The 57,671-nt window shown below is 64.2% G+C and carries 46 protein-coding genes, 4 pseudogenes and 1 riboswitch (1 of these 51 only partly in view); of the genes and pseudogenes, 45 read left to right on the plus strand and 5 right to left on the minus strand.

What is annotated here, in order from left to right:
* Positions 1-28 precede the first annotated feature (28 nt).
* The 36 genes and pseudogenes from aguA to dctM all read left to right on the plus strand — a co-directional run bounded on the left by aguA (position 29) and on the right by dctM (position 42,999).
* Positions 29-1,129, plus strand: a complete 1,101-nt coding sequence (gene aguA / locus AC0KXH_RS19090) for an agmatine deiminase (RefSeq protein ID WP_313307519.1) — start codon at positions 29-31, stop codon at positions 1,127-1,129.
* A 281-nt stretch (positions 1,130-1,410) separates the two neighbouring features.
* Complete coding sequence (locus tag AC0KXH_RS19095; protein WP_041108952.1) at positions 1,411-1,545, plus strand: hypothetical protein; 135 nt, start codon at positions 1,411-1,413, stop codon at positions 1,543-1,545.
* A 14-nt stretch (positions 1,546-1,559) separates the two neighbouring features.
* Entirely contained in the window at positions 1,560-2,753 is a 1,194-nt protein-coding gene (gene tagH, locus AC0KXH_RS19100) for a type VI secretion system-associated FHA domain protein TagH (RefSeq protein ID WP_200290401.1), read from the plus strand.
* 5 nt (positions 2,754-2,758) lie between these two features.
* A complete protein-coding gene (tssJ, locus tag AC0KXH_RS19105) occupies positions 2,759-3,235 on the plus strand; it encodes a type VI secretion system lipoprotein TssJ (protein WP_488223885.1) in 477 nt (158 codons plus the stop codon).
* A 4-nt stretch (positions 3,236-3,239) separates the two neighbouring features.
* Entirely contained in the window at positions 3,240-4,571 is a 1,332-nt protein-coding gene (gene tssK, locus AC0KXH_RS19110) for a type VI secretion system baseplate subunit TssK (protein WP_488223886.1), read from the plus strand.
* Positions 4,572-4,573: 2 nt separating this feature from the next.
* A complete protein-coding gene (icmH, locus tag AC0KXH_RS19115) occupies positions 4,574-5,440 on the plus strand; it encodes a type IVB secretion system protein IcmH/DotU (RefSeq protein WP_043222662.1) in 867 nt (288 codons plus the stop codon).
* Between the two features lie 25 nt (positions 5,441-5,465).
* The gene (tssM, locus tag AC0KXH_RS19120; RefSeq protein WP_488223887.1) at positions 5,466-9,005 is read left to right on the plus strand and encodes a type VI secretion system membrane subunit TssM; all 3,540 of its coding nucleotides are present in this window, start codon (positions 5,466-5,468) and stop codon (positions 9,003-9,005) included.
* Positions 9,005-9,736, plus strand: coding sequence for a PP2C family protein-serine/threonine phosphatase (locus tag AC0KXH_RS19125; protein WP_041108940.1), 732 nt, complete (start codon positions 9,005-9,007; stop codon positions 9,734-9,736). The genes tssM and AC0KXH_RS19125 overlap by 1 nt, the downstream gene beginning before the upstream one ends.
* Positions 9,733-10,710, plus strand: coding sequence for a serine/threonine-protein kinase (locus tag AC0KXH_RS19130; protein ID WP_043222656.1), 978 nt, complete (start codon positions 9,733-9,735; stop codon positions 10,708-10,710). Before AC0KXH_RS19125 ends, AC0KXH_RS19130 begins: the two co-directional genes overlap by 4 nt.
* A gap of 21 nt (positions 10,711-10,731) precedes the next feature.
* Positions 10,732-12,813, plus strand: a complete 2,082-nt coding sequence (locus AC0KXH_RS19135) for a type VI secretion system Vgr family protein (RefSeq protein WP_488223888.1) — start codon at positions 10,732-10,734, stop codon at positions 12,811-12,813.
* 35 nt (positions 12,814-12,848) lie between these two features.
* Positions 12,849-15,491 carry an N-acetylmuramidase family protein gene (locus tag AC0KXH_RS19140; protein ID WP_488223889.1) on the plus strand — a complete coding sequence of 881 codons (2,643 nt, stop codon included), beginning with the start codon at positions 12,849-12,851 and terminating at the stop codon, positions 15,489-15,491.
* Complete coding sequence (locus AC0KXH_RS19145; protein ID WP_439931930.1) at positions 15,466-15,987, plus strand: hypothetical protein; 522 nt, start codon at positions 15,466-15,468, stop codon at positions 15,985-15,987. The genes AC0KXH_RS19140 and AC0KXH_RS19145 overlap by 26 nt, the downstream gene beginning before the upstream one ends.
* 393 nt (positions 15,988-16,380) lie before the next feature.
* Positions 16,381-17,291, plus strand: a pseudogene (locus AC0KXH_RS19150) (di-heme-cytochrome C peroxidase); the annotation flags it as partial.
* A 44-nt stretch (positions 17,292-17,335) separates the two neighbouring features.
* Positions 17,336-19,645, plus strand: a complete 2,310-nt coding sequence (locus AC0KXH_RS19155) for a hypothetical protein (protein WP_488223890.1) — start codon at positions 17,336-17,338, stop codon at positions 19,643-19,645.
* On the plus strand, positions 19,632-20,525 hold the full coding sequence (locus AC0KXH_RS19160; protein ID WP_312359272.1) for a tetratricopeptide repeat protein: 894 nt from the start codon (positions 19,632-19,634) through the stop codon (positions 20,523-20,525). Before AC0KXH_RS19155 ends, AC0KXH_RS19160 begins: the two co-directional genes overlap by 14 nt.
* Before the next feature lie 154 nt (positions 20,526-20,679).
* Positions 20,680-21,164: pseudogene (locus AC0KXH_RS19165) on the plus strand (hypothetical protein); the annotation flags it as partial.
* Positions 21,165-21,202: 38 nt separating this feature from the next.
* The gene (locus AC0KXH_RS19170) at positions 21,203-21,871 is read left to right on the plus strand and encodes an SH3 domain-containing protein (RefSeq protein WP_439931926.1); all 669 of its coding nucleotides are present in this window, start codon (positions 21,203-21,205) and stop codon (positions 21,869-21,871) included.
* Positions 21,868-22,629 (plus strand): hypothetical protein, encoded by a 762-nt coding sequence (locus AC0KXH_RS19175; protein ID WP_313282234.1) that lies wholly within the window; start codon positions 21,868-21,870, stop codon positions 22,627-22,629. Before AC0KXH_RS19170 ends, AC0KXH_RS19175 begins: the two co-directional genes overlap by 4 nt.
* Positions 22,630-23,215: 586 nt before the next feature.
* A pseudogene (locus tag AC0KXH_RS19180) lies at positions 23,216-23,667 on the plus strand (hypothetical protein); the annotation flags it as partial.
* A pseudogene (locus tag AC0KXH_RS19185) lies at positions 23,665-23,990 on the plus strand (catalase family protein); the annotation flags it as partial. The pseudogenes AC0KXH_RS19180 and AC0KXH_RS19185, both read left to right, overlap by 3 nt.
* 144 nt (positions 23,991-24,134) lie before the next feature.
* Positions 24,135-25,283, plus strand: coding sequence for an MlaE family ABC transporter permease (locus AC0KXH_RS19190; protein WP_041109263.1), 1,149 nt, complete (start codon positions 24,135-24,137; stop codon positions 25,281-25,283).
* Positions 25,280-26,065 (plus strand): ABC transporter ATP-binding protein, encoded by a 786-nt coding sequence (locus AC0KXH_RS19195; RefSeq protein WP_043222696.1) that lies wholly within the window; start codon positions 25,280-25,282, stop codon positions 26,063-26,065. Before AC0KXH_RS19190 ends, AC0KXH_RS19195 begins: the two co-directional genes overlap by 4 nt.
* A complete protein-coding gene (locus tag AC0KXH_RS19200; RefSeq protein WP_269262954.1) occupies positions 26,066-27,004 on the plus strand; it encodes an MlaD family protein in 939 nt (312 codons plus the stop codon).
* Entirely contained in the window at positions 27,001-27,603 is a 603-nt protein-coding gene (locus tag AC0KXH_RS19205) for an ABC-type transport auxiliary lipoprotein family protein (RefSeq protein ID WP_061338213.1), read from the plus strand. Before AC0KXH_RS19200 ends, AC0KXH_RS19205 begins: the two co-directional genes overlap by 4 nt.
* Positions 27,604-27,732: 129 nt before the next feature.
* Positions 27,733-28,809 (plus strand): HlyD family secretion protein, encoded by a 1,077-nt coding sequence (locus AC0KXH_RS19210; RefSeq protein ID WP_269262952.1) that lies wholly within the window; start codon positions 27,733-27,735, stop codon positions 28,807-28,809.
* Entirely contained in the window at positions 28,806-31,547 is a 2,742-nt protein-coding gene (gene rbbA, locus AC0KXH_RS19215) for a ribosome-associated ATPase/putative transporter RbbA (RefSeq protein ID WP_488223891.1), read from the plus strand. Before AC0KXH_RS19210 ends, rbbA begins: the two co-directional genes overlap by 4 nt.
* A 1-nt stretch (position 31,548) precedes the next feature.
* Positions 31,549-32,676 (plus strand): ABC transporter permease, encoded by a 1,128-nt coding sequence (locus AC0KXH_RS19220; protein ID WP_041109004.1) that lies wholly within the window; start codon positions 31,549-31,551, stop codon positions 32,674-32,676.
* Between the two features lie 215 nt (positions 32,677-32,891).
* Complete coding sequence (rfbB, locus tag AC0KXH_RS19225; protein ID WP_041109006.1) at positions 32,892-33,965, plus strand: dTDP-glucose 4,6-dehydratase; 1,074 nt, start codon at positions 32,892-32,894, stop codon at positions 33,963-33,965.
* On the plus strand, positions 33,962-34,834 hold the full coding sequence (rfbA, locus tag AC0KXH_RS19230) for a glucose-1-phosphate thymidylyltransferase RfbA (RefSeq protein ID WP_439931922.1): 873 nt from the start codon (positions 33,962-33,964) through the stop codon (positions 34,832-34,834). The genes rfbB and rfbA overlap by 4 nt, the downstream gene beginning before the upstream one ends.
* Complete coding sequence (gene rfbC, locus AC0KXH_RS19235; RefSeq protein ID WP_041109010.1) at positions 34,831-35,376, plus strand: dTDP-4-dehydrorhamnose 3,5-epimerase; 546 nt, start codon at positions 34,831-34,833, stop codon at positions 35,374-35,376. Before rfbA ends, rfbC begins: the two co-directional genes overlap by 4 nt.
* Positions 35,373-36,284 carry a dTDP-4-dehydrorhamnose reductase gene (gene rfbD / locus AC0KXH_RS19240; protein ID WP_312200537.1) on the plus strand — a complete coding sequence of 304 codons (912 nt, stop codon included), beginning with the start codon at positions 35,373-35,375 and terminating at the stop codon, positions 36,282-36,284. Before rfbC ends, rfbD begins: the two co-directional genes overlap by 4 nt.
* 80 nt (positions 36,285-36,364) lie before the next feature.
* A complete protein-coding gene (locus AC0KXH_RS19245; RefSeq protein WP_041109014.1) occupies positions 36,365-38,173 on the plus strand; it encodes a sensor histidine kinase in 1,809 nt (602 codons plus the stop codon).
* Entirely contained in the window at positions 38,170-39,555 is a 1,386-nt protein-coding gene (locus tag AC0KXH_RS19250; RefSeq protein ID WP_041109016.1) for a sigma-54-dependent transcriptional regulator, read from the plus strand. Before AC0KXH_RS19245 ends, AC0KXH_RS19250 begins: the two co-directional genes overlap by 4 nt.
* A gap of 275 nt (positions 39,556-39,830) precedes the next feature.
* On the plus strand, positions 39,831-40,826 hold the full coding sequence (gene dctP / locus AC0KXH_RS19255; protein WP_041109018.1) for a C4-dicarboxylate TRAP substrate-binding protein DctP: 996 nt from the start codon (positions 39,831-39,833) through the stop codon (positions 40,824-40,826).
* Between the two features lie 263 nt (positions 40,827-41,089).
* Entirely contained in the window at positions 41,090-41,722 is a 633-nt protein-coding gene (locus tag AC0KXH_RS19260) for a TRAP transporter small permease (protein ID WP_061338207.1), read from the plus strand.
* Positions 41,719-42,999, plus strand: a complete 1,281-nt coding sequence (gene dctM / locus AC0KXH_RS19265; protein WP_041109022.1) for a C4-dicarboxylate TRAP transporter large permease protein DctM — start codon at positions 41,719-41,721, stop codon at positions 42,997-42,999. Before AC0KXH_RS19260 ends, dctM begins: the two co-directional genes overlap by 4 nt.
* Before the next feature lie 134 nt (positions 43,000-43,133).
* On the opposite strand, the gene AC0KXH_RS19270 is transcribed toward dctM, so the two are convergent.
* A complete protein-coding gene (locus tag AC0KXH_RS19270; RefSeq protein WP_041109024.1) occupies positions 43,134-43,742 on the minus strand; it encodes a 2OG-Fe(II) oxygenase in 609 nt (202 codons plus the stop codon).
* A gap of 260 nt (positions 43,743-44,002) precedes the next feature.
* Between AC0KXH_RS19270 and AC0KXH_RS19275 the strand changes: the two genes are divergently transcribed.
* Positions 44,003-44,770: a DUF2059 domain-containing protein gene (locus AC0KXH_RS19275; protein WP_041109026.1), complete on the plus strand. Its 768-nt coding sequence runs from the start codon at positions 44,003-44,005 to the stop codon at positions 44,768-44,770.
* Between the two features lie 244 nt (positions 44,771-45,014).
* On the opposite strand, the gene znuA is transcribed toward AC0KXH_RS19275, so the two are convergent.
* The gene (gene znuA, locus AC0KXH_RS19280) at positions 45,015-46,010 is read right to left on the minus strand and encodes a zinc ABC transporter substrate-binding protein ZnuA (protein ID WP_488223892.1); all 996 of its coding nucleotides are present in this window, start codon (positions 46,008-46,010) and stop codon (positions 45,015-45,017) included.
* A 62-nt stretch (positions 46,011-46,072) separates the two neighbouring features.
* Here znuA and zur point away from each other — a divergent pair, with 62 nt between their 5' ends.
* From zur to AC0KXH_RS19300, 4 genes are read left to right on the plus strand one after another with little or no spacing between them, the layout of a single operon-like run.
* Entirely contained in the window at positions 46,073-46,558 is a 486-nt protein-coding gene (gene zur / locus AC0KXH_RS19285; RefSeq protein WP_041109030.1) for a zinc uptake transcriptional repressor Zur, read from the plus strand.
* On the plus strand, positions 46,555-47,325 hold the full coding sequence (znuC, locus tag AC0KXH_RS19290) for a zinc ABC transporter ATP-binding protein ZnuC (RefSeq protein WP_041109032.1): 771 nt from the start codon (positions 46,555-46,557) through the stop codon (positions 47,323-47,325). Before zur ends, znuC begins: the two co-directional genes overlap by 4 nt.
* Positions 47,326-47,337: 12 nt before the next feature.
* Entirely contained in the window at positions 47,338-48,123 is a 786-nt protein-coding gene (gene znuB, locus AC0KXH_RS19295; RefSeq protein ID WP_041109034.1) for a zinc ABC transporter permease subunit ZnuB, read from the plus strand.
* The gene (locus AC0KXH_RS19300; RefSeq protein WP_165562465.1) at positions 48,120-48,617 is read left to right on the plus strand and encodes a YgjP-like metallopeptidase domain-containing protein; all 498 of its coding nucleotides are present in this window, start codon (positions 48,120-48,122) and stop codon (positions 48,615-48,617) included. Before znuB ends, AC0KXH_RS19300 begins: the two co-directional genes overlap by 4 nt.
* A gap of 179 nt (positions 48,618-48,796) precedes the next feature.
* Here the strand turns inward: AC0KXH_RS19300 and katE are convergent, their stop codons facing one another.
* Complete coding sequence (katE, locus tag AC0KXH_RS19305) at positions 48,797-50,932, minus strand: catalase HPII (RefSeq protein WP_488223893.1); 2,136 nt, start codon at positions 50,930-50,932, stop codon at positions 48,797-48,799.
* A gap of 257 nt (positions 50,933-51,189) precedes the next feature.
* On the opposite strand from katE, the gene AC0KXH_RS19310 reads away from it, so the two are divergent.
* From AC0KXH_RS19310 to AC0KXH_RS19325, 4 genes are all read left to right on the plus strand, one after another.
* Positions 51,190-52,197 carry a methionine ABC transporter ATP-binding protein gene (locus tag AC0KXH_RS19310; RefSeq protein ID WP_041109040.1) on the plus strand — a complete coding sequence of 336 codons (1,008 nt, stop codon included), beginning with the start codon at positions 51,190-51,192 and terminating at the stop codon, positions 52,195-52,197.
* Entirely contained in the window at positions 52,197-52,874 is a 678-nt protein-coding gene (locus AC0KXH_RS19315) for a methionine ABC transporter permease (protein WP_043222723.1), read from the plus strand. The genes AC0KXH_RS19310 and AC0KXH_RS19315 overlap by 1 nt, the downstream gene beginning before the upstream one ends.
* 48 nt (positions 52,875-52,922) lie before the next feature.
* Entirely contained in the window at positions 52,923-53,696 is a 774-nt protein-coding gene (locus AC0KXH_RS19320) for a MetQ/NlpA family ABC transporter substrate-binding protein (RefSeq protein ID WP_061339884.1), read from the plus strand.
* Positions 53,697-53,930: 234 nt separating this feature from the next.
* Positions 53,931-54,869 (plus strand): LysR family transcriptional regulator, encoded by a 939-nt coding sequence (locus tag AC0KXH_RS19325; RefSeq protein WP_041108877.1) that lies wholly within the window; start codon positions 53,931-53,933, stop codon positions 54,867-54,869.
* A 405-nt stretch (positions 54,870-55,274) separates the two neighbouring features.
* Here the strand turns inward: AC0KXH_RS19325 and AC0KXH_RS19330 are convergent, their stop codons facing one another.
* Both AC0KXH_RS19330 and madM read right to left on the minus strand, forming a co-directional pair.
* The gene (locus AC0KXH_RS19330) at positions 55,275-56,534 is read right to left on the minus strand and encodes a D-amino acid dehydrogenase (protein WP_458992052.1); all 1,260 of its coding nucleotides are present in this window, start codon (positions 56,532-56,534) and stop codon (positions 55,275-55,277) included.
* A gap of 160 nt (positions 56,535-56,694) precedes the next feature.
* Positions 56,695-56,782, minus strand: a riboswitch (glycine riboswitch).
* Positions 56,783-56,991: 209 nt separating this feature from the next.
* A protein-coding gene (gene madM / locus AC0KXH_RS19335; RefSeq protein ID WP_061339912.1) for a malonate transporter subunit MadM crosses the window boundary here: on the minus strand, positions 56,992-57,671 show its 3' portion. 85 nt of this gene lie beyond the right edge of the window; 680 of the gene's 765 nt are visible here — the last part of the coding sequence; its start codon lies off the right edge, out of view; it ends in the stop codon at positions 56,992-56,994.

The raw sequence follows: 57,671 nt of genomic DNA on the forward strand, positions 1-57,671 counted from the left end.
CGTTTTCCACCCTACCAGGACCTCAGCCATGACCACCCTCAGCTCCACGCCTCGCCAAGACGGCTACCACATGCCTGCCGAATGGGCGCCGCACAGCCAGACCTGGATGGTCTGGCCGCAGCGCCCGGACAACTGGCGCGACAACGGCGCGCCGGCACAGGCTGCGTTCGCAGCGGTCGCCAGGGCTATCGCGCAGTTCGAGCCGGTGACCGTCTGCGCCAGCGCCGAACAGTACCTCGCCGCCCGTGCGGCGCTGGACGACCCGCGCATTCGCGTGGTGGAGCTGACCACCGACGACGCCTGGGTGCGAGACACGGGGCCTACCTTCGTCATCGACGGCCAGCGCGGCCTGCGTGGCGTCGACTGGACCTTCAACGCCTGGGGCGGTGAAGACGGCGGGCTCTATGCCGACTGGCAGCGCGACGACGAAGTGGCACGCAAGATTCTCGAGATCGAACACTGCGACCGCTATCGCACCGAGGGTTTCGTGCTCGAGGGCGGATCGATTCACGTCGACGGCGAAGGCACGCTGATCACCACCGAGGAATGCCTGCTCAACCGCAACCGCAATCCGCATCTGTCGCGCGAAGAGATCGAGACGGTGCTCACCGAGCATCTGGGTATCGAAAAGGTGATCTGGCTGCCGTGGGGGCTGTACAACGACGAAACCGACGGCCATGTCGACAACTTCTGCTGCTTTGTGCGCCCCGGCGAAGTGTTGCTGGCCTGGACCGACGACCCGGACGACCCGAACTACGAACGCTGTCACGAGGCGCTGCGGCGGCTGGATGCGGCCCGTGACGCACGCGGCCGCGCGTTGAAGGTACATCGCATGCCGATTCCCGGCCCGCTGCACGCCACGGCCGAGGAATGCGCCGGCGTCGTGGCGCTCGATGGCAGCCAACTGCGCGATCCCGCCATCCGCCTGGCCGGCAGCTACGTCAACTTCCTCATCGTCAATGGCGGCATCATCGCGCCGGCCTTCGGCGACCCTCGCGATGGCGAAGCCGAAGCCATCCTGCGCCGGGTCTTTCCCGAGCGTGCGGTGGTGATGGTGCCAGGGCGGGAGATCCTGCTCGGCGGCGGCAATATCCACTGCATCACCCAGCAGCAGCCACGCCCCGCCTGAACGCCGGACGGGCCGCCACGTCGCATCGGTGACAGGGAGCGGCCCTTGGCAAGCCGGCGAGCACGGCGAACGGATTGCCCAGCGTCCGCGCTGCATCGCAACGGCCGTCGGCGCCCATTGCCGGCCGCCAACCTGACCTTACTCTCGTTTTTGCACCGCTCAGCGGTTTTTCCGTGAACCTCGTCACCCGGTGCAGTGGCGAACTGAACTCCAATGCGGCGATCGGGTCGCGCCTGGCTGGCGCGCACCTTCTGCACACACGACTTCAAGGAGGAAATCGCGTGCTAGCCCGCTATTGCGCTCTCGTTTCACTCATCGCCACGCTTCTGCTGACCGGCTGCGCCGGCAACTACCGCTTCAACGACGCCGACTACCGGCCACTGGGCGAACCCCAAAGCGCCAAGCGCGCCAGCTGAGCGGGGGAAGTCGCATGGAATTGGTTTTCGAAATGCTCGGTGCCCAGCAGTTCGCGCCGGGCGTGAGCGCGCGCAAGTCGTTCAAACAGGCCGGCGGTTTGATCGGCCGGGCGGAAAATTGCGACTGGGTGATTCCCGACCGCAAGCGCGTGGTGTCCAGCCGGCACGCCGAAGTCAGCTATCGGGATGGCGCCTTTTATCTCACCGACACCAGCAGCAACGGCATACGCCTGAAGGATAGCGGGGCGGCACTGCGCAAGGGCGAGCCACAGCGCATCGAGCACGGTGACATCTATTGCCTGGGTGATTTCGAGATTCAGGCGCGTCTGATCCGCGATCCGGCGCTGTTCGAAAGCGAGGTGGGTCGTCCGCAGCCGGCTGGCAGCATCATTCCCGACGACGCCTTTCTCGACCTTGACCCGATGCTCGCGCTCGAGCAGCAGGAACGCATTTATGCCGAGACCGATGAGCTGACCGCGGTGCTCGCGCCGGTGAGCGCGGCGGCGCTGCAGCCCGACTATGCACAGATCGACGAGGAGAACCTGCAGGTCCCGCGACTGGTCACCGAGCCGGTCGCCGACGCACCGCCCCCGGCAGCCGAGCCGGAGCGGCTGGGGGACGATTTCTGGGCGAGCTTTGCCGAGGCGCTCGGCCTTTGCCTCGATGGGCTCGACGAGCAGGCGCGGCAAGCCCTGGCGCTGCGCACGGCGCGCCTGTTCAGGCAGAGTGTCGGCAGCCTGCAGCAGGCACTGCGCACGCGCAGCGAGCTGAAGAACGAGCTGCGTCTGCCGTTGACCACCGTACAGAGTGCTGGCAACAACCCTCTCAAGCACAGCCCCGACACCGACGCGGCGGTCCAGGCCTTGCTGCTGGCCCCCAAGCCGGGGCAGCTGCCGGCCGAGCAGGCGATCGGCCGCGGCTATCGCGATCTGCAGGCCCATCAGGTCGCCCTGCTGGCCGCCAGCCGGGCCGCGGTCAAGGGCGTATTCGAGCAACTGTCGCCGCAACAGCTGACCCTGCGGTTCGAGCAGGAGCGCAAGCCATTGCTGGCCACCGCCGGCAGTCGCTGGCGCGCCTATCGCCGGTGGCACGAGCGGCTTCAGCGTGACGACGACTGGAGCGAACGCCTGTTCGCCAGGGATTTCGCCCGTACCTACGAGGAACAGGTGCGCCTGATCGCCACCCTCGACACCGACCTTCAAGGATGAACCTCATGACCCGACTCTCCGCTCTGCTGCTCGCTGCCGGGCTGTCGCTGCTTGCCGGCTGCGCAGCGCTTTCGCCGTACTCGGAGCTGACCAAGCTCGATCTCGCATTGGTCGGCAGCGACGAGCTGAACCCCGACCTCAATGGCCGGCCATCGCCTATCGTGGTGCGCCTGATCGAACTCAGGCACCCGGTGACGTTCCAGAACGCGGACTTCTTTTCGCTGTATCAGCGCCCCAGGGAAGTGCTGTCGCCGGACATGGTGGTGCAGGAAGAGCTGGAGCTGCGGCCGGGCGAGCGGCGCGAGCTGAAGCTGCACGTCGGCACGGACAGCCGCTACGTGGGTGTGCTCGCCGCCTATCGCGACCTGCCGGAAACGAACTGGCGGCAGGTCATCGCGCTGAGCCCGAAAGCACGCAACCACAGCCGCCTGGAGCTGGGCGAGCACGGTATTCGTGAACTCGACGAGCCCGGCCAGGAGTGATGCGATGACCATGAACAAGGTGGTCTGGCAGGAAGGCATGCTGCTGTGTCCGCAGCACTTTCAGCAGAACGATCGATACCACGACTTCCAGCTGAAGGCACGCACGCGACAGCTCGGCCTCTACAGCTGGGGCTTCTTCGAGCTGGAGATCGATCGCCAGTTTCTCAACATGGGCAAGCTGGTGCTCAGCCAGGCCCGCGGCATACTGCCGGATGGCAGCCTGTTCGAAATCGGTGCCGAGCGCGAGCCACTGGCACTGGACGTGCCCGCCAACACGAGCAATACGCCGGTCTATCTGGCGCTGCCGCTGGTGACCGCCAATCACATCGAAAGCCGACGGCTCGAACAGAAGGACGTATTGGCCCGCTATGTCGCCCATGATGAAGATGTCGCCGACTCCAATGCCGGCGACACCACGGTCAGCCAGGTCAGCACCGCGCGCCCCGACTTCCGGCTGCTGCTCGGCGAGCAGGACAGCGACCAGGCCTACGTGCGGCTGAAACTCTGCGACGTGCTGGACACCACGCCCGACGGCGTGATCAGCCTCGACGCCGACTACATCCCGACCTATATCGACTTCCAGGCATCCGGCTACCTGCTCTCCTGCCTGAAGGAAGTGATCAGCATGCTGGCGCATCGCGGCGACATCCTCGCCGAGCGCATCCGCGCCACCGGCAAGGTCGGCGGTGCCGAGGTCGGTGATTTCATGATGCTGCAGCTGATCAACCGCTACGAGCCGGTGCTGCGGCACTACCTGGGCCTGGAGCGCGTGCATCCCGAACAGATCTACCGCGAGCTGCTCGGCCTGCTCGGCGAGCTGGCGACCTTTTCCAGCGAGACCAAGCGGCCCAGGCTCGATGGCCGTTATCTGCACGGCGACCAGGGCCAGAGCTTTCGCAGGCTGATGGATGCGATTCGCCAGGTGCTATCGATGGTGCTCGAGCAGCATGCCATCGAGATGCTGCTGCAGCAGCGCCAGTACGGCATCCAGGTCTCGCCGCTGCACGACCACAAGCTGCTCGGCAGCGCGTCCTTCGTACTCGCCGCCAGCGCGCAGTGCGACTCCGAAGAGCTGCGCCAACGTCTGCCGGCGCACCTGAAGGTCGGCCCGGTCGAGCGCATCCGCCAGTTGGTCAATCTGCACCTGCCGGGCATTCGTGTCCGCCCGCTACCGGTGGCCCCGCGGCAGATTCCCTTCCATTCGGGCAAGACCTACTTCGCGCTGGAGCTGAGCTCCGAGGAGCTGGCGCAGCTCGAGCGCTCGGGCGGCTTCGCCTTCCACGTGTCCGGAGAATTCTCCGGGCTCGAGCTGAAATTCTGGGCTATCAGGAACTAGCTATGACCACCAGGGACATGGACTACGGTCAGGACGACCGCACCGTCATCCTCGACCGCAACGGGGCAGCACCGGCGCAGAGCCCGCTGACCGACTTCAGCGAACCGCCGCGTTACGAGCAGCTGGAAGAGCGGATGATCTATGCCGCGCGCCTGCGCCCGGCGGAGTCCTTCAATGCCAGCCTCAACCCGCTGGTCGCCGCCGCTTCGGCGTTGCTCTCCGAAGTCGTGCGCCTTAAGCACAGTTTCGAGGCCGAGGACCTGCAGGCGCTGCACCGGCGCCTGTCGGCGGACCTCAAGCTGTTCGAGCATCGATCGCTGCATGAGGGCGCCGAGAGCAGCCAGGTCATGGCCGCGCGCTACGTGCTCTGCACCGTGCTCGACGAGGCGGTGGTGACCACGCCCTGGGGTAACGAAAGCCAGTGGTCGCAGATGAGCCTGCTGTCGTCGTTCCACAACGAGACCTTTGGCGGTGAGAAGTTCTTCCAGCTGCTCGAGCGGCTCTCGCGTAACCCGGTCAAGCACCTGCCGATGCTCGAGTTGATGTACCTGTGCCTGTCGCTTGGTTTCGAGGGCAAGTACCGCGTGCTGCCGCGCGGCATGCTCGAGCTGGAGGCCGTGCGCGACAGCCTGTACCGGCAGATTCGCCAGTTGCGTGGTGACGTACCGCGCGAGGTATCGCCGCACTGGCAGGGGCTGAAGGACACCCGCCGCCGACTGGTGCGCATCGTGCCCTGGTGGCTGGTTGCGCTGTTCACGCTGGTCTGCCTGGGCGTCATGTACGGCGGCTTTGCCTGGGTGCTCGAACAGCAGCGCACCGCCGTGCTGCAGCCTTACCAGTCGATCGAGTCGGCGCTGCCGCTCGAATGAACGCCGTATACAAGGACGTAACGCCATGAAGGACTTCTTCGGCAAGCTTGCCGTGCTTTTCCGCAAGACCTGGGTCTGGAGCCTCTGCCTGCTGTTGGTGCTGGCCTTGCTGGTGTGGTTTGCCGGCCCGCTGCTGGCGGTGGCCGAGCACCGCATCTGGGCGTCGGCTCCCAGCCGTCTGCTGACCATCGCCACGCTGTGCCTGGGCTGGGGGCTGTTTCTCGTGTTCAGTAGCTGGCGCGCCAGCCGGCAGGCCGCAGCCGACGCGAGCGACGAACAGCTGCAGGAGCGCTTGCGGCGCCAGGGCCTGATCGGCGAAGAGCAGGCCGAGCTGCGCCAGCGCTTCAAGGCCGCGCTGCGCACCCTCAGTACGTCGTCGCTGTATCGCGGACGCAGCGAGAAATGGCGCAACGAACTGCCCTGGTATCTGCTGATCGGTCCGCAGGGCAGCGGCAAGACCAGCCTGCTGGACTTTTCGGGCCTGGAGTTCCCGCTCAACCGCGGCGAGGCCAGCCGCCTGACACGCGATGTGTCCGGAACTCGTTTCGCCGACTGGTACTTCGCCGAGCATGCCGTACTGATCGATACCGCCGGCCGCTACCTGACCCAGCCGGACGCGGCGGTCGATGCCAGTGGCTGGAACGCGCTGCTCGGCCTCTTGCGCCGACGCCGGACGCGCCCGCTCAACGGCGTGCTGGTCAACCTGCCGGTCGATCAGCTGCAGCAGCTGAGCGAGCTGGAGCTCGAGGCGCTGGCGCGGCAGACCCGGCAGCGCCTGCACGAAGCCCGCGAACGTCTGGGCGCCGAGCTGCCGGTCTACCTGGTGCTGAGCAAGGCGGACAAGGTGATCGGTTTCGACGAGTTCTTCGACCAGCTGTCGCGCGAGGAAAGCGACCAGGTGCTCGGTGCGACCTTCCGTCGGGAGCAGAACGGCACTGACGCACAGGTAGTCCGCGCAGCATTCGAGGCGTTGCTGCAACGCCTGAGCAGCCAGGTCATCCTGCGCATGCATCAGGAGCGCGACACCCAGCGCCGTGGTCGTATCCTCGACTTTCCGCACCAGCTGGGGCAGCTCGGGGAGCGCCTGAGCCTGTTCATCGAGCTGGCCTTCGCCGGCAATCGCTACCAGCGTGCCAGCCACCTGCGCGGGTTTTACCTGACCAGCGCACCGCAGCTGCAGGACTCGCTCGATCCGCTCACCTCGGGAATCGGGCGCCAACTGGGCCTGGCCAGTGGCGCCTTGCCGGCATTCCGCCAGGGCCGTGCCCGCTTCATCCACCACCTGCTCAGCCGGGTGATCTTCGCCGAGGCGGATCTGGCCTCGCTCGACCAGAAGGAAATTCGCCGCATCGACTGGGGCCAGCGTGCCGTTTATGCCTTCGCGCTGGCTTGCCTTGGGCTGTTCGGCATCCTCTGGGCGCAGGGCTTTTCGGCCAACCATGAGCGCCTCGAGCAGTTGCGCGAACTTGCCGAGCGTATCGGGCAGGAAAACCGGGTGCTCGGTCCGACCGACGATGCGCGTCGCACCCTGGCGGCGCTTGACGCCAGCTACGCCGCCACCGAGGTGTTCCCCGCACCGCGCGATGCCGCCTGGTCCGAGCGCAGCGGTCTATATCAGGGCGAGGCGGTCGAGCCGGCGGTCGTCCAGGCTTATCGCGCGCAACTGGAGCGACTGTTGCTGCCGCGGGTGACGCGCCAGCTCGAAGGGCAGATCCGCGCCAACCTCGACGATCGTGAGGAGCTGCTCAACAGCCTACGCGCCTACCTGATGCTGCGCATCGAGGCACGCCGCGATCCGGCATTCCTCAAGCAGTGGCTGGCGGCCGACTGGTCGCTGCGCTACGCCGGCGATGCGCTGGCGCAAAACGGCCTGAATAGCCACTTCGCCCGCCTGCTGGAGCAACCGTTCGCCGCGCCGACGCTGGATGACGACCTGATCGCGAAGGCGCGCCAGACGCTGCGCAGCGAGTCGCTCGCTCAGGTGGTCTACCGCATGCTGCGCGAGCAGGCACGTGCGTTGCCCGACTATCGCCTCGACCAGCACCTCGGCCCGCAGGGCGCCCTGCTGACCGGGGCCGACTACCGGATTCCCGGCTTCTACACACAGCAGGGCTACCGGCAGTACTACCTCACGCAGGGTGGCGACTTGGTCCGCGAGATCCTGCGCGACAACTGGGTACTCGGCGAGGGCGAGAGCCTGAGCAGCCAGGATCTGGCGCGCCTCATGGTGGAAATGGAGCAGCTGTACTTCCGTGACTACGGCAACCTCTGGGGCGAAGCGCTGGCCCAGCTCGCAGTGATGCCGCTGCCTCAGGGCAGCCAGGGCGCCGCTCAGCTGGCAGGGCTGGCCGGTGCCAATTCGCCGCTGCTGCAATTGCTGGTGCAGATCCGCGACAACACCCGCTTCGCCGGCATAGCCAACGCCGCCGAGCAGGCCGAGGGTGCAGCCGCTGCCGTCGCGTCGGCCGACGGCGAGCTCGGCAAGGCCGCGCGCCTCGCCACGGCGGCTGCCGAGCGGGCCCAGGCAGTGCTGGCCAAGGAGCTGCCGGATACCGCACGCAAGGCGCTGGAGCGTCGCTTCGCCACCCTGCACCAGTTGCTCGACGATGTCGGCGGCCCTGGCGCCGAGCTGGCTCCGGCATTGCAGGCGATCGATGCGCTGCAGCTGCAGCTGGCCGGCCTGGCGCATGCCGGCGCGTCCGATCAGGCGGCGTTCGAATGGGCGCGGGCGCGCATGGGCGGACAGCGCGACGCCATAAACGAACTGCGCAGCGCGGCCGCCCGCCTGCCACAGCCGCTCGGCAACTGGTTGACCCTGCTCGCCGAGGACAGTTGGATGCTGGTCCTCGATGAGGCGCACCGCTACCTCAACAGCCGCTATCGCAGCGAGCTCTACGCCTTCTACAAGAACTCGCTGTACAAGCGCTATCCGTTCGATGCGCATAGCCAGAGCGAGGTGGCGATCGCCGATTTCCGCGAGTTCTTCAAGGCTCAGGGCGTGGCGGACAGCTTTTTCGAGCGCTACCTCAGGCCCTTCGTCACCGGTCCGGACGGCAACTATCGGCCTCGTCGCCTGGATGGCCGCGGCCTGCCGCTATCCAGCGCGTTTCTGGGCCAGATGAGCCGCGCGCGCACCATTCAACGCAGCTTCTTCGCCGAGAACCCCGGCGAGCCGCTGATCCGCTTCAAGCTCGAACCCTACTCGCTGGATCCGAGCCTGGGCCGTGCCGACTTCCGTTTCGGCGATCAGCAGCTCGAGTACCGTCATGGCCCGATCGTGCAGACCGCCTTCACCTGGCCGGCACCAGCCGATGATGGCCGTACCAGCCTGGTCGTAGAGGAGCTCGGTGGCCGGCGCGTTGGCATCGAGAAGAACACGGGGCCCTGGTCGCTGTTCCGTCTGGTCGATCTGATGGAGGTGGACTATCACAGCGGCCGCGATGTGCTGATGCTCAAGGCCAACCTGGCCGGCCTGCGGGCGAACTATCTGCTGCACAGCCAGCGCTCGCCGAATCCGTTCGACATCGCCCTGCTGCGCGACTTCAAGCTCCCGGCGATGCTGTGATGACCGCGCTGACCGTAACCTGGCGCAGCGCCGGGCGTTCGGAGGCCGGCAAGGTCCGCCCGCGCAACGAGGATGCCTTTCTCGACTGCCCGGAGCGGGGCCTCTGGGTCGTCGCCGATGGCATGGGCGGGCACCATAACGGCGCCCTGGCCAGCCGGCTGGTGGTCGAGCGGCTCGCCGAGCTGCCGGAGAGCGGCGATCTGGACGCGCGCCTGCTGGCGGCGCGGCAATGCCTGCATCGCCTCAATCGACAGCTCAGCCAGGCGCTCACGGTTACGGCCGATCGCCCCGAACCGCTGATGGGCAGCACCGTGGTCGCCCTGCTGAGGGAGGACGATCGCGCCGTCTGTCTCTGGGCCGGCGACAGCCGCTGCTATCTCTGGCGGCGTGGCAGGCTCTACCAGCTGTCGCGCGACCATTCGCTGCTGCAACAGTTGCTCGACGGTGGGCAATTGAGCCCGGCTCAGGCGGCCGCCCACCCCGGCGCCCATGCGCTGACCCGTGCGATTGGCGCCAGCGAGCAGTTGCAGCTCGACGTGTTGGAATTCAGGGTCCACCCAGGCGATGCCCTGTTGCTCTGCAGCGATGGCCTCTATGGCAGTCTCTCGCCAGATGCCCTGGGCGCCGCGCTCAGCCTGCCCTCGGCTGCCCTGGCCTTGCGCTGCCTGTTCGATGCGGCGCTGGACGGCCCGGCACGCGACAACCTCAGCGCCGTGGTGGTGCGCCCATGAGCAGCCAGGCCCAGGCCATTCCGGCGAGCGACCAGACCTATTTCGCCTTTGCCCCCTCGGCCGCGGTGATCGCCCCCGTGACAACCTCGGTCGGTCCGCTGCCCGACGTGCTGCATGGCCGTTATCGCATCGAGCGCCTGCTCGGCGTTGGCGGTATGGGCGCGGTGTATCTAGCGCGAGATCTGCTGCGAGAGCAATTCGGCGATCCGGAACCGTGGATTGCGCTGAAGACGTTGTCGGAAGAGTTTTCCGAATATCCCGACGCCCACGCGCTGCTCTACAGCGAGTTTGCGCTCACCGCGCGCCTGCGGCATCGACACATCGTGCGGCTCTTCGGCTTCGAGGTAGACCAGGACAGTCGGCGTGCCTTCATCACGCTCGAAAGGCTGAATGGCCCGACGCTGGATCAGGTGCTCGTCGAGCATCCCACTGGCGTGCCGTGGCCGCTGTTGCGCGAGATCGCCGTACCGCTGCTCGAGGCGCTGCAGTATTCACACACCGCCGGAGCCCTGCATGGAGACATCAAGCCGAGCAACATCATCCTTACCGAGGATGGCCTGCGGCTATTCGACTACGGGCTGGGTCAACCGCTGCATGATCTGCTGCCCGGCCTACCGCGTCTGGCGCGCCACCGCTTCGCCGCCTGGACGCCACGCTATGCCGCGCCGGAGCTCCTCGATGGTCACGAGCTCACCGCGACGGCGGACGTCTTCGCCGTCGGCTGCGTGCTGCACGAGCTTGCCGCCGGCGAGCATCCGTTCCGCCGGCTGAGTGCCAAGCAGGCCAAGGCCCTCGCGCTGGACGCCGCGCTAAAGTGCCCGCCCGGCCTGCCGGCCGCCTGCTGGAAAGCGCTGCGCCAGGCGCTCAGGTTCGAACCCACGGCGCGCCCGGATAGCGTTACCCCTTTGCTCGAGGCCTTTCGCCAACCGCAGCCCAGTCGCTGGAAGCGCTGGCTGGGCCTTCACCATGGATGATCACCGGACAGGATGTCGCCTATGTTCAACCCGGCCAACCAACCCCATTTCAGCCTGCAGCTGCCGGTCGAGCATGACCTGCAGGTGCTCGAATTCCGCGGCCGCGAGGCCCTCTCTACGCCCTTCGCCTTCGGGGTCGAACTGGTCAGCGAACGCCCCGACCTGGAGCTGGAAACGCTACTGCATCAGCCGGCCTTTCTCGCCTTCGCCCCGGACGGGGTCGGCATTCACGGCCTGGTCCATCGCATCGCGCAGGGTGAGTCCGGCAAACGCCTGACCCGCTACCGCCTAACGCTGGTGCCGCAGCTCGCCTATCTCGCCCACCGCAGCAACCAGCGCATCTTCCAGCACCTGACCGTGCCGCAGATCGTCGCCCGGGTGCTCGAGGAGCACGGCATCCTCGCCGGCGTCGGCCACCGCTTCGACCTCGGCTCGGTGGTCTATCCCGAACGCGAGTACTGCGTGCAGTACGACGAGAGCGACCTGCATTTCATCCAACGCCTCTGCGAGGAGGAAGGCATCCACTATCACTTCCAGCACAGCGCCGACGGCCATGTGCTGGTGTTCGGCGACGACCAGACGGTGTTTCCCACGCTGCCACCGGTGGCCTATCAGCAGGACTCCGGACTGGTCGCCGATCGCCCGGTGATCAAGCGCTTCGGCCTGCGGCTGGAGACTCGCATCAGCCGCGTGACCCGTCGTGATTACGACTTCGAGAAGCCGCGCCTGACCATGGAAGCGGCGTTTCAGAGTGACTTCCAGCCGGACCTGGAGGATTACGACTACCCCGGCCGCTTCGTCGACCGCAGCCGCGGCAAGCACCTGGCCCAACGGGCGCTGGAAAGGCACCGCCACGACTACGAACGGGCCGAAGGAGAAAGTGACCAGCCCTCGCTGGTCAGCGGTCACTTCCTCGAGCTGACCGAGCATCCCCGCAGCGACTGGAACCAGCTCTGGCTGCTGGACGAGGTGCTCCACGAAGGCAAGCAGCCGCAGGTGCTGGAAGAGTCGATTACCAGCGCGCCCAACTTGCACAGTGCAACCCCCTCTCCCCGCCGGGGAGAGGGCTGGGGTGAGGGGAAACTGGCCGCCACCGAGTTCCACCAGGGTTACCGCAACCACTTCACCGCCACGCCCTGGGATGTTGCCTTCCGCCCGACCCTGCGCCATCCGAAACCCAAGGTGCTCGGCAGCCAGACCGCCGTGGTCACGGGACCTGCCGGCGAAGAGATCCACTGCGACGAATATGGACGGGTGAAGGTCCAGTTCCATTGGGATCGTCATGGCCAGGCCGACGACAAGACCAGCTGCTGGCTGCGCGTCTCCTCCAGCTGGGCCGGAGACCGCTACGGCGGCATCGCGATTCCGCGGGTCGGCATGGAAGTGCTGGTGACCTTTCTCGAAGGCGATCCCGATCAGCCCTTGGTGACCGGCTGCCTGTACCACGCCGAGCACGTCGTGCCCTACGACCTGCCGGCCAACAAGACCCGCACCGTGTTCAAAACGCTGAGCTCACCCGGCGGCGGTGGCTACAACGAGCTACGCATCGAAGACCGTAAGGGCCAAGAGCAGATCTACCTCCACGCCCAGCGCGACTGGGACGAGAACATCGAACACGACCAGAAGATCCGCGTCGGCCACGAACGCCACGACACCGTCGAGGCCAACAGCTACAGCGAATACAAGGCCGAAGAACACCTGATCGTTACCGGCGATCGCAAGGTGGAAGTCAAACCCGACGACCACCTCACCGTCGGCCAGACCCAGCACATCAAGCTCGGCACCGCCCAGCTGACCAAGGCCGGTCGCGAGATCCACCTCAAGGCCGGGCAGAAGATGGTCATCGAAGCCGGCGTCGAACTGACCCTCAAGGCCGGCGGCAGCTTCATCAAGCTCGACCCGGGCGGCATCACCGTTTCCGGCCCGCTGGCGCGGATCAACGCCGGCGGCGCACCGGGCAAGGGTTCGGGGATCAAGATCAAAGCACCGGTGCTGCCGAGCATGGCCGATAGCGACAAGGCCGGGAGCTTGTTGGAGCAGGCGTTGGCGAATGAGTCCTCAGAACCCAAGCAGCCCAAACGAATGTTCAACTTCTCGGGCTGATGGCTTAGGAAGTAATCAATCAAGGATCGGTAGACATGAGCGACACGACCAAAGTCAACAACTGGAGCTTTCCTTTCAAGCCCAAGGAGGAAAATCTCAATCCCATTCAACATCTGACCGCGATGGCCAAGGCGGGCGGTGGCTACTACCCCATCGGCAAGAATGGCCAGTGGCATGGCGGCATTCATTTCGATGACAAGACAGCGGTGGTATTCGATCAATCCCAAGTGTGCTGCATTGCCGATGGCGAGGTGATCGCCTATCGAATCGACAAAAGCTATCCCAAAAGCCTCTACCTCAACTCAGCGAAAACCACCTTCTTGGCCCCATTCTCGCGCTGTTTTGTCTTGGTCAAACATCGCCTGGAGGCGCCAGCTTTGCCGCCGAAGGAAGGCGTGACGCCTGTACCGTCCCCCTCCTTGACCTTTTTCAGCCTCTACATGCACCTGCTGGACTGGGACAGCTACAGCAAGGCAGGAGCACCTACAGCCCCCGCCTTTATGGGTGAGACGCTGTACAGCGTGAAGCCCGATAAGGCTGTCGATAGCGTGCGCGGCTTGCGAGTACGTGCAGCCCCCAAGAATGGCGCAGTCACTGCCTTGCTACCCAAAGGCACCAAGGTGAAGGTCGCTCCAGGCACCGACTCTTCCAACTGGCGCAAGTTACTGAGCATCGTGGAAGGCTGCGCCATACCCGCGCTCACAGGCGCAGAGTCGTGGGTCTTCATCAAGGAAATGCAAGCCGTAGCGGGTGAACCAGATACCTTTCTGGTCGCAGACGATGCCGATGATGAGGAGCCGAGCCTTGCCCCACAAAAAGGCCTGAATGTAAGAAAAACGGGTAACGGCAAAAGTAGCGATCCGAAAACCGGCTTGCTCCCTGTTGGAGCAAAGTTCTCGCTCAAGGCTGGAACAACGGCCTATCGGGAATTACAGCAGATCATCGAAGGGCATGACGTATTGCCGCTGTCGGCCAATAGTACTCACAACATAAATGGCTTCGTGCATTTCGGCTCGCTAGAAGCCACTCGCTCGGAACCCGTGTTGGATCAAGTGCATGTATTGCCTAAGCCCTATCCGATCAAGGCTGGCGAGCTGATTGGGCACCTTGGCCAGTACCAGAATCACGATGAAGGGGGTGCCAAACCACTCCTGCATCTGGAGGTTTTCAGTTGTGAGGACGTACCCGCTTTCATCGCCCAAAGCCGGGCATGGGCTAACGGTTTGCCCGATCAACAGAAAACCCTCCTGAAGGTCTACAAGGGTGCCAGCAAACTCATCCCACATCGTGAAGATATCAACGCTAGCAATCCGCCGAAGACCAGCGATGCTGGAACAACCGTCGGCGTAGACCTGATCATTCCGCAAAGCGTGCTGGATGCACTCCCAGCCGACCACAAATTGCAAGCCAGCACGATCATGCCTGGCAGCAGCACACCTGTGGTGAACCGCTGGTGGCGGCTGGACAACCTCCTTGCCGATAGCAGCGGTAACCCCATCAGTGGCTGGCTGGCAGAACAGGAGCCTATTACCACTCGTCATAGCCCCTGGGAGTGGATGGGCTATGACTTCATCAAGGAAACCGGCCGTCCCATCGGCAAAGCTGCTTACTTCTATGATGCCTTGCGTCTACTCACCGACGAGGAGCGCGCCAATTACCGTGCCCTGGTCAGCCAGGAAGACCAGGGGCCAGTAAAGGCAAGGCTGTATAACATCATCGACACCAACCGTGACAACAAGCTCACTGCTACCGAGATACGTAGCGCCTTAGCAAAACCTTGGCATGCACAATCCATCGCACAACTCATTACGCATCATGAAAGCGAGTGGTTCTGGAAGGCCGATAAATGGGAAGAACTGGATCCGTTGATGGGGCATATCCCGTATGTTGATCCGAACCAGAATTGGGAAAGCGAAAAGGCGCGTATCAAGCAATTGAGTTGGTGGGAGAGCTTGAAGGGTAAGGATGGTATCAGTGCAGATGGAAGCGCTTGGCATTTTCAATCCCTCGGGTTTATTGGCTCAATAAACATGCCTAAGAGGCACCCTAGAATATGGGTTGACGGCGAAGAAATAGAGCTGCCGTTTTTGGAGCTTTATGATCAATCCAAGATTGATGAGAGCGATTACGTCCTTGCGGCTAGTGCGTTGGAATGTGAAATTAATGCAATTAAGGCTGTAGCTGTTACTGAAACCGGGGGCACAGGCAGCTATTACAAGGAAGAAAAGGATGATGCAGTGCCGTCAATTTTATATGAAAGACATTACTTCCACCAGTTAACGAGAGGCATACATAGCGGAACGAACCCAGATATATCCAACGCTAACAGAGGAGGGTATGGTAAGTTTAGCGCTCAATACAAAAAACTCCTCAAGGCATATAAGCTTGACTCCAGCGCAGCGCTAAAATCTGCTTCTTGGGGAAGATTTCAAATAATGGGAAGAAATCATATTAGCGCAGGCTATTCAACGGTAGAGAATTTTGTTAGGGATATTAGTATTTCGGAGAAAAATCACCTTAAGGGGTTCGTAAATTTCATTAAGGCTGACAGACGCCTTTTAACCGCTATTCGCGAAAGAGACTGGTTACAATTTGCACTAGCTTACAACGGGCCGGCGCAAGAAGGCTACGATATGAAAATGAGAGAAAACTATGAAGCACTTAGTCGTCGCCGGTAGTTTTGCCGCAAGCATTCTGAGCAACTCTGCTTATGGTGAAAGTCATTTACCTATTGAGGCGGCTTGTCCCGACGGAGAGAAGATTTATTTTTCATGCGAAACAACACGATCTAAATTAATTAGACTCTGCGCTGCGGAAGTAAATGGCAGCACGTCATCTCTCAGCTATTTTTTTGGAACTATAGATAATCCAGAGCTGACTCAGGCTGCTTCGCCAGAAAATAACTTTGAGCCTTTTAGATTTAATCATTACTTTCGATACGGAGCTGACTACTTTAGGGTGAGCTTTGTCAGGGGCGGCTATAGGTATGAGATCTACAAGGACTACGACATGGAAGAAACACCAGCAGAACGCTCTGGAATTATTGTTTCATCTATAAAAGACGCTAGCAAGGAAGTAGATATTGAATGTCGCGGAAAAGCATCTGGAAGTTTATCACCTCTATCCTCAATTCTTAAATGCGACAAGGACAATGCTTTAGGTTGCGCAAACTAGATATTCAATCTAGAAGGGGTTGTGATGTGAGTGGCCACAGGAGCTGAAAGGGAGCAGATTACTTTCTTGGCTGGCGAGCTTCTAAATAGATGACCTATCCCGTTTACCAGGGTGATATGGACTAGCCGCTATCACAGGCAATTCGAGCCGTTATTAGCTGGTCCGGTGATCGCTACGTGGCTGCATATCTTTTTGCAAGCCAAATGGCTTGCCGCCTAATTGCCGACAGTAATTCTATATTAATCCACTCAGCTGCCAAAAAATGATGACAGAACATACGCTCCTGCGCTCTAAAAGCCGAATAACGTATTGTAAACCGGCGACATCTTATTGCCATCACCCCACAACCCTGCCATAAACGCGCTTTCGCCATGACGCTACAAGGAAGTAACGATGCGATTGCTGCGACGCGCCCTGCTTGGGCTGGTGTTGCTGGCCCTGCTTGCGGCCGGGGTTGGTCTGTATTTCGTGGCCTATCGAACCTGCCGGACTATCAGCCTCCGGCTCGACTTAATTACCTCGATCAATGGAGCGAGGCGGACCGGCAGACCTATTACTACACGCCGCAAGGCACGCAGGTTAAAGGGCTGGAGTACGACTGGTTCGTCGCGCTGGAGCTGCCCTTCAGCCAGGAAAGGTTCGCCACGCCCGACTATCTCGCCCGCTTCGGATTTCTGGTCGATCCCGCGCAAAAGGCCACCGCGCGGAACCCCGGCAACCTGCCAGTCGGCTTTGCCTGCCATGAAGATGACGAGACCGGTCGCGCCTATCTTGATGTGACCTGCGCGGCCTGCCACACCGGCGAGTTGCGCTACGGGGGTCAGGCCATTCGTATCGACGGTGGCGCCGCGATGCATTCGCTGGCCTCCACCGTACCGACCCTGCGCGGTGGCGCCTTTGGCCAGGCGCTCGGCATGAGCATGGCCTTCACCTATTACAACCCGCTCAAGTTCCGTCGCTTCGCCGAGCAGGTGCTGGGCGAACGTTACGAGCAGGACCGCGCCCAGCTGCGCCACGATTTCAAGCAGGTGCTCGATCGCCTGCTCGGCACCGCTTACAACGACTGGCACCGCGGCCTCTACCCGACCGAGGAAGGCTTCGGCCGGACCGATACGTTCGGCCGCATCGCCAACACCGCCTTTGGCGACGCGCTGGATCCGGCCAACTATCGCGTCGCCAATGCGCCGGTCAGCTATCCACAGGTGTGGGATATCTGGAAGTTCGACTGGGTGCTGTGGAACGGTTCGGCCATGCAGCCGATGGCGCGCAATATCGGCGAGGCCCTGGGTGTTGGCGCCACCCTGCCGGGTTCTACCCCACCGGCGAAAACAGCTTATGGCATGGCGGCGTGCATTTCGACGAAGGCACGGCCGCTGCATTCGACCAGTCGAGCGTGCGCTGTATCGCCGACGGAGAAGTAATTGCCTACCGCATCGATGAACGCTACCCGGTCAGCGAATTCACCGACGAGATTCCCTTGGTCAAGCGTGCACCCTTTTCCACGGGGTTCGTGCTGGTCAAGCACAGCCTGCAGCCGCCGCCGCTGAAGAACGCTGACGGCAGCATCGTCGAAGGGCAAACCCCTCCAAGTCTCACTCTCTACAGCCTGTACATGCACCTGCTGGATCGGGCGGGCTACCAGGCACAAGCGGACCTTCCGCGCCCTGCCTTCTGGGAAACCAAACGCTATACCGTAAATACGCAGCACGATGGCCTGAGCGTTCGCGCAGGCCCGAGCAAGCACACCACCAAGCTGTCGGAGCTATCCAAGGGTGCCGAGATCACCATCGGCGAGACGGAAGGCGAGTTCAGCAAGCTGGTCAGCCTGCTCAGCGGGACGGCACAACCCGTCCTATCACCTGACGACGAGGGGCAACTGCCCGGCTATGTATCCACCAGCTTGCTCAAGCCGCACAGCGAGCCAGCGGAATACGGCAAGGTCGTCGTTCTTAACAGCGGAGTGCCGATCAAGGCGGGTGACCTTATTGGTCATCCCGGTCTGTACCAGAACCACGACAGCGCCGCCCAGCACATGGTCCATGTCGAACTGTTCAGCTGCGACGATGTACCCGCCTTTATCGCCCGGAGCCGCGCCTGGGCCAGCCGCTTGCCGGACGACCAGAAAACCCTGCTCAAGGTCTACAAAGGTGCGAGCAAACTGATCACCCATCGGGACGATATCAATGCGGAGAACCCGCCCAAACTGGACGATGATGGCACGCAGATCGGCGTCGACCTGATCATTCCGCAGTCCTTGCTGGATGGGCTCCCCGCTTCGAGAAAAATCCGGGTCAAGGATGGCGCTGACAACACCATGCATTGGTGGCGGCTGGACGGCCTGTTCGCCGACGCTGACGGCAACCCCATCGACGGCTGGCTCGCCGAGCAGGAGCTGATCACTACTTGCCATAGCCCGTGGGAGTGGGAAGGCTTCCAGTGCATCGAGGAAACCGGAACGCCCGTCGAAAAGCTCGCCTACGCCTTCAATGCCAGGGGCCTGCTGAGCGCGGACGAACAGCACAACTATCGGGCGCAGATCAGCAAGGCTGATGGCGGTCCCATCTTGGCGCTGGCCCGGCTGCATGACATCGTCGACACCGATAAGGACGGTGTGCTGACCAGCAAGGAAATCCGTACCGCGCTAGCCAAGCCATGGCAGGCGCAGGCCCTCGGTCAGTTGATCATCCGCTATGAAAGCGAGTGGCACTGGAACAAGAGTAAGTGGGATGAGCTTGATCCGTTGCTAGAGGAAGATGCTGGAAAGCCGAATCTAATTTGGCAGACTGAAAAGCAGCGGATCAAGGCGCTGAGCTGGTGGGCTGTTGTTGCGGAAGCGTTAGATTTTAGCCCGACCGGGAATGTTTGGCATGTTCAGCCTTACTCGCTGCCGCTTATCTTCAACGGCAAGCCCAAAGATCTGATTACTTTAGAAATGCTAAAAACAGCAAATTCTCAAATCAGCGATGAATATGCCAAAGCCATTCTTCCCCACCTCAACAAATATGCATTGCTATACAACATAAATACGCCACTGCTTATTGCGCATTTCCTAAGCCAAGTAGGTCATGAAAGCGGCTTCAAAGTGAGATCCGAGAACCTAAGTTACTCTGCCAAGCGCATGCGAGAAGTATTTGGCTGCCGGAACAATATACGCGGTTACGATACGAGCACGGACGACTGCAAGATATTTCCTAGGCTAAGGCCAAAGCTATGGACCGAGCCCGCCAAATATGAAAGAAACCCAGAAAACCTAGGCAGCTATGTTTATGCTGGCCGAAACGGAAACGGTGATGAAGAAAGCCGTGATGGATATAAATATCGTGGCCGTGGGATAATTCAGCTTACCGGCAAAAACAATTACATCGCCTACACTCGCATACATAATGAAAAAAATGAACAAGACCACCAAGACTTTGTAAAAAATCCAGATCTGGTTACCAGCAATCTTCAATATGGTATTGAATCCGCCTTCGTCTGGTGGGAAATCAATGATGTGAACAGAAGAATTCTTAAATCTTATAATGCAAGAACCCAGAGAAATATTACCGATCACGTCGCGGACGTTTCTGCAATCGTTAACGGCGGAACAATCGGACTACCCGAACGCGTCCGACTCTTCAAGTCGCTCCGTGGACTTCTGAACAATGAACCTACTTAAATCATTACTTATTTCGATCCTCCTAGTTAATATTTCTGTTGCCGAAGACCTGACCCAGCACCTATCTCCCAGATTTTTTGGAAGCAATGAAATACAGTTTTCTTATAGCGTCACCGACGGAGATGAAAAGGCCCTAACGGCAGCGTTAATCCTAGAGGGAGAGCACCGGGTGTTTCTTCCTGCGCAATGTGACCCGGAGGGTGGACAACCTTCGCTCAGTAGCGCCTATTCTCTCGCGCTACCCGACGGGACTGCTGCATTAGTTATTACCTGCTCTTATGAGCTAAACCACAGCGGTTTAGGCATCAAAGGAACGCAATACGTCAGTTATGTATTTAAAGAGCTTGCTGGCTCAATCGTGAGGGCTGAGACTCTTGAACGGCTTATCTCTGGTTACGAGGGGACCGCAGAGCAGGAAGAAAAACAATATTTTTTTTATAGAAAAAGTGAACTATCCAAGCGGAAATTGAAAGATGGAAAAATTGATTCTGTGGAACTTATCCATAAAGTAGTTCTCGACAGACTGGAAGATCACGACTATGGAGCAATCAGAGCTTATGCTTCCGATGAAAAAATCAAAATAACAGTCAGCAAGCCACCGGTTAACAAATCCGAAATACCTATCTATAACGATATCGGTTACGCGCTGGCTGAAGCGCGTGATTTCGACTTAGCGCTTGAAGTGCTTCTAAACGTTGAAGACATTGCACCTGAACGCACAGTCCTTATGCTGAACATTGCCGATAGCTTTTGGGGAAAAGGGCTCCAAGGAAAGGCGAAACATTACTACGCCAAGTATGCTTCAAAAATGAAAAAATCCGGAAGGGATAAACTAATACCCTCCAGAGTAACCGCACGGTTGTCGACCGCAGCACAGTGATACAGAGATATCTATGTGGCTGCCATGAATTTCGAACAAAGCGATCTACGGTTAGCTAGCTTTTGGCCATCAAAACCGAGCAACTGGCACATTGCCATCGCCCATCAAGCCTGCGATAAACGCGCTTTCGCCATGACGCTACAAGGAAGTAACGATGCGATTGCTGCGACGCGCCCTGCTTGGGTTGGTGTTGCTGGCCGTGCTTGCGGCCGGAGTTGGTCTGATTTCGTGGCCAATCCGAACCTGCCGGACTATCAGCCCCCGGCTCGGCTTAACTACCTCGATCAATGGAGCGAGGCGGACCGACAGACCTACTACACGCCGCAAGGCACCCAGATTAAGGGGCTGGAGTACGACTGGCTTCGTGCGCTGGAGCTGCCCTGCAGCCGGGACAGGTTCGCCATACCCAACTATCTCGCCCGCTTTGGCTTTCTGGTCGATCCCGCGCAACGAGCCACTGCGCTGAAGCCCGGCAACCTGCCGGTCGGCTTTGCCCGCCACGAGGATGCTGAGACCGGTCGCGCCTATCTGGATGTGACCTGCGCGGGCTGCCACACCGGCGCGCTGCGCTACGGGGGTCAGGCCATTCGTATCGATGGCGGCGCGGCGATAACGGCTTATGGCATGGCGGCGTCCACTTCGACGAAGGCACGAGTGCTGCATTCGACCAGTCGAGCGTGCGCTGTATCGCCGACGGAGAAGTAATTGCCTACCGCATCGATGAACGCTACCCGGTCAGCGAATTCACCGACGAGATTCCCTTGGTCAAGCGTGCACCCTTTTCCACGGGGTTCGTGCTGGTCAAGCACAGCCTGCAGCCGCCGCCGCTGAAGAACGCTGACGGCAGCATCGTCGAAGGGCAAACCCCTCCAAGTCTCACTCTCTACAGCCTGTACATGCACCTGCTGGATCGGGCGGGCTACCAGGCACAAGCGGACCTTCCGCGCCCTGCCTTCTGGGAAACCAAACGCTATACCGTAAATACGCAGCACGATGGCCTGAGCGTTCGCGCAGGCCCGAGCAAGCACACCACCAAGCTGTCGGAGCTATCCAAGGGTGCCGAGATCACCATCGGCGAGACGGAAGGCGAGTTCAGCAAGCTGGTCAGCCTGCTCAGCGGGACGGCACAACCCGTCCTATCAGCCAATTATGATTTGGGGTATGAAAGAAGGGATTTTTACCGGAAAAAACTGAGCGGCTATATTAGCGCTGCTGGGGTAGATTATGTAGAGGCTCGTAGAATAATCAACGGCTCTGATCAGCAGCAACTTATAGCCGGCTATGCAAGAAAGTTTGAATCTATCCTAAGAAAAACGTCCTCGGCAAAGGAAATCTTCGCTCCATGAAACACGTACGGTTTTTAGCTCTGCTTATCTCACTAACGCTGACCACCAGCGCACACGCAAGCGCTTACACCATTTCATCCAACGATGACGGGGTGGCGGAAATCTATACGGCAGACATGGATGCGGGCACTCTGACGATCAAGCAAGGAACGGAAACGACAAGTATCACCGACATTGTTGGCTACGCAGGGCAGACAGCCAGAAGATTGGTGCGGTTCAATGGCGGGCCCGCATTGAGCTATGAAAACTCTGGATCGAATACACATTTCGAAGTCTTTTATACCCTAAAAGTCAAAAATAATATTCCTCTTATCGACTGCATATACAGCAATATTCGCAACGGGCAGAATGGTGCCTCCATTCGAAAAGCTGTTTGCAACCTTAACAAAATACTATCGAGCAATTACCAGGATACAGCTTTTCATTACCCAGACGCCTGGATTGAGGAGTCTAATAGAGCGTCCCTACAATCTGTTATGGCTGAGCCTGCTGAAGCCGCCGTAACACCCCTCGGCAAGCTAGGCAATGTGCTTGTTTCGCTGCGCTACGACTCGATCGAAGATCTAATGTCCGCTACTCCGAAAACCATAGCGTCAGCAGCCGGGAAAATTTATGTAGTGACCACCGGTAACGCTTATTTGGTGTATGACGTCGATGGTGTTACAGCATCAGCACTGGATGTGGAAACGGACCCTGCCGCACATTCATTGAAGCGCCTGACAGCTACAGAGCTATTGCAAGCTATTAAGAAAAACTAAAATCTCTCACCGCCTGAGGCCCCCGCCCAATATGACGCTTAGAATTATACACGCCAGCATCTATACCATGATTCTGGCACTTACTGCTCCAGTTACAGCAGCAATGGAACGTCTACCACCATTTTTTCACTGCAAATCGGAATCCGATAGAACCCTAGAGCTATATAAACAGAACAATACGATCAGCTATAAATTTGGGCATCCGGGCCGCACACCCGAGCTTGAACTAAATAGATTAGTGGATGAGGTTGACATATCAATAGGTAACGCGACCGGCAGCGAACTGAGTAACTCTGTCACGTTCACCAATGGCGCCTATTCGTATACGGTCACATCCAGAATTAACAGAGTGGCTGATGTCCAAGTACCCGAGCACGGCATATTAGTTAAGAAAAACTCTAACTACTTAACTTATATCCCATGCATTTCAGCCTCCGTGAAGGGAAGTTTGCTTGACATTGAATAACTGCCCGAACACGCATTCACCCTTATCTGTCACCGCAAAGGCGGCGACATCTTATTGCCATCGCCTCACAACCCTGCCATAAACGCGCACTCGCCATAACGCTACAAGAACGTACCTGCGATAGCTGCGCCGAGCCCTGGGGCTGTCTTGTTATTGGCTGTGCTTGCCGTGGGGGTCGGGCTGTATTTCCTGGCCTACCCGAACCTTCCAGAGTATGAAGTGCCCGAAGCGTTGCATTATCTGGAGCCGTGGGACGCCACCCAGCGACGGACCTACTACTACACACCGCAAGGCACCAGATTAGGGGCTGGAGTACGACTGACTTCGTGCGCTGGAGCTGCCTGCAGCCGGGACAGGTTCGCCATACCCAACTACCTCGCCCGCTTTGGCTTTCTGGTCGATCCCGCGCAACAAGCCACTGCGCTGAACCCCGGCAACCTGCCGGTCGGCTTTGCCCGCCACGAGGATGCTGAGAGCGGTCGCGCCTATCTGGATGTGACCTGCGCGGCTACCACACCGGCGAGCTGCGCTACGGGGGTCAGGCCATTCGTATCGATGGCGGCGCGGCGATGCCTCTCGAGCGCGCGCCCGCCTGCTTTGCCCTGTAGGTGCGGCAGAACGCCGGGCACTAACTGCCCATCGAGGACACCAGCATCAGTGGGATGAGGCCATCGCTCCATTCGAGACGGTCGCCGACATCTTGCCGCCGCAGGACTTCGCCCGTCCCCGAGCAGAATCTCCCCTGCGACAACCTCAGCTTTAACCCACGGCATGCACTGCCGGAGCATCGCCCCATCGGTGAGATCCACCGGCTGCGCAATGACATCCACCGGCTGCGCAATGTGGTGTACGAGGCGATCAGCAGCACCGGCTCGAGCGTAACGGCACGTTTTGACGCCTCCGTGGTGGCCCATGGATCAGCAGCAGGCGCCCCCGGACGGTTGCCGACCACGAGCCGCCCGGTCCTGTCTTGCCGAGCGGAGCCCTGCTAGCATCAATCAGGACTCCAGCGCCCGATATAGGCACCCGTTTGCAGAAGATGAGCGCCACCTCGTCCCCGTCGCCCGGTTCGGTAACCCTCGATCAAGGGGCTTCGCCGTTGCGGGTGCGTGTCGTCGGTGACTGGACTCTCACCCACTACGCGATGCTGCGCCATGAAGTGCAGCGGCTCGGGGAGCGAATCGACGCACGCAGCCAGGTCGAGCTCGACGGGTTGGGTGCACTGGATACGGCCGGCGCCGGCCTGCTTGTCGAGTTGCTCGGCCAGGAGCGCATCGCCGCGATCGAGGCCTGGGCGCCCGAGTTGCCGGCCGAGCGGCTTGCGCTGCTGCGTAGCGTCGCCAGATCGATGGATCAGCCGGAAGCGGAGCCGCCTGAGCAGGGCTACGAGTTTGGCGACGTGCTGGCCCATATCGGCCGCACGATGCAAAGCATCTGGCGGCAGCAGCGTGACCTGCTCGGTTTCATCGGCCTGACGCTGCAGACCCTGGCCCTGACCCTGCCGCGCCCGAGGCGCTGGCGCTTGACCGCGCTGGTCGCGCACATCGAGCAGACCGGGCTGAATGCGATTCCCATCGTCGCCCTGCTGACCTTCCTCGTCGGCGCCGTGGTGGCCTTTCTCGGCGCCACGGTGCTCGCCGACTTCGGCGCGACGATCTATACCGTGAGCCTGATCGGCTTCGCCTTCCTGCGCGAGTTCGGCGTGCTGCTGGCGGCCATCCTGTTGGCGGGCCGCAGTGCCAGCGCCTTCGCCGCGCAGATCGGCTCGATGAAGTCGAACGAGGAGATCGATGCGATCCGCACGCTGGGGCTGAGCCCGATCGAGCTGCTGGTGCTGCCGCGAGTGCTGGCGATGCTGATCACGCTGCCGATCCTTACTTTCATCGGCATGCTCTGCGGCATCGTCGGCGGCGCGGTGGTGTGCGTGCTCGCCCTGGATATCTCGCCCACGCTGTTCCTCACCATCCTGCAGCGCGACATCGACCTGGTGCATTTTCTCGTCGGCATCGGCAAAGCCCCGGTGTTCGCCTTCGTGATCGCGGTGATCGGCTGTCTGGAGGGCTTCAAGGTAAGCGGCAGCGCGCAATCGGTGGGCGAGCACACCACCTCCAGCGTGGTGCAATCGATCTTCATGGTCATCCTGCTGGATGCCATCGCCGCGCTGTTCTTCATGGAGATGGGCTGGTGACGGGCGAAACGCTGATTCAGGTACGCGGGCTGGTGAATCGCTTCGGCAGCCAGACCGTGCACGACGGCCTCGATCTGGATATTCGCCGTGGCGAGATTCTCGGTGTGGTCGGCGGCTCGGGTACCGGCAAGTCGGTGTTGCTGCGCAGCATCGTCGGCCTGCGGCGGCCCAATGCCGGAAGCGTCAGCGTCTTCGGCGAGAATCTGCTGGAGCTGCCAGCCGCCCGCCGCTCGGAGGTCGAGCGCCGTTTCGGGGTGCTGTTCCAGCGCGGTGCGCTGTTCAGCTCGCTGAACCTGCAGGAGAACGTGGCGCTACCGCTGATCGAGCATGCCGGGCTGGCGCGCCAAGACGCCGAGCACCTGGCGCGACTGAAGCTGGCGCTGGCTGGGCTGCCACCCACTGCAGCCTGCAAATACCCTGACGAGCTGTCCGGCGGGATGATCAAGCGAGCCGCTCTGGCCCGTGCACTGGCACTCGACCCCGAAGTACTGTTTCTCGACGAACCCACCGCCGGGCTCGACCCGATCGGCGCAGCGGCATTCGATCAGTTGATCCTGACGCTGCGCGACGCGCTGGGGCTGAGCGTCTTTCTGGTGACGCACGACCTCGACACGCTCTATACCATCTGCGATCGGGTCGCCGTGCTATCGCGCAAGCGGGTACTGGTCGCCGATCGCCTGGCGGTGGTCGAACAGACCGACGACGCCTGGATCCGCGAGTATTTCCATGGCCCCCGGGGCCGCGCGGCGCAGCAGGCCGCGGCATTGCAGGAGAATCGCTGAATGGAAACCCGTGCCCATCATGTGCTGATCGGCCTGTTCACCGTGCTGGTGGTCGGCGGCGCGCTGCTCTTTGCGCTGTGGCTCGGCAAGTCGAGCATCGACCGCGAATACGAGTATTACGAGGTCGACTTCAACCGGGCGGTCAGCGGTCTGTCCACCGGCAGTTCGGTGGAATACAGCGGCATCAAGGTCGGCGACGTCGAGCGCCTCTGGCTCGAGCCCGACGACCCGCGCAAGGTTCGTGCGCGCATCCGTGTCTATGCCGGCACGCCGATCAGGCAGGACACCCGTGCCCGCCTGGCGCTGGCCAACATCACCGGGGCGATGGTCATCCAGCTGCACGGCGGCAGCCCGGAAAGCCCGCTGCTGGTCGGCAAGCGCAGCGATCCGCCGCTGATCATCGCCGACCCCTCACCGCTGAGCGCCTTGCTCGAGAACGGCGAAGACCTGATGAGCAACGTCAACAGCCTGCTGATGAACGCCAATGCGCTGTTCTCCGAGGAAAATGCCGGGCGCATCGGCCGCACCCTCGAACACCTGGAGCAGGCCACCAGCGTGCTGGCCGAACAACGGTCGGACCTGTCGGCGGCGCTTGGGCAGCTCAGCCAGATCACCGAGCAGACCAACACCGCGCTCGGCGAGATCACCCGGCTGACGCGCAGCGCCAACGGCCTCCTCGATGAAGAGGGGCGCGCCCTGCTGGTCAGCGCGGCGCAGTCGATGCAGGCGCTGGAGCGCTCCACCGAGCGGCTGGACAGCTTGCTGTCGGACAATCAGGGCGCCTTGAATAATGGGCTGCAGGGCTTCAACGATCTGGGCCCGGCGATCAACGAGCTGCGCGCCACGCTCGGTTCGCTGCGCCGGGTGACGCAGCATCTGGAAGACAACCCGAGCGGCTTCTTGCTCGGTCGGGAAAAGCTCGAGGAATTCGAACCATGATCCGTTCATCGCTGCGCTCAGGCGCGCTCGCCGTTCTGCTCGGCCTGCTCTCGGCCTGTTCGATCCTGCCCGAGGCCGAGCCGCTACGCGCCTATCTGCTGCCGACCTCGGTCAGCCCGCTCGCGCGCAAGGCACCGGAACAGGGCCCGACGCTGCGCATCCTCACGCCGCAGTCCAGCCGGTTGCTGGCCACGCCGCGCATCGCAGTGATTCCCGAGGGTAGCCAGATCAGCAGCTACCGCGGCGCACGCTGGAGCGACGCGGCGCCGATTCTGCTGCGCGATCGGCTGATCGAGCGGGCCCAGGGCAGTGGCCAGTTCGCCTCGGCGATCAGCGAAGACGCCCCGCTGCAGGCCGATCGCGACCTGGTCAGCCAGTTACTGGCCTTTCAGGCCGAGTATGTCGAGGGCCGGCCGGTGGTGGTGATTCGGCTGGACGCACAGCTGGCCGACGGCCAGAGCCAGCGCGTGCTCGCCAGCCGCCGCTTCGAAATTCGCCAGCCGAGCCAGGGTCGCGAGGTGAATCAGGTGGTGAACGCCTTCGGCCAGGCCACTGACGAGCTCGGCCGACAGCTGCTGGAGTGGCTGGCGCAGCCGTGACACCGGCCAACCGTTCGTCCGCCTGCCGATCGCGCACAGGGCGATCCGCACCTTTATTGACCTGGGCAAGCGCAGCAGTCACACAACTGCCCTAGGCTGGCCCGAGGCAACACCTGAAGAGCCGCATGCATGAAACCTGAACTGAAGAAAAAGCTGACCCGCGGCGGCATTGCCGTCGCTCTGCTGCTTGCCCTTGGCCTGATGCTCTGGTCGGAGCTGCGCCCCAAGGGGCTCGGCGACGGCTTTGCCAGCGGCAACGGACGTATCGAGGCGACCGAGATCGATGTGGCCACCAAGCTCGGCGGGCGCATCCGCGAGATCACCGTGGACGAAGGCGACTTCGTCCAGCCCGGCCAGGTCATCGCGCGCATGGACACCGAGGTGCTCGAGGCCCAGCTGAACCAGGCACGGGCCCAGGTGCGCCAGGCGCAGAACGCGATCCTCACGGCACAGGCGCTGGTTGCCCAGCGCGAAAGCGAAAAGGCCACCGCCGAAGCCGTAGTGCACCAGCGCCGCGCCGAACTGACAGCCGCCCAGAAGCGCCACCGCCGCACGGAAACCCTGGTCGCGCGCAATGCCATGCCGCGCCAGCAGCTGGATGACGACCTGGCGGCGATGCAGAGCGCCCAGGCCGCGTTGGCGGCCGCGCAGGCGCAGGTACTCTCGGCCGACGCCGGTATCGCCGCCGCCCGCTCGCAGGTGATCGAAGCCGAGTCGGCCCAGGAGGCGGCCGAGGCCAGCGTCGAGCGGCTCGAGGCGGACATCCGCGACAGCGAGCTGAAGACCGATCGTGTCGCGCGCGTGCAATACCGGGTAGCGCAGCCCGGCGAGGTGCTCGCCGCCGGCGGCAAGCTGCTCAATCTGGTCGATCTGGCCGACGTGTACATGACCTTCTTCCTGCCCGAGCGGCAGGCCGGGCGCGTGGCGCTCGGCGCCGAGGCGCGCCTGGTGATCGATGCCGCGCCGCAGTACGTGATTCCCGCCCGCGTCACCTATGTCGCCAGCGTCGCGCAGTTCACGCCCAAGACCGTGGAAACCCAGAGCGAGCGCGAGAAGCTGATGTTCCGGGTCAAGGCCAGGATCGATCCGGAGCTGCTGAAACAACACATGGAACAGGTCAAGACCGGGCTTCCGGGCATGGCCTACCTGAAGCTTGACGCCGACGCCGAGTGGCCGGCCAACCTGGCGATCAACGTCGGCAAATGAACCCGTCCCCTGCCCCGGTCGCCGCGATCAGCGGCGTCAGCCTGCAATACGGCAAGACCCGCGCCCTGGACGGCCTGGATCTCGAACTCCCGGCCCAGCGCATGGTCGGCCTGATCGGCCCCGATGGCGTCGGCAAATCCAGCCTGCTGGCCCTGATCGCCGGCGCGCGGCAATTGCAGCAGGGCAGCGTGCAGGTGCTCGCCGGCGACATCGGCGATGACCGCCATCGCCGCGCCGTCTGCCCGCGCATCGCCTACATGCCACAGGGGTTGGGGCGCAACCTGTACCCGACGCTGACGATTTTCGAGAACCTCGAATTCTTCGGCCGGCTGTTTGGCCAGGACGCCGGCGAGCGCCGCCGGCGCATCGCCGAACTGACCCGCAGCACGGGCCTCGCGCCCTTTGTCGATCGCCCGGCGGGCAAACTGTCCGGCGGCATGAAGCAGAAGCTGGGGCTGTGCTGCGCGCTGATCCATGACCCCGACCTGCTGATCCTCGACGAGCCGACCACCGGCGTCGATCCGTTGTCGCGCGCGCAGTTCTGGGAGCTGATCGAGCGCATCCGCGGCGAGCGCCCGCAGATGAGCGTGCTGGTCGCCACTGCCTACATGGACGAGGCGCAGCGCTTCGACCACCTAGTGGCGATGGACGCCGGGCGCGTATTGGCCACCGGCACGCCGGCCGAGCTCCTGGCACGCACGGGCAGCGATACCCTGGAGCAGGCCTTCATCCGCCTGCTGCCCGAGGACAAGCGGCGCCAGCACCGCGAACTCGAGATCCCGCCACGCGGGCCGAGCGACGGCTTCGCCATCGAGGCGCATGGCCTGACCATGCGCTTCGGCGACTTCGTCGCGGTGGACCGGGTCAACTTCCGCATCGCCCGCGGCGAGATCTTCGGCTTCCTCGGCTCCAACGGCTGCGGCAAGACCACCACCATGAAGATGCTCACCGGACTGCTGCCGGCCAGCGAAGGCGAGGCCCTGCTGTTCGGCAAGCCGGTGGACCCGCACGACATGCAGACCCGCCAGCGGGTCGGCTACATGTCGCAGTCGTTCTCGCTGTACAGCGAGCTGACCGTCCGGCAGAACCTCGACCTGCACGCGCGGCTGTTCCACCTGCCGGTCGAGCGACGCGATGCGCGGGTAGCGGAAATGCTCGAGCGCTTCGACCTCGCCGACGAGGCCGACAGCCTGCCGACCAGCCTGCCGCTGGGGGTGCGCCAACGGCTCTCGCTGGCCGTCGCGGTGATCCACAATCCGGAAATCCTGATCCTCGACGAACCCACTTCCGGCGTCGACCCGATCGCCCGCGACTGCTTCTGGGAGTTGCTGGTGCAGCTGTCGCGCGAAGACGGCGTGACCATCTTCATCTCCACCCATTTCATGAACGAGGCGCTGCGCTGCGACCGTATCTCGCTGATGCATGCCGGCCGGGTGCTCGACAGCGACACGCCGCAGGCGCTGATGGACAAGCGCGGGCTGCCGACCCTGGAAGCGACCTTCATCGCCTACCTCGAGGAAGCCGCGGCAGGCGCCGCTGACGCCGCGCCCCCCGCGCCGCCGGCCAGCGCTGCCGCCGGTACGCCTCCGGCTACAGCCAACGCCCGCCAGGGCCGCTTCAGCCTGCGCCGCTTGCTCAGCTACAGCCGGCGCGAAGCCATGGAGCTGCGCCGTGACCCGATCCGCGCGACCCTGGCGATGCTCGGCAGCGTGATCCTGATGTTCATCATGGGCTATGGCGTCAGCTTCGATGTGGAGAACCTGACGTTCGCCGTGCTCGACCGCGACCAGACCACCACCAGCCAGCACTACCTGCTGAACATGGCCGGCTCGCGCTATTTCATCGAGAAGCCGCCGCTGTCCAGCCATGCCGAACTCGACCAGCGCCTGCGCAGCGGTGACATCAGCCTGGCGGTGGAGATCCCGCCGAATTTCGGCCGCGACCTCAAGCGCGGCGCGATTCCGCAGGTCGCCTTCTGGATCGACGGGGCGATGCCGATGCGCGCCGACACCATCAAGGGCTACGTCCAGGGCATCCACCTGAACTACCTGCAACAGCTCGCCCGCGAAGCAGGGGTGCAGGCGCAGGCGACGCCGGTCGACATCGCCATTCGCTATCGCTACAACCCGGACGTGCAGAGCCTGCCGGCGATGGTGCCGGCGATGATCCCGCTGCTGTTGATGATGATTCCGGCGATGCTCACCGCGCTCGGCGTGGTGCGCGAAAAGGAACTGGGCTCGATCACCAACTTCTACGTCACCCCGACCACCCGCCTGGAATTTTTGCTCGGCAAGCAGCTGCCCTATATCGCGCTGGGGATGATCAACTTCGCCACCCTGGCGCTGCTCGCGGTGTTCGTCTTCGGCATACCGATCAAGGGCAGCCTGCTCACCCTGTGCTTCGGTGCCCTGCTCTACGTGACCTGCGCCACCGGCCTGGGCCTGTTGATGTCGGCAATCTTCAACAGCCAGATCGCGGCGATCTTCGGCACCACCATCGTCACCCTGCTGCCGGCCATCCAGTTTTCCGGGCTGATCCACCCGGTCTCGGCGATGGAGGGCGCCGGCGCCTTTGTCGGCAAGCTCTACCCGACCAGCCACTTCCTGATCATCAGCCGCGGGGTGTTCTCCAAGGCCCTGGGGCTGGTCGAGCTGTATCCCTATTTCATCCCGATGCTGCTGGCCATTCCGCTGCTGACGCTGCTCAGCGTCGCCGGGCTGCGCAAGCAGGAGAAATGACATGAGCCGCCTGCGCCGCAAGCTCGGCAACATCCTCCAGCTCGGTCTCAAGGAACTGCGCAGCCTCTACCGCGACCCGGCGATGCTGGTGCTGATCGTCTATTCGTTCACCGTGGCGATCTACGAAGGCGCCACGGCGGTGCCCGAGGCGCCGCACCGCGCCAGCATCGCGGTGGTCGACGAGGATCGTTCGCAGGCCTCGCTGCGCATCATCAACGCCTTCCAGCTGCCCTATTTCATCGCGCCGAAGGCCATCACCCTCCAAGAGATGGACAGCGGCATGGATGACGGGCTGTACACCTTCACCCTGAACATCCCGCCGGGCTTCCAGGAAGACCTGCTCGCCGGCCGCCAGCCGAGCATCCAGCTGAACGTCGACGCCACCCAGGTCAGCCAGGCATTCACCGGCGCCGGGCACATCCAGCAGATCATCGCCAGCGAGACCGCCGAGTTCCTCAAGCGCTACCGCGGCCAGGACGCGCTGCCGGTCGAGGCCGTGATCCGCACCGCCTTCAACCCCAACCTCAGCCGCGCCTGGTTCGGCGCGGTGAACGAGGTGATCAACCAGATCACCATGCTGGCGATCATCCTCACCGGCGCGGCGCTGATCCGCGAGCGCGAGCACGGCACCATCGAGCACCTGCTGGTGATGCCGGTGACACCGTTCGAGATCATGGTCGGCAAGGTCTGGGCCATGGGGCTGGTGGTGCTCGCGGCCGCCGCCTTCGCCCTGCGCTTCGTCGTCGAGGGCTGGCTGCAGATCCCGATCCAGGGCTCGCTGCTGCTGTTCGCCGGCGGCGCGGCGCTGCACCTGTTCGCCGCCACTTCGATGGGCATCTTCTTCGGCACGGTGGCGCGCTCGATGCCGCAACTGGGCCTGCTGGTGATTCTCACGCTGATCCCGCTGCAGATTCTGTCCGGCGGCGTCACCCCGCGCGAAAGCATGCCCGAGCTGGTGCAGAACGTGATGTGGGTGGCACCGACCACGCACTTCGTCGAGCTGGCCCAGGCGATCCTGTTCCGCAACGCCGGCGTGGCGATCGTCTGGCCGCAGTTGCTGGCGCTGGTCGGCATCGGCGCGGTGTTCTTCGTCGGTGCGCTGTCGCGCCTGCGTGTATCGTTGCGCTAGCGATCCGGCGAGCGAGGCCACCTCCCCAAGGCGTTTCGCCTGCCCGGCGCCAGCCCGCCGCAGGCCTGGCCCGAGCGGCGGCCGGCCGCGGCTGTCACATAACGGTCACCGCCCAGCCCGCAGCACACCGGGAATTTTTGTATGCCCACCCGGTCTATGCTGCCGACATGCCCAGAGCCTGCTGCTCGGCAAAGCGCCAAGGAAGCCCAATCATCATGCGCATTCTCGTAACCGGCGGAGCCGGATTCATCGGCTCCGCACTGATCCGCCACATCATCCAGGACACCGAGCACAGCGTGCTCAATCTCGACAAACTGACCTATGCCGGCAATCTCGAATCGCTGGCCGCCGTCGAGAGCGATCCGCGGTACCGCTTCGTCCAGGCCGACATCGCCGATCGCGACCGGGTGAGCGAAGCGCTGCTCGACTTCCAGCCGGACGTGATCATGCACCTGGCCGCCGAATCGCACGTCGACCGCTCGATCGACGGCCCGGCCGAATTCATCCAGACCAACATCGTCGGCACCTACCAGCTGCTCGAAGCGGCGCGGGCCTACTGGCAAAGCCTGCCGGCCGATCGCCGTGAGGCCTTCCGCTTCCACCACATCTCCACCGACGAGGTGTACGGCGACCTGCACGGCACCGATGACCTGTTCACCGAGACCACGCCCTACGCGCCGAGCTCGCCCTACTCGGCGAGCAAGGCCTCGTCCGACCACCTGGTACGCGCCTGGCACCGCACCTACGGGCTGCCGGTACTGGTGACCAACTGCTCGAACAACTACGGGCCGTTCCATTTCCCGGAAAAGCTCATCCCGCTGATGATCCTCAACGCGCTCGACGGCAAACCGCTGCCGGTCTATGGCGACGGCCTGCAGATCCGCGACTGGCTGTTCGTCGAGGACCACGCCCGCGCGCTGCTGGAAGTCGTCAGCAAGGGCGAGATCGGCGAGACCTACAACATCGGCGGGCACAACGAGCAGAAGAACATCGACGTGGTGCGCGGCATCTGCGCCCTGCTCGAGGAGCTGGCTCCGGCCAAGCCGGAAGGCATCAACCGCTACGAAGAGCTGATCACCTTCGTCAAGGACCGTCCCGGTCATGACGTGCGCTACGCCATCGACGCCGGCAAGATCGAGCGCGAGCTCGGTTGGCGGCCGCAGGAAACCTTCCAGAGCGGCCTGCGCAAGACCGTGCAGTGGTATCTGGACAATCTCGAATGGTGCCGTCGCGTTCAGGACGGCAGCTATCAACGCGAGCGCCTGGGCGCCCTGGAGAAGATCGCATGAAAGGAATCATCCTCGCCGGCGGGTCCGGCACGCGCCTGCACCCCATCACGCTCGGCGTCTCCAAGCAGCTGCTGCCGATCTACGACAAGCCGATGGTCTACTACCCGCTTTCGGTGCTGATGCTCGCCGGCATCCGCGAGATCCTGATCATCTCGACCCCGCAGGACCTGCCGCAATACAAGAACCTGCTCGGTGACGGCAGCCAGTTCGGCATCAACCTGCAGTACGCCGAGCAGCCTTCGCCGGACGGCCTGGCGCAGGCGTTCCTGATCGGCGAAGAATTCATCGGCGACGACTCGGTGTGCCTGATCCTTGGCGACAACATCTTCCACGGCCAGCACTTCACCGAGAAGCTGCAGCGTGCCGCGCGCCAGGACAAGGGCGCCACGGTGTTCGGCTACTGGGTCAAGGACCCGGAACGCTTCGGCGTGATCGACTTCGACGAGAACGGCAAGGCGCTGTCCATCGAGGAGAAGCCGAAAAAGCCGAAGTCGAGCTACGCGGTCACCGGCCTGTACTTCTACGACAACGACGTGATCGACATCGCCAAGTCGATCAAGCCCTCGCCGCGCGGCGAGCTGGAAATCACCGATGTCAACATGGCCTACCTCAAGCGTGGCGACCTCAATGTCGAACGCTTCGGCCGCGGCTTCGCCTGGCTCGACACCGGCACCCATGACAGCCTGCTGGAGGCCTCGCAATACGTGCAGACCATCGAGCACCGCCAGGGGCTGAAGGTCGCCTGCCTGGAGGAAATCGCCTACCAGTACAAGTGGATCGACCGCGAGCAGCTGTTGCGCCGCGCCGATGCGCTGGGCAAGACCGGCTATGGCCAATACCTGTTCAAGCTGGCGGGTGAAGGCGCATGAAGGTCATCGAGACGTCCATCCCCGAGGTGCTGATCATCGAACCCAAGGTATTCGGTGATGAGCGCGGCTTCTTTTACGAAAGCTTCAACGCCGCCGCCTTCGAGGCGGCGACCGGGCTCAAGCGCCAGTTCGTCCAGGACAACCACTCCAAGTCGCGGCGCGGCGTGCTCCGCGGCCTGCACTACCAGATCCGGCAGCCGCAGGGAAAACTGGTGCGCGTGGTGCAGGGCGAGGTGTTCGACGTGGCGGTGGACCTGCGCCGGAGCTCGCCGAGCTTCGGCCGCTGGGCCGGCACCCACCTGAGCGCGGAGAACAAGCGCCAGCTGTGGATACCCGAGGGCTTCGCCCACGGCTTCGTGGTGCTCAGCGAGACCGCCGAGTTCCTCTACAAGACCACCGACTACTACGCCCCCGAGCACGAGCGCAGCCTGCTGTGGAACGACCCGGAGCTGGGCATCGAGTGGCCGTTCGACGAGCCGCCGCAGCTGTCGGCCAAGGACATCGCCGGCAAGCCTCTGAGCCAGGCGGAGCTGTTTCCATGAAGATCCTCATCACCGGCAGCAAGGGACAGCTCGCCCGCGAACTGCAGACCGAGCTGGCCGGTGAAGGAAAGGTGCTCGCCCTCGGGCACCAGGCGCTCGATCTGGCCGAGGCCGAGCAGATTCGCCAGCAGGTGCGCCTGCTGCGCCCGGACCTGATCATCAACGCCGCCGCCTACACGGCGGTGGACCCAGCCGAGCACGAGCGCGACAAGGCGTTCGCGGTGAATGCCGTGGCCCCGGGGATACTCGCCGAAGAGACCGCGCGGCTCGGCATCCCGCTGATCCACTATTCCACCGATTACGTCTTCGACGGCCGCAAGGCGGCCCCCTTCACCGAAGCCGACACGCCCAATCCGCTCGGCGCCTATGGCGCCAGCAAGCTGGCCGGCGAGCGCGCCGTACAGGCCGTCGACGGACAGCACATGATCCTGCGGACCAGCTGGGTCTACGGCCTGCACGGGCGCAACTTCCTGCTGACGATGATGCGCCTGCTGCAGGAGCGAGACACGGTGTCGGTGGTCAGCGACGAGATCGGCGCCCCCACCTGGGCACGCAGCATCGCTGCGGCGACCGGCGAACTGGTGCGCCGCTGGCGCGCTGGCGAGGGCGAACTGACCGGGCTGTTCCACATGACCGCGCGCGGCGAGACCTCCTGGTACGGCTTTGCCTGCGCCATCGCCGAGCACCTGCACCAGCAGGGCCGGCTACGGGCAACGGTGACCCCGATCCTCTCGCGTGACTATCCCACCGCTGCGCAGCGGCCGCTCAATTCGCGGCTCGATTGCAGCCTGCTGCAGAGCCGCTGGGGCATTGCCCTGCCGGACTGGCAGGTCGCCCTGCAGCAATGCATGACCCAACCGCGCAACAGCGAGGCCAGCCAGCCGGCGCCACAGCCACAGATCGTCTGATCGCCTTGCCCTGACGCGCCGACGCGCTGAATCCGACGCCCGCAACGGTGCATAATGCAGCCGTTCTCCAGGCGTCCCGCATGACTTCGACTTCCTCACCTCGCCGCCCACGCTGGCGCAACCTCCTGCTCCTGGCATTGCTGCTCACGCCGTTGCTCTGGCCGCTGCAGCAGCTGGCCGAGCGCTATTACCGCAACGAGCTGACCGAACAGAACCGGCAGACCCTCGACCTCTACGTCGCCAACCTGCTCGGCACGCTGAACCGCTACGAAGTGCTGCCGCGCATTCTCGGCGACCTGCCCGAGCTGCGTTCGGCGCTGCAGAACACCGAGGTACCGGCGGTGCAGGACCAGGCCAACCGCCTGCTCAAGCAGTTGCAACGGCGCACCGGCGCCGACGTCATCTATCTGATGGATACCCGCGGCATGACCCTGGCGGCCTCCAACTGGGATGCCGAGGACAGCTTCGTCGGCCGCAACTTCGCCTTTCGCCCGTACTTCCGGCAGGCCATGGAGGGCCGGCTGGGGCGCTTCTTCGGGCTCGGCACCACGTCCGGCAAACGCGGCTACTACTTTGGCGCCGCGGTACGCGATGGCGAGCAGATCCTCGGGGTGCTGGTGGTCAAGGTCGACCTGGACAGCACCGAGACGCTCTGGGGTAGCACGCCCGAGCGCCTGCTGGTGACCGACAACTTCGGCGTGGTGATCCTCACCTCGGAGCCGGCCTGGCGTTTTCGTGCCAGCCGCGCACTGACGCTCGACGAACGCGAGCAGATCGCCTTCGACCAGCCCTACCCGACGCTCGAGCCGACCGACCTGACGCTGGACATCGATGCCTGGCTGATCCAGAGCCGCGAACTGAAGGAGACCGGCTGGACGGTGCGCATCCTCGCGCCCATCGCCCTGATCGAGCGGCCGGTGCGCACGGTGGTCGCGATCGGCGCCGCCACGCTGGCGACCGTGCTGCTGCTGATCGGCCTGCTGATGCAGCGGCGCCGGCACTTCCTCGAGCGCCTGGCACTCGATGCCCAGGCGCGACGCGAGCTGGAGTTGCGCGTGCAGGAACGCACCCGCGACCTGGAAGCGCTGAACAGCCGTCTGAAGGTCGAGGTCCTCGAACGCGAACAGGCGCAGCAGGAACTGGTACGCGCGCAGGACGAACTGCTGCAGGCCGGCAAGCTGTCGGCGCTCGGCACCATGAGCGCGAGCATCAGCCACGAGCTGAATCAGCCACTGGCGGCGATCCGCAGCTATGCCGACAACGCCGGCGTGCTGCTCGAACACGACAGGGTCGACGAGGCGCGCAACAACCTGAAGCTGATCAGCGAACTCACGGCGCGCATGGCCTCGATCATCGCCCACCTGCGCGCTTTCGCCCGCCGCGACCAGCATGCCCCGGAGCGGGTAGCGTTGCAGCCGGCGCTCGACGATGCCCTGGCGCTGGTGGCCAAGCGTCGCCAGGCGATGGGCGTGGAACTGGTCCGCGACCTGCCCGAGGCCGCGCTCTGGGTGCAGGCCGGCGAAACGCGGCTGCGCCAGATCCTCGCCAACCTCCTGGCCAATGCCCTCGATGCGCTGGCCGAGCGGCCACCGGAGCGGCGTATCTGGCTGCGCGCCGAGCAGCGGGCCGATGGCGTGCTGCTGAGCCTGCGCGACAACGGTCCGGGCTTCTCGGCCGAAGCGCTCCAGCGCGCACGCGAACCCTTCTTCACCACCAAGACCAGCGCGCAGGGCCTGGGCCTGGGCCTGGCCATCTGCGATACGCTGGTGCGCGCCCTGGGTGGCGAACTGCGCCTGGGCAACAGTGACGAAGGCGGCGCGCTGATCGAACTGCAGCTGCGCTCGGCCGAGCCCGGGCACGCCTTTCCCAGCGAGGATTACCTGCAATGAGCAGCGACAACCGTATCGACGACGGGACCCAGGTGGTGCTGATCGACGACGATCCGCACCTGCGCAAGGCGCTGAGCCAGACGCTCGATCTCGCCGGGCTCAAGGTTGCCTGCCTGGAGGACGCGCGCACCCTCGAGGCACGTCTGCCGGCCGACTGGCACGGCGTGGTGGTCAGCGATATCCGCATGCCGGGCATCGACGGCCTGCAGCTGTTGGCCAACCTGCAGGGCCGCGATGCCGACCTGCCGGTGCTGCTGATCACCGGCCATGGCGACGTACAGCTCGCGGTGCAGGCGATGCGCGCCGGCGCCTACGACTTCCTCGAAAAACCCTTTCCCAGCGAGGCGCTGCTCGACTCGGTACGCCGCGCGCTGGCGCTGCGCCGTCTGGTGCTGGACAACCGCAGCCTGCGCCTGGCCCTGGCCGACCGCCAGCAGCTGGCCGGCCGTTTGCTCGGCCACTCGCCGGCCATGGCCCGCCTGCGCGAACAGATCGGCGCCCTGGCCGGAACCCAGGCCGACGTGCTGATCCTTGGCGAAACCGGCGCCGGCAAGGAAGTCGTGGCGCGCGCGCTGCACGACCTGTCGGCGCGCCGCGACGGGCCCTTCGTGGCGATCAACGCCGGCGCGCTGGCCGAATCGGTGGTCGAGAGCGAGCTGTTCGGCCACGAGCCGGGCGCCTTCACCGGCGCGCAGAAGCGCCGCATCGGCAAGTTCGAGTTCGCCAACGGCGGCACCCTGTTCCTCGACGAGATCGAGAGCATGAGCCTCGACGTGCAGGTCAAGCTGCTGCGCCTGCTGCAGGAACGTGTGGTCGAGCGCCTGGGCGGCAACCAGCTGATCCGCCTGGACATCCGGGTGATTGCCGCGACCAAGGAAGACCTGCGCCAGGCCGCCGATCAGGGCCGCTTCCGCGCCGACCTCTACTACCGGCTGAACGTCGCCCCGTTGCGCATCCCGGCGTTGCGCGAGCGCAACGAGGACATCCTGCTGCTGTTCCAGCACTTTGCCGAGACTGCAGCCGCGCGTCACGGCCTGCCGTCGCGCACGCTCTCGGCCGAGCAGCGCGCCCAGCTGCTGCGCCACGCCTGGCCGGGCAATGTGCGCGAGCTGCAGAACACCGCCGAGCGCTTCGCCCTGGGCCTGGATCTGGGCCTGGACAGCCAGCCGGCAGAGCCGCTCGGCGGTGGCGGCAACCTGCCGGAACAGGTCGAAGCCTTCGAACGGGCGCTAATCGCCGCCGAACTCGCGCGCCCGCACAGTTCCCTGCGCAGCGTCGCCGAAGCGCTCGGCGTGCCACGCAAGACCTTGCACGACAAGCTGCGCAAGCACGGCCTGAATTTCGCCGACGGTGGCGGAACCCCGCCCGACGAACTGGACTGAATGGCGGTTTTCCGCCATCGGTGACGGTCGCTCGGAACCTCGGCGGCACCCGCCCGCATTCCGGGCTAATCTGCTGGAAGCTGCGACCCAGACGGCTTTCCTGGCGCTTTGCCATTGGGTTTTCAGGGGCTGGCTGGTACAACCGCAGGGCCGCAGCCGGACGCTGGCCGATCTGGCACAGCGGTTGCTCAAAGAAACCGCCGAACCTCGCGCAACGTGCTGCCGGTTCACCGCCGGGCCGCTTCTGCGGCTCTCCACAACAAGAGGAAACAACAATGTTCAAACTGACTGCCAAGGCGCTGGCCTGCGCCCTGTCGCTCGGCATCGCCGGTCTGGCCCAAGCCGCCGACCCGATCGTCATCAAGTTCTCTCACGTGGTCGCCGAAAACACGCCGAAAGGCCAGGGCGCCCTGATGTTCAAGAAACTGGTGGAAGAGCGTCTGCCGGGCAAAGTCGAGGTTCAGGTCTACCCGAACTCCTCGCTGTTCGGTGATGGCAAGGAAATGGAAGCCCTGCTGCTGGGCGACGTGCAGCTGATCGCACCGTCGCTGGCCAAGTTCGAGCATTACTCCAAGGGCGTTCAGGTCTTCGACCTGCCGTTCCTGTTCGATGACATCGCCGCGGTAGACCGCTTCCAGAAGGGCGAAGCCGGCCAGCAGCTGCTGCGTTCGATGGAAGACAAGAACATCACCGGCCTGGGCTACTGGCACAACGGCATGAAGCAGCTGTCGGCGAACAAGCCGCTGCGCGAGCCGAAGGATGCCCGCGGCCTGAAGTTCCGCGTACAGGCTTCCGCCGTACTCGACGAGCAGTTCAAGGCCCTGCGCGCCAACCCGCGCAAGATGAGCTTCGCCGAGGTCTACCAGGGCCTGCAGACGGGCGTGGTCAACGGTGCCGAGAACCCGTACTCGAACATCTACTCGCAGAAGATGCACGAAGTGCAGAAGTACATCACCGAGTCCAACCACGGTCTCTTGGACTACATGGTCATCACCAACACCAAGTTCTGGAACGGCCTGCCGAGCGACGTGCGCAGCGAGCTGGAAAGCATCCTGAACGAGGTCACCGTCGAGGTGAACAAGCAGGCCGACGACCTGAACGAGGAAGCCAAGCAGGCCATTCTCGACGCCGGCACCACCGAAATCCTGTACCTGACTCCGGAAGAGCGTGCCAAGTGGCGTGATGCCATGAAGCCGGTCTGGAAGAAATTCGAAGGCGAAATCGGCGCCGACCTGATCAAGGCCGCCGAAGCCTCGAACAAGGCCGAATAAGCCTTGCGAAGGGGCGGGCACAACCTGCCCCTTCTACTCTTGAGCGACACAGACAGATCAGTGAAAAAACAAATCCGCTAGCGAAGACCACGCCACCACCCCAAGGCGTGCGGGCAACGACCCCCGGCGATCCCGGCCCCTGCCACTTCGACGGCCATAACAAGAGTTTTTTCATTGCTCTGTCATGCCAGCCCCCGGCTGGCTTACGGCGCACGCTCCGTGCAGCTCCGATTACCTTGCAGTCCATTCGGGAGATGTCATCCATGAACGCCCTGCGGCGCGTCTGGGACCATTTCGAGGAAGGCTTCATCGCCTTTCTGCTGGCCGCCATGACCTTGGTGACGTTCGTCTACGTCATTCTCAACAACCTCTACACCGTGTTCTACGACCTGGCCGACCGCTTCCCGGGGGCCGAGGACTTCTTCTTCGCGGTGGGCGATTTCATCATCGGCCTGGCGCAGGCCATGACCTGGAGCACGGCGCTGACCAAGGCGCTGTTCGCCTGGCTGATCTTCTTCGGCCTGGCCTATGGCGTGCGCACCGCCGGCCACATCGGCGTGGATGCGCTGGTCAAGCTGGCACCGACCGGCGTGCAGCGCTTCATCGCGATCATCGCCTGCCTGTTCTGCCTGGGTTACGCGGGCCTGTTGACCGTGGCCAGCTTCGAATGGATCCAGACGCTGTTCATCGCCAACATCGGCGCCGAGGACCTCGGCCATGTCGGCGTCAAGCAATGGCACATCGGCCTGATCGTCCCCGTCGGCTTTGCCATGGTGTTCATCCGCTTCGGCGAAATCTTCGTGCGCCTGCTGCGCAAGCAGCAGATCGGCCTCGGCCTGGCCGATGAAGCGGCCGAGGCCACCCGACTGAGCGAGCACGAGGAGCCCAAGCCATGACCATTCTGTTTCTTTTCGCGGTGCTCTTCGCGCTGATGCTGATCGGCGTGCCGATCGCCATTTCCCTCGGCCTGGCCGGCTCGCTGACCATCATGATCTTCAGCCAGGACTCGGTGCGCTCGCTGGCGATCAAGCTGTTCGAGACTTCCGAGCACTACACGCTGCTGGCCATCCCGTTCTTCCTGCTGGCCGGCGCCTTCATGACCACCGGTGGCGTCGCCCGCCGGCTGATCGACTTCGCCAACGCCTGCGTCGGCCACATCCGTGGCGGTCTGGCGATCGGCGCGGTACTGGCCTGCATGCTGTTCGCGGCGCTGTCCGGCTCGTCGCCGGCCACCGTCGCCGCCGTCGGCTCCATCGCCATCGCCGGCATGGTGCGCTCGGGCTATCCGCAGGCCTTCGGTGCCGGCATCGTCTGCAACGCCGGCACCCTGGGCATCTTGATTCCGCCGTCGGTGGTGATGGTGGTCTACGCCGCCGCCACCGAGACCTCGGTCGGCAAGCTGTTCATGGCCGGCGTAGTGCCTGGCATCCTGCTCGGCGGCGCGCTGATGGTGGCGATCTACCTGATCGCGGTGAAGAAGAACCTGCCGGCGCTGCCGCGGGCGACCTTCCGCGAGTGGCTGTCGGCCGCCCGCAAGGCGGTCTGGGGCCTGTTGCTGATGGTGATCATCCTCGGCGGCATCTACTCCGGCATGTTCACGCCGACCGAGGCGGCCGCCGTGGCGGCGGTGTACTCGGCGTTCGTCGCACTGTTCGTCTACAAGGACCTCAAGCTGCGCGATTGCCCGAAGGTGCTGCTGGAGTCGGGCAAGCTGTCGATCATGCTGATGTTCATCATCGCCAACGCCATGCTCTTCGCCCACGTGCTGACCACCGAGCAGATCCCGCAGGCGATCACCTCCTGGGTCATCGAGGCCGGCCTGCAGCCGTGGATGTTCCTGCTGGTGGTGAATATCGTGCTGCTGGTCGCCGGTGCCTTCATGGAGCCGTCGGCGATCATCCTGATCCTCGCGCCGATCCTGTTCCCGATCGCCGTGCAGCTGGGCATCGACCCGATCCACCTGGGCATCATCATGGTGGTGAACATGGAGATCGGGCTGATCACGCCGCCGGTGGGCCTGAACCTGTTCGTCGCCTCGGCAGTGACGGGCATGCCGGTGACCCAGGTGATCCGCGCCGTGCTGCCATGGCTGGCACTGATGCTGAGCTTCCTGATCGTGATCACCTACGTGCCGTCGATCTCCCTGGCACTGCCGGAACTGCTGGGCATGTAACGCGCGCAGCATCCGCCTTTCTTCAGCCCGGCCCAGCGCCGGGCTTTTTTTATCTGGCGACCTTCATGTCTGCATGCCGCTCGGTGGCGTGGCACGGAAAAACGCGCAAGGCGATTTTCCACGCGCGCCGCCGCTCAGGCCGATAGCGGCAATGCGGCGCGGCGGCGGAACCAGCCGGTGACCGACAGGCGATCGACTGCGGTAGGCAGCACCTCGTGCGGGAAGTCGCCGGACATGAACACCGCAAGCGTGCCGGCCAGCGGCGCGACGTCCTGGCTGGCGGCCTCGCCCAGGTACAACCGCAGCGCCCCACCGTGCTCCGGCTGCCAGTCCGGGTTGAGGTAAAACACCGCGGTCACGCACCGGCTGTCGTCATCACGAAAGCGATCCAGATGCGTCTTGTAGAACGCCCCGGGCGGGTACACGGCGAAATGGCATTCGAACTCCTCGAGCCCGAGATAGAGCTCGCGGTTGAGCTGCTGGCGCAGGCCGTCCATCAGCTGCAGGTAGAGATCGCTGGCGGCCGACTGGCCGGGTTCCAGCCAGAGGATATGGTCGCCGCGGATGCCCTCGTGCACCAGCTGGCCCTCACCGCGGCCGACCGCGGCAGGCACCATGGCTCCCTCCGCCTCGCGGCGGCGACACTCTTCGGCGAGACGGAGGGTTTCATGGCTCGGAAGAAACGCACGCTGTACCGACCAGCCACGCTCGGCCAGGTCATCGATGATGCTGGAAAACTGCAAGGTTGAGGCTCCGCGAGAATCGTGTCGCCGCCACAGCGGCCCGTTCGGCGCGCTTCGGGAACGAAGCGCCCGTCTGACATTCAAGATGATGGAGAACAGGGCGCAAGGTCATGCGCCCGACGGTCATTCTGCGGTGTCCGGGGTATCCAGGGGAATGCCCCGCAGCGGCAATTCGTCTGTGACAAATCGCCTTGCCTGCCCGCTCCCTCGACAGCCCGCGCGGCGGCGCCGAAAATGGCGGCCCTTCGACAGGAGATCCCATGCGCGCCCTACTCGCCTTCGCTCTGCTGAGCATCAGCCTCGTCTGCCGTGCCGACGTCTACTCCGACCTCTACGAAACCGCCGGCTGGCCGGATCAGCGCGCCAATTTCACCGATGCGCTGACCGCCGTGCAGCAGCGCTACAAGGACACCCTGCCCGCAGCCGTCTATCAGGCGCTGGTCGACAACAGCAACCGGCGCTTCGCCGCCGAGGCAATCGACAGCCGCGCACAACAGGCGCTGCGCGAGCAGCTGGCCGAGCCGCAGCCGGCGCTGGCGTTCTTCCAATCCGAGCTGGGCCGCAAGATCGTCGCTGCCGAGGTGCTGGCCGGGCGCCGCGAGCAACTGGCGCGCTATGCCAATGGCCTGCCGCGCATCGAGGCCGGGAGCAACCGCCAGTTGCTGATCCGCCATCTGGCACAAGCCCTGCCGGCGAGCGAGGCGGGTGCGGAAGTCAGCCTGGCGTTGGCCGGTGTCGCCGCCGACAGCCTCAGCCAGATGCTGCCTGGGATTCTCGCCAGCGGACAGGCCCAGAGTCTGCTCAACAGCCAGCGCGACCGCCTGCGCGAGCAGATCGAGGGCGACCTGGACAACACCCTGCTGTACATCTACCGCGAGCTGTCCGACGCCGAACTCGAGCAGTACCTGGATTTCGCCCGCTCGGCGGCCGGCCAGGCGTACTACCAGGCGGCGCTGCAGGCCGTGCGGGAAGGCCTGGCGGTCGGCCGCGAGCTATCCGAGCCGAGCGGCCCGCAGGCAGGCCTCTAGCGAGGCACCGGCACCGCCCGGGCCGTGCGTCGGTGGAAAACCGCAAGAATGGTTTTCCACCTTCCCCAGCCCCGACCGTGGGGTAGAGAGCGGCGCCGCCTTTTTCACCGCCACGCCGGTTTCAAGCCGCCCGATGGCCATTCGGGCCCCCGCCGCGGCCAGTCGCTTGGCGATTTCAGTCTCACGCAACTTCACCGCAGGGTGAAAACGGCGGCCCGTCGCCGGGCGCCCGGTAGCGCGGCACTCAAGGCGCCTGCAGCGACTCCAGGCAGCCGGCGAGGTTGTCGGCCAGACGCTCCAGCAGCTGCTCGTAGCCCTGCGGGCCGACCTGCAGTTCCACGCCGAGCACGTCCAGTTCCGCCAGGGTCACCGGCAGGCCGGTGGTCAGCGTCTCGGCCAGGCGCGGGCGCACCGGCGGCTCGCTGAACACGCAGCTCGGGCCGGCCGCCTTCAGCCGTTCACGCATCGCTGCGACGTGCCGTGCGCCCGGCTGGGCCTCGCCGCTGATGGCGAACACGCCGGCATGACTCAGGCCATAGGCCGCCTCGAAATAGTCATAGGCCTCGTGGAAGACGAAGTAGGGCTTGTCGGCGACCTTGGCCAGGCGGCTCTGCAAACGCCGATCCAGCGTCTCCAGGCGTTGCTCGAAGGCGACCAGATTGGCCTGGTAGCGCGGCGCATTCTGCGGATCATGTGCGGCCAGGTCCTCCGCCATGCGCTCGGCGATCGCTCGAGCGTTGGCCGGCAACAGCCAGAGGTGCGCATCGAGGCTGCCGGGCCGATGATCGTGATCGTGCTCGCCGGCCATCGCCTCGGCATCGTGGTCGTGGTCGTGGTCGTGGTCGTGGTCGTGGTCGTGGTCGTGGTCGTCACCATGCTCGCCCGCGGCCTCGGCGGCTTCGCCGAAATGGCGCAGCGTCATGCCCGGCACGTCCTGCACGGCCACGCTCGGCCCGTCGCGTCCCTCGAGCACGCGCGGCAGAAAGCTTTCCAGGTCCGGGCCGACCCAATAGAACAGCTCGGCATCACGGATGGCACGCACGTCCGACGGGCGCAGCGCGTAGTGATGCGCGGAGGCACCCGGCGGCAGCAGGACCTCAGGCTGGCCGACCCCGTCCTGCACGGCGGCGGCGATCAGCTGCAGCGGCTTGATGCTGGTCAGCAGGCGAACGTCAGCGTGAGCGGCGGGGGTGCAGAGCAGTGCACCGGCGATCAGGGGAAGCGAAAAAAGAGCTTTCACGGGCGATACTCGTGCGGGGAAATTGGTACATAATAACGTCTCTCTCCAGACAAGTCGTCGCCATGCCCAAGACTCCCCTGGCCTACACGCCCCATGACCATGATCACTGCGTCAGCAGCGCCCTGGCCGAGGCCGACAGCCTTTGCCTGCGCCAGGGCGTACGCCTGACCGCGCTGCGCCGGCGCGTACTGGAGCTGGTCTGGCAAAGCCACAGGCCGCTCGGCGCCTACGACATTCTCGCCACGCTGAGCGAACAGGATGGCCGCCGTGCCGCACCGCCTACGGTGTACCGTGCCTTGGATTTCCTGCTCGAGAACGGCCTGGTGCACCGCATCGCCTCGCTCAATGCGTTCATTGGTTGCAGCCACCCGGAGCACCCGCACCAGGGCCAGTTCCTCATCTGCCGCAACTGCCACACGGCCATCGAGCTGGAGCAGGCGAGCATTGCCGAGGCCATCGAGAGCGCTGCGCGCACGGTGGATTTCGCGGTCGAGACCCAGACCGTCGAGGTGGTCGGCCTGTGCGCCCCGTGCCGGAGCGCGGCATGAGCGACAGCCTGATCCGCCTGCATGACGTGCACGTCGGCTTCGCCGGCAAGGCGGTGCTCGAAGGCGCCGATCTCGAGGTCCATGCCGGCGAGATCGTCACCCTCATCGGCCCCAACGGAGCCGGCAAGACCACTCTGGTGCGGATCGTGCTCGGCCTGCTCAAGCCCGATCGCGGCGAGATCTGGCGCAAGCCGGACCTGCGCGTGGGCTACATGCCGCAAAAGCTGCACATCGACGCCACCCTGCCCTTGTCCGTGCTGCGCTTCCTGCGCCTGGTGCCGGGGGTGGACCGTGCCCGCGCGCAGGCGGCGCTGGTCGAAGTGGGCGCCGAACAGGTGATCGACAGCCCGCTGCAGCGCATCTCCGGCGGCGAGATGCAGCGGGTGCTGCTGGCCCGCGCGCTGCTGCGCGAGCCGCAGCTGCTGGTGCTCGACGAGCCGGTCCAGGGTGTCGACATCGCTGGCCAGGCCGAGCTCTACCGGCTGATCGGCCGGCTGCGCGAGCGCTACGGCTGCGGCGTGCTGATGGTCTCGCACGACCTGCATCTGGTGATGAGCGCCACCGATCAGGTGGTCTGCCTGAATCGCCACGTCTGCTGTTCCGGGCATCCGGAGCAGGTCAGCGCCGACCCGGCCTTTGTCGAGCTGTTCGGCCAGGACGCCCGCAGCCTGGCGATCTACCACCACCAGCACGATCACCGCCATGACCTGCACGGCAGCGTGGTCACCGGCCAAGGCCACGTTCACGGCCCGAACTGCAAGCACTAGACAGAGCATCAGATGCCCGATTTCCTGCTCCACGCCCTGCTCGCCGGCCTCGCCCTGGCGCTGGTCGCCGGCCCACTCGGCTCCTTCGTCGTCTGGCGGCGCATGGCCTATTTCGGCGACACCCTGTCCCACGCCGCGCTGTTCGGTGTCGCCCTTGGGCTGATGCTCGACGTCAACCTGACCCTGGCGGTGACCGTCGGCTGCGTGCTGCTCGCGTTGTTGCTGGTCACCCTGCAGCAGCGCCAGCCGCTGGCCTCGGACACCCTGCTGGGGATCCTCGCGCATAGCACGCTGTCGCTGGGCCTGGTCTCGCTGAGTTTCATGGACGATGTGCGCATCGACCTGATGGGCTATCTGTTCGGCGACCTGCTCGCGGTGGGTAGCGCGGATCTGGCCTGGATCGTCGGCGGCAGCGCCCTGGTGCTGCTGCTGCTCGTACCGCTGTGGCGGCCGCTGCTGGCAATCACCGTGCACGAGGAGCTGGCCAAGGTCGAAGGCCTGCCGGTGGCGGCGATCCGCCTGGCGCTGATGCTGTTGATCGCGGTGATCATCGCCGTGGCGATGAAGATCGTCGGCGTGCTGCTGATCACCTCGCTGCTGATCATTCCCGCCGCCGCCGCCCAGCGTCACGCACGGACCCCCGAGCAGATGGCGCTGGGCGCCAGCGTGCTGGGCATCGTCGCAGTGTGCCTCGGGTTGACGCTGTCCTGGTTCGAAGACACTCCGGCCGGCCCGTCCATCGTGGTCAGCGCCGCCGCGTTGTTCCTGCTCAGCTTCGCCTGGCCGAAGCGCGCATGACCGATCTCAAGTACCTGCGCGGCTACCCCGAGCCGCTGCTGGCCCAGGTGCGCCAGCTGATCGCCGAGGAGCGTCTGGGCGATTATCTGCAGCGACGCTATCCCGGCCGGCATCAGGTGCAGAGCGACAAGGCGCTGTACGGCTACGTGCAGACGCTCAAGCAGGAGTACCTGAAAAGCGCCCCGCCGATCGACAAGGTGCTCTACGACAATCGCCTGGACCTGACTCACCGCGCGCTCGGCCTGCATACCGCGGTGTCACGGGTGCAGGGCGGCAAGCTCAAGGCGAAGAAGGAAATCCGCGTCGCCGCGCTGTTCCGCGAGGCGGCGCCGGAATTTCTGCAGATGATCGTGGTGCACGAGCTCGCCCACCTGCGCGAAAGCGAGCACAACCGTGCGTTCTACAAGCTCTGCGAGCACATGCTGCCGGGCTACGGGCAGATCGAGTTCGACCTGCGGCTGTTCCTGCATTGGCGGGAGCTGCAGGACCGCTGAAGAGGCGCCCCGCGTGGATGGCTGCGGCCATCCACCCTACGTCCCGCTGGCACCGAAGCCTGCGTAGGGTGGAAAACTCGCGAAGCGATTTTCCACGCGTCAGACCAGGTTACGCCTCATGCCGGACCTGGCACCTCATCCGCGTGGATGGCTTCGGCCATCCACCCTACGCCGATCCTTTACGCCGGGATCGTTGCCGCTGCGGCCTCGCGCGCCCAGACCCGATGCTGGCCAAGCGCCTGGGCGAAGTTGCCGAATACCGCATCGACGTCATCGCCCTCCAGCAACCCGGCATCGGAGGTGAGGTTCAGCGTCGCCAGCATCTGCCGCGCGTCGCCGAGCAGTACCACCGGCTTGAGGTGCTTGTAGGCCTCCAGCAGGTAATGCTTGGCCTCGCCGGACTTGGCCATGGCCGCCGCCGCATCGGCACCACCGGGGACGAACACCGCGTCGAACATCACCGAGGGCATGCCGTCCATCGCGGCATCGACCGCCAGCATCTGGCCGTCCGCGGTTTTCACCGGGGCCGGCGACGGGCCGATGATCTTGGCCAGCGCGCCCTGCTCGGCCAGCTTGGCCTTGAATGCGTCGATCGCCGCACCATCGACGCCATTGGCCACCAGGATCGCCACCTTGCGCGACTTGATATTGCCCGGTACGTGATTCATCAGGCTCAGCGCCGGCGAGCTCTGCGGGGTTGGCGTCTTCGGCGCTACGGTCGGCGCGCTCGGCACCGGCAGGCCGAGGTTTTCGGCCACGCGGCGGGCCAGCTCCAGGTCGATGTTGGCGAGGATTTCGTTGACCTGCCGCTCGCGGATGAACACCCGCTCCACCTTGCCCAGCTCGAAGGTGTAGGCGCCGATGATGTGCTCCTTCTCCGGCTCGCTCATGCTGTTCCAGAACAGCGTGGCCTGGGAGAAGTGGTCGCCGAAGGATTCGCTGCGGTTGCGGATCTTGTGCCCCTCGACCCGCTCCGGATAGCTCTCGAAGCCGCCGCCCTGGGCCGCCGGCGGGGTTTCCTTGGGCCAGCCGCTGTCGATCGAGTTGGGCTCGTAGTTGGCGCGGCCCTTGTTGATCGTCTGGCGATGGAAGGCGTCGCGCTGGTTGTTGTGGAACGGGCACAGCGGGCGGTTGATCGGGATCTCGTGGAAGTTCGGCCCACCGAGACGCAGCAGCTGGGTGTCGGTGTAGGAGAACAGCCGGCCCTGCAGCAGCGGGTCATTGGTGAAGTCGATGCCCGGCACGATGTGGCCGATGTGGAAGGCGGCCTGCTCGGTCTCGGCGAAGAAGTTGTCCGGGTTGCGATTGAGGGTCATCTTGCCGAGCTTCTGCACCGGCACCAGCTCCTCGGGGATGATCTTGGTCGGGTCGAGCAGGTCGAAGTCGAACTTGTGCTCGTCGGCCTCCTCGACCACCTGCACGCCCAGCTCCCACTCGAAGTAGTCGCCCATCTCGATGGACTCCCACATGTCGCGGCGGTTGAAGTCAGGGTCCTTGCCGGCGATCTTCAGCGTCTCGTCCCAGACCAGCGAGAAAGCACCGGCCACCGGCTTCCAGTGGAACTTGACGAAGCGGCTGACGCCCTCGGCGTTGATCAGGCGGAAGGTGTGCACGCCGAAGCCTTCCATCGCCCGGTAGCTGCGCGGCAGGGCGCGGTCGGACATGGTCCAGAGCACCATGTGTGCGGACTCAGGCGTCAGCGAGACGAAGTCCCAGAAGGTGTCGTGGGCCGATTGCGCCTGCGGGATCTCGTTGTGCGGCTCGGGTTTCACCGCGTGGACGAAGTCCGGAAACTTGATGGCGTCCTGAATGAAGAACACCGGCATGTTGTTGCCGACCAGGTCGAAGTTGCCCTCGTCGGTGTAGAACTTGGTGGCGAAGCCGCGCACGTCGCGCACGGTGTCCGCCGAGCCGCGCGAGCCCTGCACGGTGGAGAAGCGCACGAATACCGGGGTCTCCTTGCCCTTTGCCGAGAGGAACGAGGCCTTGGTCAGCTGGCTGTGGTCGTCGTAGCTGACGAACACGCCGTGTGCGGCGGCACCGCGCGCGTGCACGATGCGCTCGGGGATGCGCTCGTGATCGAAGTGGGTGAGCTTCTCGCGCATGATGAAGTCTTCGAGCAGCGAGGGCCCACGGCCGCCGGCCTTGAGGGTGTTCTGGTTATCGGCGATCTTCACGCCCTGATTGGTGCGCAGCGCCTCGCCGGTGGCGTCCGAGCGAAAGCGTTCCAGCTGGTCGAGCTTGGCATTGTGGTTGCCGCGGTCGACGGTATCGGTGCCAGCCAGTTCGCTCTGTTTGGGGGTCTTGTCGGTCATCTTGGGCCTCGGTGAAGGGTGTTTCCGAAACCGTGGTGAACCCACCGCTGGGGCGCGCCTTTTCCACGGTGCTCCGGTAACTGACCCGCCGAAGTCCGACAAGGTCGGTGCCGCGGCAATTTGCTTTGCCGATCGACCCGATAGGCAATGCCTATGAACGCACGCCGGCGGCTGAAGCCTGAGCACCAGTTGCGCTAGAATGCCCGGCTTTCGCCGGCTATCCCGGCCAGGAACGACCGCACCCACAAGGTTCGCCCGTGATCGAATTCCAGCAAGTCCATAAAACCTATCGGGTTGCCGGCCGCGAAGTACCGGCGCTGCGGCCGACCGACCTGTGCATCGAGGCCGGTGAAGTATTCGGCCTGATCGGTCACTCCGGCGCCGGCAAGAGCACCCTGCTGCGCCTGATCAACCGCCTGGAGGAACCCTCGGGCGGGCGCATCCGGGTCAATGGCGAGGACGTCACCGCGCTGGATGCCGACGGCCTGCGGCGCTTCCGCCAGCGCGTCGGGATGATCTTCCAGCACTTCAACCTGCTGATGTCCAAGACCGTGGCCGACAACGTCGCCATGCCGCTGCGCCTGGCCGGCCAGCTGTCGCGTGGCGAGATCGATGCCCGGGTCGCCGCGCTGCTCGAGCGCGTCGGCCTCAAGGACCATGCGCGCAAGTATCCGGCGCAGCTCTCCGGCGGCCAGAAGCAGCGCGTCGGCATCGCCCGCGCACTGGCCACCGAGCCAGGCATCCTGCTCTGCGACGAAGCCACCAGCGCGCTCGACCCACAGACCACGGCATCGGTGCTGCAACTGCTGGCCGAGATCAACCGCGAGCTGAAGCTGACCATCGTGCTGATCACCCACGAGATGGACGTGATCCGCCGCGTCTGCGACCGCGTGGCGGTGATGGACGGCGGCGACATCGTCGAGCTGGGCCCGGTCACCCAGGTGTTCCTGCACCCGCAGCATCCGACCACCCAGCGCTTCGTGCTCGAGGACGAGGCGGTCGACGAACGCGAGCAGCACGACGACTTCGCCCATGTGCAGGGCCGCATCCTGCGCCTGACCTTCCAGGGCGAGAGCACCTACCAGCCACTGCTGGGTACGGTCGCACGCGAAACGGGCGTCGACTTCTCGATCCTCTCCGGGCGCATCGACCGCATCAAGGACACCCCCTATGGCCAGCTGACCCTGGCCCTCACCGGCGGTGACATGCAGGCGGCCCTGACGCGCTTCGATCACGCCGATGTACATGTGGAGGTCTTGCGCTGATGGATGCCTTGTTCGGCTCGCTGTTCACCAACGTCGACTGGTACGAGATCTGGCTGGCCACCCTCGACACCCTGCTGATGCTCGGCGGCTCGCTGCTGTTTACCATCCTGCTCGGCCTGCCGCTGGGCGTGCTGCTGTTTCTCAGCGGCCCCCGCCAGCTGTTCGAGAACCGCCCGCTGTACGCGGCGCTGTCGTTCGTGGTCAACGTGCTGCGTTCGCTGCCGTTCATCATTCTGCTGATCGTGATGATTCCCTTCACCGTGCTGCTGACCGGTACCTCGCTCGGCGTGGCCGGGGCCATTCCACCGCTGGTGGTGGGCGCCGCGCCGTTCTTCGCGCGGCTGGTGGAGACCGCGCTGCGCGAGGTCGACCGCGGCATCATCGAGGCGACCCAGGCGATGGGCGCGACGACGCGGCAGATCATCTTCAGCGCATTGCTGCCCGAGGCCCGGCCGGGCATCATCGCCGCCATCACCGTCACTGCCATCACCCTGGTGTCCTACACCGCGATGGCCGGCGTGGTGGGTGCCGGCGGCCTTGGCGACCTGGCCATCCGCTTCGGCTACCAGCGCTTCCAGACCGACGTGATGGTCGTCACCGTGGTCCTGCTGCTGGTGCTGGTGCAGGTGCTGCAGAGCGTTGGCGACCGCCTGGTGACCCACTTCTCCCGCAAATGAACCTGGGCGCGCGAACCCCGCACGCCGCTCCATCCAAGGAACCGAACGATGAAGAAACTGATTGCCGCCCTGGCCACCGTGGCCGCCTTCTCCGCCCAGGCCGCCGACGAGCTGAACGTCGCGGCGACCGCCGTGCCGCACGCCGAGATCCTCGAGTTCGTCAAACCGAAGCTGGCCGAACAGGGCGTGGAGCTGAATGTGAAGGTCTTCACCGACTATGTGCAGCCGAACATCCAGGTCGCCGAGAAGCGTCTGGACGCCAACTTCTTCCAGCACCAGCCGTACCTCGACGAGTTCAACAAGGGCAAGGGCACCGAGCTGGTCAGCGTCGCCGGCGTGCACATCGAGCCGTTCGGCGCCTACTCGAGCAAGCTCAAGTCGCTGGAAGAACTGCCCGACGGCGCCAACGTGGTGATCCCCAACGACGCCACCAATGGCGGCCGCGCCCTGCTGCTGCTGGCCAAGGCCGGCGTGATCACGCTCAAGGACGGCGCCGGCATCACCGCCACGCCGAAGGACATCGCCGAAAACCCCAAGCACATCAAGGTGCGTGAGCTGGAAGCCGCGACCCTGCCGCGCGTGCTGACCCAGGTCGATCTGGCGCTGATCAACACCAACTATGCGCTGGAAGCCAAGCTGAACCCGACCCAGGACGCCCTGGTGATCGAAGGCAGCGACTCGCCCTACGTGAACATCCTCGTCGCCCGCCCGGACAACAAGGACAGCGACGCCATGCAGAAACTGGCCGCCGCGCTGCACAGCGATGAGGTGCGCCAGTTCATCAACGAGAAGTACAAGGGCGCCGTCGTCCCGGCGTTCTGATCGGCGCCAGCCACCTGCGATGCCCAGGGCCCCGGAAGCGATTCCGGGGCCTTTTTTTGATCGAGCGCCTTCCCATGAGGCCAGCCTTGCCTGGCCGCTACGGGCCGGCGGCCTGCGTGCGAAAGCAGATGCCGGCACGGCACCGCCGGCCAGGGGAGCGGCGACGCGCATGCCGGCTCGCTCCGCGCGCGCAGCGGCTGCCATAATCGAGCGCCTGATCGCGGAGTCATCGCCATGCAGATCGACGAAGAGCTGACCCTGAAAAAGCTCGAGGTCTTCCTCACCTTCATGCGCAGCTGCAACATGGGCAAGGCCGCGGCGGAGCTCAACACCAGCAATGTCAGCGTGCACCGCGCCATACACTCGCTGGAAAGCGCCCTGCGCTGCCCGCTGTTCAAGCGCGAGGGGCGCAACCTGATCCCGCTGGAAAGCGCCTTCGTCCTCGAGGAACGTGCCCAGCAGCTGGTCAAGGACGTGCTCGAGACGGTGCGCCGCACCCGCGAAGCGGCCGGCTTCTCCGCCGAGCGCTTCAAGCTCGGCGCGCTCTATTCGTTGACGGTCAAGACCGTGCCGCAGCTGATCATGGGCCTGAAGCTGCGCCGCAGCGAACTCAACATCGACCTGATCCTGGGCTCCAACGTCGACCTGCTCTACAAGCTGAAGAACATGGAGCTGGATGCGATCCTCGTGTCGCTCAACGAGAGCGTCGCCGACCCCGACTGCGAGCAGGTCGAGCTGTTCTCCGACGACATCTTTCTCGCCGCACCAGCCGATTCGCCCTTTGCCGAGCAGGCCGAGGTCGATCTCAGTGATCTGCGCGACGCCACCTTCATCACCCTGTCGCAGGGCTTCGCCACCCATCAGGACGGCCGGCGGGTGTTCGAGCTGGCCGGCTTCGAACCCAAGGTGGCGATGCAGGTGAACGACATCTTCACCCTGCTCAGCATGGTCAATTCCGGGGTGGGCTACGCCCTGCTGCCGGGGCGCGTGGGCATGGTCTACGAATCGCGCGTGCGGCTGATCCCGTTGCAGGCGCGTTATCACCTGCAACAGCACATCGGCGTGGTGTTCCTCAAGGCCAAGGAGCGCGACCCCAACCTGCTGGCGCTGCTCGCCGAATGCCGGATGTATGCGCGGCGTGCGCTGGAGCACAACGGCCACGGCACACCGTAGGGTGGAAAACCCGCGCAGCGGTTTTCCACGCGTCGCCATATGGCCAGCCGGATCGGGGGGATGGCTGCCGAGCGGTGGAAGAGGCTTCGCCGTCTTCTACCCTACGTCCGCTGTGTTGGGCAACGTAGGATGGATAACGCGAAGCTTATCCACGCAGCCTTTGGCAACGTCGCAGGATCACGATGACGCCGATGCCTCGTGTGGATGCTCAACGCCACGGTGGAAGAGGCTTCGCCGTCTTCCACCCTACGTCCGCTGTGTTGGGCAACGTAGGGTGGATAACGCGAAGCTTATCCACGCAGCCTTTGGCAACGTCGCAGGATCACGATGACGCCGATGCCTCGTGTGGATGCTCAACGCAACGGTGGAAGAGGCTTCGCCGTCTTCCACCCTACGACTGCATGACTAGGCGACGGCTGTCTGCCCGGACGCGACCGGAGCGGGCCGGCCCAGGCTTTGCGCCACCACATCGCCGACCATGTCCGCGGTGATCGCGCTCAGCGTCCAGCCCAGGTGCCCGTGGCCGGTGTTGTAGAACACGCACGGCGAGCTGCCGCGGCCGACCTTGGGCATCATGTTCGGCATCATCGGGCGCAGGCCGGCCCAGGGCACCACGCTGCGGGTGTTGACGCCGGGGAAGCACTGGTTGACCCAGTCCACCAGCGGGCGGATGCGATCGGCACGGATGTCACGGTTGTAGCCGTTGAACTCTGCGGTGCCGGCGACGCGGAAGCGGTCGTCGCCCAGGCGGCTGCTGACCAGCTTGGTTTCGTCGTCCAGCAGGCTGACGGTCGGAGCCGAGGCGCGGCTGACCTCGTCGGTCAGGTTGACGGTGATCGAGTAGCCCTTGACCGGGTAGATGTTCACCCGGTCGCCGAGCTGGGCTGCCAATGCACGGCTGGCGGTGCCGGCGCAAACCACCAGGCCGTCGAACTCCAGCCGCTCGTCACCGCCAACGCCAGCGAGGATCACGCTGGCACGCTTGCCGTCGCTGGCCACCGACTTCACATCGGCACCGTAGCGGCAGCGCACGCCGAGCCGCTCGATGGCGGTGGCCAGGCCGTGGGTGAACTTGTGGATATCACCGGTGGAATCGCATTCGGTGTAGTAGCCGCCGTAATAGGTGCCGGCCAGGGTCGGCTCGATGGCACGCATCTCTTCCGGCGTCACGCTGCGCCGCGGCAGGCCGCCTTCGGCGAGCAGGCGTGAAACCTCAGCGGCATGATCGAAGCCGGCCTTGTCGCGGTAGATGTGCAGGATGCCCTTCTTCTTCAGGTCGAAGTCGATGCCTTCGGCTTCGGCCCAGGCGAACAGATGCTCGCGCGCGGCGATGGCCAGCCGAGCAGTCTCGACGGTGTTCTTGCGGTAGTTGGGGATCGAGCCGATGAACTCGGCGAACCAGGAGAGCTTGTGCCAGCTGGGCTTGGGATTGACCAGCAGCGGCGCATCGCTCTTGAGCATCCACTTGAGGCCCTTGACGATGGTCGACCAGTGGTTCCAGACCTCGGCATTGGACGCCGACAGCTGGCCGCCATTGGCGAACGAGGTCTCCATGGCCGCGTAGCGGTGCTTTTCCAGCAGGGTGACCGAGAAGCCGCGCTTGGCCAGGGCATAGGCGGTGGTGACGCCGGTGATGCCGCCACCGATGACTGCGATTGTTTTCATTGTTGCGCTCCAGAACGTCAGGGGGTCATAGCCCGTGCGCCCAACGCGCGGCGGGCGCCCCCTCTGTTCTGGACCTGAGAGATTCACGAGCGCGTGACGCGGCTCGCTTGCTCCTTCGGTGCGCCCGGCGACGAAAACCGGGCGGCTCTTCAGAGTGTCAGCAGTGATAGCGGTCCTTTTGCCTGAGAGTTTCCGGGGCGGTTGCTCCTTCGGCGCTGCCATGCGGCAGTCTCTCCCGCTAGCACATCGACCCGCGCCCGCTGCCTGCGGCAATCGGTCGCGAATCGAGGGTTACCCTGCCAGAAAAAACCGTTGCTGTAACCCCCGGCTTTGGCCTGGGGCCACGCGGCGCTCTTGCGGGCCTGTGCCAGGGCGTGCAGCCGTCGTAGGGTGGATGGCCTCAGCCATCCACGCGGTGAGGGTTACGCGCAGCCTTTTCCACCTTTGCTGCTGCGTCTCAGCCGAGCAGCCCGCGCATGACGAAGAACAGCAGCGACGGCCCGAGCAGGCAGCCCAGCGCGGTATAGAACGCGGCGGTCAGGCAACCGTAGGGCACCAGCTTCGGATCGGTGGCCGCCAGGCCGCCGGCCACGCCGCTGGAGGTGCCGATCAGGCCGCCGAAGATCACCGCCGAGCGCGGGTTGTTCAGGCCGATCAGCGGGGCGACGAAGGGCGTGGCCACCATCACCAGGATCGCCTTGACCAGGCCGGCGGCGATCGACAGCGCCATCACCTCGGAGCTGGCGCCAATCGCCGCACCGGTGACCGGGCCGACGATGTAGGTCACCGCACCGGTGCCGATGGTGGTGAGGCTGACCGCATCGGTGTAGCCGAAGGCGATGGCCACCGCGACACCGGCGATGAACGAGGAGAACACCCCGACGAACAGCGCCAGCACACCGACCATCCCGGCGCGCTTGAGCTCTTCGACGCTGACGCCGAAACCGGTAGCGACGATGGCGAAGTCACGCAGCATGGCGCCGCCGAGCAGGCCGATACCGGAGAACAGGGCGATATCCACCAGGCCTTTCTGCCCGCCGGTGACCACGCCGCCGATGTAGGAGAGCAACAGGCCGATGAGGATGGCCACCGCCGAGCCGTGCAGACGGCCCTTGGTGAGCTTGTCGGACAGCCAGT

Source organism: Stutzerimonas sp. CXK-1, from assembly GCF_057738225.1.

Bases quoted from the DNA above. Each gene is read 5' to 3' on its own strand.
- AC0KXH_RS19315 (WP_043222723.1), top strand. From the start codon at position 52,197: ATGGATGCCTTGTTCGGCTCGCTGTTCACCAACGTCGACTGGTACGAG.
- AC0KXH_RS19145 (WP_439931930.1), top strand. From the start codon at position 15,466: ATGAAGCACTTAGTCGTCGCCGGTAGTTTTGCCGCAAGCATTCTGAGC.
- tssJ (WP_488223885.1), top strand. From the start codon at position 2,759: ATGACCCGACTCTCCGCTCTGCTGCTCGCTGCCGGGCTGTCGCTGCTT.
- AC0KXH_RS19140 (WP_488223889.1), top strand. From the start codon at position 12,849: ATGAGCGACACGACCAAAGTCAACAACTGGAGCTTTCCTTTCAAGCCC.
- AC0KXH_RS19275 (WP_041109026.1), top strand. From the start codon at position 44,003: ATGCGCGCCCTACTCGCCTTCGCTCTGCTGAGCATCAGCCTCGTCTGC.
- AC0KXH_RS19325 (WP_041108877.1), top strand. From the start codon at position 53,931: ATGCAGATCGACGAAGAGCTGACCCTGAAAAAGCTCGAGGTCTTCCTC.
- AC0KXH_RS19210 (WP_269262952.1), top strand. From the start codon at position 27,733: ATGAAACCTGAACTGAAGAAAAAGCTGACCCGCGGCGGCATTGCCGTC.
- znuB (WP_041109034.1), top strand. From the start codon at position 47,338: ATGCCCGATTTCCTGCTCCACGCCCTGCTCGCCGGCCTCGCCCTGGCG.
- AC0KXH_RS19190 (WP_041109263.1), top strand. From the start codon at position 24,135: ATGAGCGCCACCTCGTCCCCGTCGCCCGGTTCGGTAACCCTCGATCAA.
- AC0KXH_RS19330 (WP_458992052.1), bottom strand. From the start codon at position 56,534: ATGAAAACAATCGCAGTCATCGGTGGCGGCATCACCGGCGTCACCACC.
- rfbD (WP_312200537.1), top strand. From the start codon at position 35,373: ATGAAGATCCTCATCACCGGCAGCAAGGGACAGCTCGCCCGCGAACTG.
- rbbA (WP_488223891.1), top strand. From the start codon at position 28,806: ATGAACCCGTCCCCTGCCCCGGTCGCCGCGATCAGCGGCGTCAGCCTG.
- rfbB (WP_041109006.1), top strand. From the start codon at position 32,892: ATGCGCATTCTCGTAACCGGCGGAGCCGGATTCATCGGCTCCGCACTG.
- AC0KXH_RS19260 (WP_061338207.1), top strand. From the start codon at position 41,090: ATGAACGCCCTGCGGCGCGTCTGGGACCATTTCGAGGAAGGCTTCATC.
- AC0KXH_RS19220 (WP_041109004.1), top strand. From the start codon at position 31,549: ATGAGCCGCCTGCGCCGCAAGCTCGGCAACATCCTCCAGCTCGGTCTC.
- AC0KXH_RS19250 (WP_041109016.1), top strand. From the start codon at position 38,170: ATGAGCAGCGACAACCGTATCGACGACGGGACCCAGGTGGTGCTGATC.
- rfbC (WP_041109010.1), top strand. From the start codon at position 34,831: ATGAAGGTCATCGAGACGTCCATCCCCGAGGTGCTGATCATCGAACCC.
- AC0KXH_RS19130 (WP_043222656.1), top strand. From the start codon at position 9,733: ATGAGCAGCCAGGCCCAGGCCATTCCGGCGAGCGACCAGACCTATTTC.
- AC0KXH_RS19125 (WP_041108940.1), top strand. From the start codon at position 9,005: ATGACCGCGCTGACCGTAACCTGGCGCAGCGCCGGGCGTTCGGAGGCC.
- AC0KXH_RS19135 (WP_488223888.1), top strand. From the start codon at position 10,732: ATGTTCAACCCGGCCAACCAACCCCATTTCAGCCTGCAGCTGCCGGTC.
- icmH (WP_043222662.1), top strand. From the start codon at position 4,574: ATGACCACCAGGGACATGGACTACGGTCAGGACGACCGCACCGTCATC.
- AC0KXH_RS19160 (WP_312359272.1), top strand. From the start codon at position 19,632: ATGAACCTACTTAAATCATTACTTATTTCGATCCTCCTAGTTAATATT.
- dctP (WP_041109018.1), top strand. From the start codon at position 39,831: ATGTTCAAACTGACTGCCAAGGCGCTGGCCTGCGCCCTGTCGCTCGGC.
- AC0KXH_RS19320 (WP_061339884.1), top strand. From the start codon at position 52,923: ATGAAGAAACTGATTGCCGCCCTGGCCACCGTGGCCGCCTTCTCCGCC.
- AC0KXH_RS19300 (WP_165562465.1), top strand. From the start codon at position 48,120: ATGACCGATCTCAAGTACCTGCGCGGCTACCCCGAGCCGCTGCTGGCC.
- AC0KXH_RS19175 (WP_313282234.1), top strand. From the start codon at position 21,868: ATGAAACACGTACGGTTTTTAGCTCTGCTTATCTCACTAACGCTGACC.
- katE (WP_488223893.1), bottom strand. From the start codon at position 50,932: ATGACCGACAAGACCCCCAAACAGAGCGAACTGGCTGGCACCGATACC.
- znuC (WP_041109032.1), top strand. From the start codon at position 46,555: ATGAGCGACAGCCTGATCCGCCTGCATGACGTGCACGTCGGCTTCGCC.
- aguA (WP_313307519.1), top strand. From the start codon at position 29: ATGACCACCCTCAGCTCCACGCCTCGCCAAGACGGCTACCACATGCCT.
- tssM (WP_488223887.1), top strand. From the start codon at position 5,466: ATGAAGGACTTCTTCGGCAAGCTTGCCGTGCTTTTCCGCAAGACCTGG.
- dctM (WP_041109022.1), top strand. From the start codon at position 41,719: ATGACCATTCTGTTTCTTTTCGCGGTGCTCTTCGCGCTGATGCTGATC.
- AC0KXH_RS19205 (WP_061338213.1), top strand. From the start codon at position 27,001: ATGATCCGTTCATCGCTGCGCTCAGGCGCGCTCGCCGTTCTGCTCGGC.
- AC0KXH_RS19200 (WP_269262954.1), top strand. From the start codon at position 26,066: ATGGAAACCCGTGCCCATCATGTGCTGATCGGCCTGTTCACCGTGCTG.
- tagH (WP_200290401.1), top strand. From the start codon at position 1,560: ATGGAATTGGTTTTCGAAATGCTCGGTGCCCAGCAGTTCGCGCCGGGC.
- rfbA (WP_439931922.1), top strand. From the start codon at position 33,962: ATGAAAGGAATCATCCTCGCCGGCGGGTCCGGCACGCGCCTGCACCCC.
- zur (WP_041109030.1), top strand. From the start codon at position 46,073: ATGCCCAAGACTCCCCTGGCCTACACGCCCCATGACCATGATCACTGC.
- tssK (WP_488223886.1), top strand. From the start codon at position 3,240: ATGACCATGAACAAGGTGGTCTGGCAGGAAGGCATGCTGCTGTGTCCG.
- AC0KXH_RS19245 (WP_041109014.1), top strand. From the start codon at position 36,365: ATGACTTCGACTTCCTCACCTCGCCGCCCACGCTGGCGCAACCTCCTG.